At 42.4% G+C, this 57,671-nt stretch carries 53 protein-coding genes (1 of these 53 only partly in view); 9 read left to right on the forward strand and 44 right to left on the reverse strand.

Translation table 11 applies throughout. The annotated features are described in order from the left end of the window. Together WKT03_RS05640 and WKT03_RS05645 are read right to left on the reverse strand one after the other, a co-directional pair. Window positions 1-74, reverse strand: the start of a protein-coding gene (locus WKT03_RS05640; protein ID WP_008401503.1) for a P-II family nitrogen regulator. Its footprint begins 274 nt before the window's first position; 74 of the gene's 348 nt are visible here — the first part of the coding sequence; its start codon is at window positions 72-74; the stop codon falls past the left edge of the window. A 25-nt stretch (window positions 75-99) separates the two neighbouring features. Next, window positions 100-1,344: an ammonium transporter gene (locus tag WKT03_RS05645; RefSeq protein ID WP_021944735.1), complete on the reverse strand. Its 1,245-nt coding sequence runs from the start codon at window positions 1,342-1,344 to the stop codon at window positions 100-102. Window positions 1,345-1,737: 393 nt separating this feature from the next. Here WKT03_RS05645 and WKT03_RS05650 point away from each other — a divergent pair, with 393 nt between their 5' ends. Both WKT03_RS05650 and WKT03_RS05655 read left to right on the forward strand, forming a co-directional pair. Next, window positions 1,738-3,267: a sodium/proline symporter gene (locus WKT03_RS05650; protein WP_334307884.1), complete on the forward strand. Its 1,530-nt coding sequence runs from the start codon at window positions 1,738-1,740 to the stop codon at window positions 3,265-3,267. A 328-nt stretch (window positions 3,268-3,595) separates the two neighbouring features. Then, entirely contained in the window at window positions 3,596-4,132 is a 537-nt protein-coding gene (locus WKT03_RS05655; RefSeq protein WP_340391117.1) for a hypothetical protein, read from the forward strand. Window positions 4,133-4,135: 3 nt separating this feature from the next. Here WKT03_RS05655 and WKT03_RS05660 read toward each other — a convergent pair whose 3' ends face one another. Genes WKT03_RS05660 through WKT03_RS05675 form a run of 4 tightly spaced genes read right to left on the reverse strand, consistent with a single transcriptional unit; the run spans window position 4,136 to window position 9,107 of the window. Next, complete coding sequence (locus WKT03_RS05660) at window positions 4,136-5,530, reverse strand: uracil-xanthine permease family protein (RefSeq protein ID WP_117785066.1); 1,395 nt, start codon at window positions 5,528-5,530, stop codon at window positions 4,136-4,138. A 19-nt stretch (window positions 5,531-5,549) separates the two neighbouring features. Further along, window positions 5,550-7,850: a xanthine dehydrogenase family protein molybdopterin-binding subunit gene (locus tag WKT03_RS05665; protein WP_340391119.1), complete on the reverse strand. Its 2,301-nt coding sequence runs from the start codon at window positions 7,848-7,850 to the stop codon at window positions 5,550-5,552. Further along, window positions 7,831-8,316, reverse strand: a complete 486-nt coding sequence (locus WKT03_RS05670) for a (2Fe-2S)-binding protein (protein WP_340391121.1) — start codon at window positions 8,314-8,316, stop codon at window positions 7,831-7,833. The genes WKT03_RS05665 and WKT03_RS05670 overlap by 20 nt, the downstream gene beginning before the upstream one ends. After that, window positions 8,307-9,107: an FAD binding domain-containing protein gene (locus WKT03_RS05675; RefSeq protein WP_340391122.1), complete on the reverse strand. Its 801-nt coding sequence runs from the start codon at window positions 9,105-9,107 to the stop codon at window positions 8,307-8,309. The genes WKT03_RS05670 and WKT03_RS05675 overlap by 10 nt, the downstream gene beginning before the upstream one ends. Window positions 9,108-9,237: 130 nt before the next feature. On the opposite strand from WKT03_RS05675, the gene WKT03_RS05680 reads away from it, so the two are divergent. The 6 genes from WKT03_RS05680 (at window position 9,238) to WKT03_RS05705 (ending at window position 14,868) form a co-directional block, all read left to right on the forward strand. Further along, entirely contained in the window at window positions 9,238-10,335 is a 1,098-nt protein-coding gene (locus tag WKT03_RS05680) for an ABC transporter substrate-binding protein (RefSeq protein WP_340391123.1), read from the forward strand. After that, the gene (locus WKT03_RS05685) at window positions 10,319-11,296 is read left to right on the forward strand and encodes a FecCD family ABC transporter permease (RefSeq protein ID WP_340391124.1); all 978 of its coding nucleotides are present in this window, start codon (window positions 10,319-10,321) and stop codon (window positions 11,294-11,296) included. The genes WKT03_RS05680 and WKT03_RS05685 overlap by 17 nt, the downstream gene beginning before the upstream one ends. Further along, window positions 11,293-12,090, forward strand: coding sequence for an ABC transporter ATP-binding protein (locus WKT03_RS05690; protein WP_340391125.1), 798 nt, complete (start codon window positions 11,293-11,295; stop codon window positions 12,088-12,090). The genes WKT03_RS05685 and WKT03_RS05690 overlap by 4 nt, the downstream gene beginning before the upstream one ends. Beyond that, on the forward strand, window positions 12,087-12,422 hold the full coding sequence (locus WKT03_RS05695) for a winged helix-turn-helix domain-containing protein (protein ID WP_008401492.1): 336 nt from the start codon (window positions 12,087-12,089) through the stop codon (window positions 12,420-12,422). Before WKT03_RS05690 ends, WKT03_RS05695 begins: the two co-directional genes overlap by 4 nt. Continuing rightward, the gene (locus WKT03_RS05700; protein ID WP_340391309.1) at window positions 12,370-13,452 is read left to right on the forward strand and encodes an NTP transferase domain-containing protein; all 1,083 of its coding nucleotides are present in this window, start codon (window positions 12,370-12,372) and stop codon (window positions 13,450-13,452) included. The genes WKT03_RS05695 and WKT03_RS05700 overlap by 53 nt, the downstream gene beginning before the upstream one ends. A gap of 72 nt (window positions 13,453-13,524) precedes the next feature. Further along, window positions 13,525-14,868, forward strand: a complete 1,344-nt coding sequence (locus tag WKT03_RS05705; RefSeq protein ID WP_340391126.1) for an MATE family efflux transporter — start codon at window positions 13,525-13,527, stop codon at window positions 14,866-14,868. Window positions 14,869-15,034: 166 nt separating this feature from the next. Here the strand turns inward: WKT03_RS05705 and WKT03_RS05710 are convergent, their stop codons facing one another. From WKT03_RS05710 to WKT03_RS05800, 19 genes are all read right to left on the reverse strand, one after another. After that, window positions 15,035-16,411: a sodium-dependent transporter gene (locus WKT03_RS05710; RefSeq protein WP_340391128.1), complete on the reverse strand. Its 1,377-nt coding sequence runs from the start codon at window positions 16,409-16,411 to the stop codon at window positions 15,035-15,037. A gap of 105 nt (window positions 16,412-16,516) precedes the next feature. After that, on the reverse strand, window positions 16,517-17,605 hold the full coding sequence (locus WKT03_RS05715; protein WP_173783949.1) for a SpoIVB peptidase S55 domain-containing protein: 1,089 nt from the start codon (window positions 17,603-17,605) through the stop codon (window positions 16,517-16,519). A gap of 102 nt (window positions 17,606-17,707) precedes the next feature. Further along, entirely contained in the window at window positions 17,708-19,393 is a 1,686-nt protein-coding gene (recN, locus tag WKT03_RS05720; RefSeq protein ID WP_340391130.1) for a DNA repair protein RecN, read from the reverse strand. Between the two features lie 38 nt (window positions 19,394-19,431). Continuing rightward, window positions 19,432-19,875 (reverse strand): arginine repressor, encoded by a 444-nt coding sequence (gene argR, locus WKT03_RS05725; protein WP_008401485.1) that lies wholly within the window; start codon window positions 19,873-19,875, stop codon window positions 19,432-19,434. Window position 19,876: 1 nt separating this feature from the next. After that, window positions 19,877-20,725, reverse strand: a complete 849-nt coding sequence (locus tag WKT03_RS05730) for an NAD(+)/NADH kinase (RefSeq protein ID WP_340391132.1) — start codon at window positions 20,723-20,725, stop codon at window positions 19,877-19,879. A 16-nt stretch (window positions 20,726-20,741) separates the two neighbouring features. Then, window positions 20,742-21,536 carry a TlyA family RNA methyltransferase gene (locus WKT03_RS05735; RefSeq protein WP_008401483.1) on the reverse strand — a complete coding sequence of 265 codons (795 nt, stop codon included), beginning with the start codon at window positions 21,534-21,536 and terminating at the stop codon, window positions 20,742-20,744. A 2-nt stretch (window positions 21,537-21,538) separates the two neighbouring features. Continuing rightward, window positions 21,539-23,401: a 1-deoxy-D-xylulose-5-phosphate synthase gene (gene dxs, locus WKT03_RS05740; protein WP_340391134.1), complete on the reverse strand. Its 1,863-nt coding sequence runs from the start codon at window positions 23,399-23,401 to the stop codon at window positions 21,539-21,541. 14 nt (window positions 23,402-23,415) lie between these two features. Further along, window positions 23,416-24,300 (reverse strand): polyprenyl synthetase family protein, encoded by an 885-nt coding sequence (locus tag WKT03_RS05745; protein WP_340391135.1) that lies wholly within the window; start codon window positions 24,298-24,300, stop codon window positions 23,416-23,418. Further along, window positions 24,287-24,505: an exodeoxyribonuclease VII small subunit gene (gene xseB, locus WKT03_RS05750; RefSeq protein WP_021944757.1), complete on the reverse strand. Its 219-nt coding sequence runs from the start codon at window positions 24,503-24,505 to the stop codon at window positions 24,287-24,289. Before xseB ends, WKT03_RS05745 begins: the two co-directional genes overlap by 14 nt. A 2-nt stretch (window positions 24,506-24,507) precedes the next feature. Then, window positions 24,508-25,713, reverse strand: coding sequence for an exodeoxyribonuclease VII large subunit (gene xseA / locus WKT03_RS05755; RefSeq protein ID WP_340391137.1), 1,206 nt, complete (start codon window positions 25,711-25,713; stop codon window positions 24,508-24,510). Between the two features lie 8 nt (window positions 25,714-25,721). Next, on the reverse strand, window positions 25,722-26,156 hold the full coding sequence (nusB, locus tag WKT03_RS05760) for a transcription antitermination factor NusB (protein WP_021944759.1): 435 nt from the start codon (window positions 26,154-26,156) through the stop codon (window positions 25,722-25,724). A 10-nt stretch (window positions 26,157-26,166) separates the two neighbouring features. Then, complete coding sequence (locus WKT03_RS05765; protein ID WP_008401476.1) at window positions 26,167-26,553, reverse strand: Asp23/Gls24 family envelope stress response protein; 387 nt, start codon at window positions 26,551-26,553, stop codon at window positions 26,167-26,169. Between the two features lie 521 nt (window positions 26,554-27,074). Beyond that, window positions 27,075-29,126, reverse strand: coding sequence for an Ig-like domain-containing protein (locus WKT03_RS05770; protein ID WP_340391139.1), 2,052 nt, complete (start codon window positions 29,124-29,126; stop codon window positions 27,075-27,077). Window positions 29,127-29,138: 12 nt separating this feature from the next. After that, window positions 29,139-29,978, reverse strand: coding sequence for a cadherin repeat domain-containing protein (locus WKT03_RS05775; protein ID WP_340391140.1), 840 nt, complete (start codon window positions 29,976-29,978; stop codon window positions 29,139-29,141). Further along, complete coding sequence (locus tag WKT03_RS05780; protein WP_340391142.1) at window positions 29,975-30,847, reverse strand: Ig-like domain-containing protein; 873 nt, start codon at window positions 30,845-30,847, stop codon at window positions 29,975-29,977. Before WKT03_RS05780 ends, WKT03_RS05775 begins: the two co-directional genes overlap by 4 nt. Window positions 30,848-30,866: 19 nt before the next feature. Beyond that, window positions 30,867-32,945, reverse strand: coding sequence for an Ig-like domain-containing protein (locus WKT03_RS05785; RefSeq protein WP_340391143.1), 2,079 nt, complete (start codon window positions 32,943-32,945; stop codon window positions 30,867-30,869). A gap of 53 nt (window positions 32,946-32,998) precedes the next feature. Beyond that, window positions 32,999-35,080, reverse strand: a complete 2,082-nt coding sequence (locus WKT03_RS05790) for an Ig-like domain-containing protein (protein ID WP_340391144.1) — start codon at window positions 35,078-35,080, stop codon at window positions 32,999-33,001. A 20-nt stretch (window positions 35,081-35,100) separates the two neighbouring features. After that, window positions 35,101-37,173 carry an Ig-like domain-containing protein gene (locus WKT03_RS05795; protein ID WP_340391146.1) on the reverse strand — a complete coding sequence of 691 codons (2,073 nt, stop codon included), beginning with the start codon at window positions 37,171-37,173 and terminating at the stop codon, window positions 35,101-35,103. A gap of 46 nt (window positions 37,174-37,219) precedes the next feature. Beyond that, window positions 37,220-39,277 carry an Ig-like domain-containing protein gene (locus WKT03_RS05800; RefSeq protein WP_340391149.1) on the reverse strand — a complete coding sequence of 686 codons (2,058 nt, stop codon included), beginning with the start codon at window positions 39,275-39,277 and terminating at the stop codon, window positions 37,220-37,222. A 314-nt stretch (window positions 39,278-39,591) separates the two neighbouring features. Between WKT03_RS05800 and WKT03_RS05805 the strand changes: the two genes are divergently transcribed. Then, window positions 39,592-39,741 (forward strand): hypothetical protein, encoded by a 150-nt coding sequence (locus WKT03_RS05805; RefSeq protein ID WP_340391151.1) that lies wholly within the window; start codon window positions 39,592-39,594, stop codon window positions 39,739-39,741. Between the two features lie 67 nt (window positions 39,742-39,808). Here the strand turns inward: WKT03_RS05805 and WKT03_RS05810 are convergent, their stop codons facing one another. The 19 genes from WKT03_RS05810 to WKT03_RS05900 all read right to left on the reverse strand — a co-directional run bounded on the left by WKT03_RS05810 (window position 39,809) and on the right by WKT03_RS05900 (window position 57,449). Next, on the reverse strand, window positions 39,809-40,546 hold the full coding sequence (locus WKT03_RS05810) for a SpoIIIAH-like family protein (protein WP_340391152.1): 738 nt from the start codon (window positions 40,544-40,546) through the stop codon (window positions 39,809-39,811). Between the two features lie 16 nt (window positions 40,547-40,562). Then, window positions 40,563-41,216 carry a hypothetical protein gene (locus tag WKT03_RS05815; protein WP_340391154.1) on the reverse strand — a complete coding sequence of 218 codons (654 nt, stop codon included), beginning with the start codon at window positions 41,214-41,216 and terminating at the stop codon, window positions 40,563-40,565. Between the two features lie 45 nt (window positions 41,217-41,261). Beyond that, the gene (locus WKT03_RS05820; RefSeq protein ID WP_340391155.1) at window positions 41,262-41,852 is read right to left on the reverse strand and encodes a stage III sporulation protein AF; all 591 of its coding nucleotides are present in this window, start codon (window positions 41,850-41,852) and stop codon (window positions 41,262-41,264) included. A 103-nt stretch (window positions 41,853-41,955) separates the two neighbouring features. Continuing rightward, on the reverse strand, window positions 41,956-43,224 hold the full coding sequence (locus WKT03_RS05825) for a stage III sporulation protein AE (RefSeq protein ID WP_340391156.1): 1,269 nt from the start codon (window positions 43,222-43,224) through the stop codon (window positions 41,956-41,958). A 4-nt stretch (window positions 43,225-43,228) separates the two neighbouring features. Beyond that, window positions 43,229-43,615, reverse strand: coding sequence for a SpoIIIAC/SpoIIIAD family protein (locus WKT03_RS05830; RefSeq protein ID WP_340391158.1), 387 nt, complete (start codon window positions 43,613-43,615; stop codon window positions 43,229-43,231). 12 nt (window positions 43,616-43,627) lie between these two features. Beyond that, entirely contained in the window at window positions 43,628-43,828 is a 201-nt protein-coding gene (gene spoIIIAC, locus WKT03_RS05835; RefSeq protein WP_008401466.1) for a stage III sporulation protein AC, read from the reverse strand. A gap of 15 nt (window positions 43,829-43,843) precedes the next feature. Further along, window positions 43,844-44,371 (reverse strand): stage III sporulation protein AB, encoded by a 528-nt coding sequence (locus tag WKT03_RS05840; RefSeq protein WP_340391159.1) that lies wholly within the window; start codon window positions 44,369-44,371, stop codon window positions 43,844-43,846. Window positions 44,372-44,389: 18 nt separating this feature from the next. Beyond that, entirely contained in the window at window positions 44,390-45,418 is a 1,029-nt protein-coding gene (gene spoIIIAA / locus WKT03_RS05845; protein ID WP_445293044.1) for a stage III sporulation protein AA, read from the reverse strand. 208 nt (window positions 45,419-45,626) lie between these two features. After that, window positions 45,627-45,758, reverse strand: a complete 132-nt coding sequence (locus WKT03_RS05850) for a hypothetical protein (RefSeq protein WP_340391161.1) — start codon at window positions 45,756-45,758, stop codon at window positions 45,627-45,629. 71 nt (window positions 45,759-45,829) lie between these two features. Next, window positions 45,830-46,186 carry a nitrogenase component 1 gene (locus WKT03_RS05855; RefSeq protein ID WP_340391162.1) on the reverse strand — a complete coding sequence of 119 codons (357 nt, stop codon included), beginning with the start codon at window positions 46,184-46,186 and terminating at the stop codon, window positions 45,830-45,832. Between the two features lies 1 nt (window position 46,187). Continuing rightward, the gene (locus tag WKT03_RS05860; protein WP_340391164.1) at window positions 46,188-46,442 is read right to left on the reverse strand and encodes a hypothetical protein; all 255 of its coding nucleotides are present in this window, start codon (window positions 46,440-46,442) and stop codon (window positions 46,188-46,190) included. A gap of 66 nt (window positions 46,443-46,508) precedes the next feature. Continuing rightward, window positions 46,509-46,946 carry an RrF2 family transcriptional regulator gene (locus WKT03_RS05865; protein WP_021944769.1) on the reverse strand — a complete coding sequence of 146 codons (438 nt, stop codon included), beginning with the start codon at window positions 46,944-46,946 and terminating at the stop codon, window positions 46,509-46,511. A 563-nt stretch (window positions 46,947-47,509) separates the two neighbouring features. Further along, window positions 47,510-48,328: a hypothetical protein gene (locus WKT03_RS05870; protein WP_340391166.1), complete on the reverse strand. Its 819-nt coding sequence runs from the start codon at window positions 48,326-48,328 to the stop codon at window positions 47,510-47,512. A gap of 130 nt (window positions 48,329-48,458) precedes the next feature. Continuing rightward, complete coding sequence (locus WKT03_RS05875) at window positions 48,459-49,886, reverse strand: MATE family efflux transporter (RefSeq protein WP_262529645.1); 1,428 nt, start codon at window positions 49,884-49,886, stop codon at window positions 48,459-48,461. Window positions 49,887-49,987: 101 nt separating this feature from the next. Next, a complete protein-coding gene (locus tag WKT03_RS05880) occupies window positions 49,988-52,069 on the reverse strand; it encodes a hypothetical protein (RefSeq protein ID WP_340391167.1) in 2,082 nt (693 codons plus the stop codon). Between the two features lie 224 nt (window positions 52,070-52,293). Then, on the reverse strand, window positions 52,294-53,274 hold the full coding sequence (rfbB, locus tag WKT03_RS05885) for a dTDP-glucose 4,6-dehydratase (RefSeq protein ID WP_340391168.1): 981 nt from the start codon (window positions 53,272-53,274) through the stop codon (window positions 52,294-52,296). A 65-nt stretch (window positions 53,275-53,339) separates the two neighbouring features. Then, a complete protein-coding gene (locus WKT03_RS05890; protein WP_340391169.1) occupies window positions 53,340-55,643 on the reverse strand; it encodes an NUDIX hydrolase in 2,304 nt (767 codons plus the stop codon). 87 nt (window positions 55,644-55,730) lie between these two features. Further along, window positions 55,731-57,149 (reverse strand): ATP-binding protein, encoded by a 1,419-nt coding sequence (locus WKT03_RS05895; protein ID WP_340391171.1) that lies wholly within the window; start codon window positions 57,147-57,149, stop codon window positions 55,731-55,733. Between the two features lie 147 nt (window positions 57,150-57,296). Next, complete coding sequence (locus WKT03_RS05900) at window positions 57,297-57,449, reverse strand: hypothetical protein (protein ID WP_340391172.1); 153 nt, start codon at window positions 57,447-57,449, stop codon at window positions 57,297-57,299. Between the last annotated feature and the right edge of the window lie 222 nt (window positions 57,450-57,671).

The raw sequence follows: 57,671 nt of genomic DNA on the forward strand, positions 1-57,671 counted from the left end.
TCAATCGCATTCAGTGCTTCTTTTACATCTTCAAATACTTCTTCTCGCACGATTGCTTCTATCTTGATCATCATATTCTCCTACTCCTTTCCGCAACTTCTATGAATCCAATCCGTTAAATGTCGGATATGCACTTTCTCCCTGTTCTGCAAGATCCAGACCGATCTTTTCTTCCTTATCCGATACACGAAGCGGCGTGATCAGTCTTACAAGTCCAAGACAGATAAACGTTCCGACCACTGCAACTGCTATTGTCACAACGATACCGATCAACTGTGCAACAAAAAGGTGATAGTCTCCGAAGAACAGTCCATCCCATCTGGCAACGCTGTTGATCGAACTCTTACCAAATAATCCGGTCGCGATACCACCCCAGACACCACCGATACCATGACATCCAAAAGCATCGAGTGCATCATCTATTTTCAATTTCTTCTTTAATAAAGTAATCATACCACAACAAATCGGACTTACAAGTGCACCGATAATAAATGCAGACCAGATTGGAACAAAGCCTGCTCCCGGTGTGATCGCAACCAGTCCGACAACAAGACCGGTCGAAGCACCAACCAAGGTTGGCTTTCCGTCTTTTATCACATCGATCAGCATCCATGACATCATGGCACTCGCACTTGCGATCGCTGAGGTTAAGAATGCATGAGCTGCAAGACCATTTGCTCCGAGGGCACTTCCTGCATTGAAGCCGAACCATCCGAACCAAAGGATAAATGCACCAAGAGCAACGAATGGAATGTTATGAACACGATAAGCAGTATTCTCATAACCTTTTCGTCTGCCAAGGATGATCGCAAATACCAATGCGCTTACACCGGAGCTGATATGTACGACATTTCCGCCTGCAAAATCAACCGAACCGATCTCTGCAAGGAAACCGCCCTGTCCCCATACCATGTGTGCCATCGGATAGTAAACCAGAATCGACCAGAACATGATAAAGAAGAATAAAGCCTTAAACTTTACACGTCCGACTAATGATCCTGTGATCAGTGCCGGCGTGATCATTGCAAACATCATCTGGAATGCAATATATACAAAATGCGGAATATTGTCTGCATACGGTCCGGCCTCATTCATGGATATGCCATTTAACGCAAACCATCTGAGATCACCAATGATTCCTCCGTGATTTCCCCCAAAGGAAAGGGAGTAACCAAATAATATCCACATCACAACCGAAAGTCCCATAATAAAAGTACATGCCATCATCGTATTAACGACATTTTTCCTTCGCACCATTCCACCATAAAAGAAAGCAAGTCCCGGTGTCATAAAAAATACCAATGCTGTACAGATCAGCATAAAACCAGTATCACCAGTATTCATAACTATTTCCTCCATTTTTTTCTGAAATTCTTTTTGAAATCTCCGGCAGGTGCGCATCCCCCGACAGGTTTCGCTTCACTTTTTTACAAAATTCCATGGTACTTTTTTTGTAAAACAGAAAAGACGCCAATCGAACGTATCTCGTTCAACTGACGTCTTTGTCTGAAGACATACTAGCAGACCTGATTTATTTTTTCAAGTATTTTTTACAAATTCTTTACCATTCTTTAGCCAGGACATAATTTTACCTGTTTTTCTAAAGCAGATCGTATTTGTTTGACTTTTTTCTCATATTACGCTATGATTTTTTAGTTATGTATTCTATTACGAAATTTAACGATTTTGTCCATGTTATGCATACGCAATAAAAAATTGGAGGATATTTAAATGTTTATGACAACTAACTTTTTCATCATGCTTGCAATCGTTGTCTACCTGGCGATCATGCTTGTGATCGGCTTTGTTTACAGCAAGCGTAACAACAGTACAGAAGATTTCTATCTTGGCGGCCGTAAGATGGGACCTCTCGTAACAGCCATGAGTGCTGAAGCAAGTGATATGTCAAGCTGGCTCCTGATGGGACTTCCGGGCGTTGCATATCTGTCCGGTATCTGCGATGCCGCATGGACTGCCATCGGTCTTGCCGTTGGTACATGGTTGAACTGGTTCTTCGTGTCCAGAAAACTCAGACGTTATTCAAATAATATCGGCGCGATCACTGTGCCTGATTTCTTTGCAAAACGATTCCATGATAAGAATAATGTTATCACAGCACTTTCCGCTCTTGTTATCATTATCTTCTTCATCCCTTACACAGCATCCGGTTTTGCTGCCTGTGGTAAGCTGTTCAACAGCTTATTCGGTATCAATTATCAGGTTGCCATGATGTTGTCCGCCCTGTTGATTGTTGGTTACACAATCACCGGTGGGTTCAATGCCGTATGTGTTACAGACCTTGTTCAGAGTATCGTTATGACCGGTGCACTTGCAATCGTTCTGATCTATGGAATCTCAAGAGCAGGTGGTTGGACAGCCGTTATGGACAATGCAGCCGCCCTTCCGGGTTATCTGTCTCTGACATCTACCTTTGATGTTGCCTCCGGTTCTGAAGTCAAATATAACTTTTTGACAATTTTCTCAACCGCAGCATGGGGACTCGGTTACTTTGGTATGCCTCATATCCTTGTCCGTTTCATGGCAATCGAGGATGAGAAAAAACTGGTACTTTCCCGCCGTATTGCCTCTGTATGGGTCGTGATCGCTATGACCGCAGGTGTTCTGATCGGTATTGTCGGTCTTGGTATGACCAAAGCAGGCGCACTTGAAACTCTGACCGGTTCAAACAGTGAAACTATTATCGTTCGTATCGCAGGTATCATCAGCCAGCATAATGCATTAACTGCTCTTATCGCAGGTATCATCCTTGCCGGTATCCTTGCCGCTACGATGTCTACCGCAGACAGTCAGATGCTTGCTGCTGCATCCGGTGTTTCACAGAATATAGTACATGATTTCTTAAAGATCAAGATTTCCGAGAAGACAAATCTTCTGATCGCACGTTTAACAATCGTTGGTATTGCGATCGTAAGTATCTTCCTTGCAAGAAATCCTGACTCCAGTGTATTCAAGATCGTTTCCTTCGCATGGGCAGGCTTCGGCGGTGCATTTGGTGCTGTTGTGCTTTGTTCTTTATTCTGGAAACGTTGTAATCTTGCAGGTGCGATCGCCGGTATCATATCCGGTGGTGCTACCGTATTTATCTGGAAGTATCTGATTCGTCCACTTGGAGGAATTCTTGATATCTACGAACTGCTTCCTGCATTTATCGTATCCCTGATCTTCATCATTGTGGTCAGCCTGCTTACAAAAGCTCCTGATGAAGAAATCGTCCGGGAGTTTGAAGCAGCCGGCAAGAAGGCGTAGGAATCCCTACGAAAAAGGAAACCGATATACATAGTATATCGGTTTCCTTTTTCTTATGTATATTTTGAAATAACTTACATTTCCAAAATTACGGCTCTGTTATAGTTCACATATTATTACGCAAGTCGTTTGCACTCTATTTCAACGCAACGGTGCTAAGCTCCTCGCCTATAAGGCGACTCACTAAGTACCGGCGTTGAAAAAGGCTTGCTTTATAATAGTGAATCTATAACAGAGCCGTAATTGAATAAAGAAAATAAAGTTGATTTTATCTGCTTTTGTTATATAATCAGTGAGAAATAACTATTTTCGACAGGATGATTTTTATATGGCTGATTATATTACAACTTATACCGGGGATCATTTTGATCCGACTCTGCCGGAGGCAGAACATCTTCATATCGAGGACATCGCACACGCATTATCACTAATTTGTCGTGGAAATGGTCATGTAAAGACCTTCTTTTCCGTCGGCAGTCATTGTATCAACTGTGCAAAGGAAGCGGCTGCCCGTGGGTATTCCGACCGACTGGCGCTTGCCTGTCTGCTTCACGATGCAAGTGAAGCCTACCTGTCAGATGTTCCAAGACCTTTTAAGAAGCATCTTCCTGCATATAAAGATCTGGAACAGAATCTGTTAAATGTGATCTATACAAAATATCTGGGTTCTCCTCTGACAGAGGAAGAAGAACGCAGGATCAAATGCATCGACGACGACATGCTCTATTTCGATCTTCTCACATTGTTAAATGAGCCATCGGACAGACCGGAGCCTGAGCTTCACATCAACCTTTCTTATGAGGTTCGTTCGTTTGAGGATGTCGAACAGGAATATCTGCAGTTGTTTCATATGCTGTATAAATAGTATTTATTTTTCCTCTTTCGGCAAAATAATATTTAAAAGGATTGCTACCATTGCTGCCGGTACAATTCCCGATCCGCCAAATACCAACTGTACCACCTCCGGTGTATGTACCAGAATTCCGGGATTAGCTCCCATTCCATATCCAACGCCCAGTGCTACTGATACAATGGAAAGATTTCTGGCATTCAACGGATTCTTCGTGATCAACTGAATACCACTGATTACAATCGAGGAAAACATCATGACTGCTGCGCCACCAAGTACAGACTGTGGCATGATTGATACCAACGCTGCAAGCTTTGGACATAAGCCGCAAAGGACAAGGAAAATGGCTCCGGTTGCAAGAGCGAACCGGTTTACAACCTTTGTCATGGCTACCAATCCAACGTTCTGACTGAATGATGTATTTGGCAGGACACCAAATATCGCTGCAAATGAAGAACCCAGTCCGTCACACATAACACCGCCTGCAAGTTCTTTATCTGTTGCTTCTCTGTCCAATCCGCCTTCCATAACACCTGAAATATCTCCAACCGTCTCAACTGCAGTTACAATGAACATAATAAGAACCGGAAGAATCGCCCGCAGATCGAAAACAGGTTTTACAGGCAAAAGCTTCGGAACCGCAAACCAGGAGGCTTCCGCAACTTTATCCCAGTTCAACACCCATGCCTTTGTATATTCTACACCATCTGCCGTCACTCCGGTTTTCGGCAAAACAAAGCCCATGATCATTGCTGCAATGTATCCGAAAATAATGCCAAATAAAATAGATGACGAACTCAAAAAGCCTTTTGTCGCATGTTTGAAAAACAAGATTACAATAAGCACAAACAACGCAAGTAACAGATTCTCAATGGAGCCAAAATCTTCTGCTTTATTTCCTCCACCAAAAGAATTGATACCTACCGAAATCAGGCTTAATCCGATCGACATTACCACGGTACCGGTTACGACCGATGGAAAGAACTTACGAAGGGGCTTTAAGAAAAAGCCAAGCACTGTTTCAAAAAGACCACCTATAATAGATGCTCCCATGATCGCACCATATGCCAGTATACCACCACCCATGGTTGCTGCTACACTGTTAAAGACACCTATAAATCCGGAAGACGTTCCCATTATGATCGGTACCCGGCCTCCTACCGGGCCAATTCCAAACAACTGTACCAGGGTCACAATTCCTGCGATCAGCATCGCATTCTGAAGCAAAGAAAGCTGTAGATCTGCGAACTCACCGCCTGCCAGGCCACATGCTCCTGTGATGATCAGAAGTGGGGTCAGGTTTCCTACAAACATTGCCAAAACATGCTGTAATCCTAACGGAATCGCCTGCGAAAGCGGCATCTTTCCATCCATCTGAAATGCTGTCTCAGACAGCTTAAATATTTTTTTCATTTGTGAATTCTCCTCATCTTTATTCTTTTTCATCCAACATAGACATCAGTATCTTTTCCGGAGTGATCGGAAGTTCTCTGTGCCATACGCCTGTTGCACGATAGATTGCATGTGCAATTGCAGGTGCAGGTGTATTGATCACTATCTCTCCTATAGACTTGGCTCCAAATGGGCCTGTCGGTTCATAACTGTGTTCAAATTCTACCTGAAGATGTCCCATATCAAGGCGGGTTGGAATCTTATACTGCATGAAACTGGATTCAATCGGACATCCTCTTTCATTGTAGGTGACATTCTCAAACAGTGTATGCCCGATTCCCTGTACGATGCCGCCTTCTGCCTGAATACGTGCCAATGCCGGGTTGATAGGAATTCCACAATCAACAACAGCTACATAATCCAGAATTTTTACCTCTCCTGTATATCGATCTAACTCAATCTCAACCATGCCGACCATATAAGGCGGAGGCGATACAGGTGAAGAATGGGAAACCGTTGCTACTGCTGCGATATCATTTGCAATCTGGTCTTTTACACTAATCTCGGCAAGTGACACACTTTGATCTGTATTGACCCGACATGCCCTTCCATTTTCAAAGATCATTTCCTCCGGACTGCAGGAAAGCATACCGGCTGCTATCGCACAAAGCTTTTTTTTCAGTTTCTCACAGGCAAGTTCTACGGCCTTACCCGTAACATATGTTGTAGATGATGCGTACGAACCGGAATCATATGGTGATGCATCCGTATCTGCCCCAAATACAGCTACATCATCCACGGAACAATCCATACATTCTGCCACCATCTGAGCCAGGATCGTGTCACATCCGGTTCCCATATCTGCCGCACCGATGATCAGATTAAATGTTCCGTCATCGGCCAGCTTTACCGTTGCCGATCCGACATCCAGATTGGAGATACAGGAGCCTTGCATCGCCATAGCTACTCCGGCTGTTCTTACCTTCCCATCTCCTATCTCACGAACAGGATATTTCTCGTCCCAATGAAATAATTCTTTGCATTTTGCCATACATTTATCAAGTGCGCAAGCATTTGCTGTCTCTCCATAATATGCCGGCATCTTCATTCCTTCACGGATCATGTTGTTTTCACGGATTACAGTCGGATCAATTCCAAGTCTTTCTGCAAGTTCATTTACAGCACTTTCCAGTGCAAATATACCCTGTGTCGCACCATATCCCCGGTAAGCACCGGCTGCCATCGTATTGGTATATACTACATCATAATTAAACCGATATGCTTCAAGTCCACCTGTATAAAGGGGAATCGATTTATGTCCGCTCAGACCAACTGTTGTAGGTCCGTGTTCTCCATATGCTCCTGTATTTGAAAGTGTATACAGATCCAGTCCGCGGATATGTCCGTCCCGGTCTGCTCCCAGGCGTACACGGACTTCCATCTCATGCCGCGGAGAACCGGCAATCTGACTCTCTTCTCTTGTAAATATAAGTTTGGCGGGTTGTCCGGTCTTCAGTGTGACAAACGCCGGATATACTTCACTGACTGCTGTCTGTTTTGCTCCAAAACCCCCACCGATTCTTGGTTTCTCAACACGTATCCTGCTCTTTGGAATGCCCAGTGCTCTGGAAAGGATACGACGCACATGAAATACAATCTGTGTAGATGAGATCACATGAAGCCTTCCATATCGGTCAAAACAGGTATATGTGCGGAAAGTTTCCATCATTGCCTGGTTAAACGCCCGCATATGATATGTGTGTTCGAACACCTCATCACAATCCGCTATTACAGCATCCACATCACCATCTCCGTTTTTTTCACTTGCAACCAGATTCCGTCTGGGATCTCCTCCAACTTCCATAGGTGGAAACCAGTCCTCCTCCGGGTGTACAAGGACAGCACTATCCTTTGCCTGATGAAAATCAAGAACCGGTTCGAGGATATCATATTTCACTTTTATCAGCTTCATTGCTTTTAAAGCAGCTTTCTCATCCGTAGCCGCAATAATAGCAACAACATCCCCTACAAAACGTACATGCCGGTCTATGATCAGCCGATCATAGGGAGATGGTTCCGGATATGTCTGTCCTGCAATCGCAAACCTCTGCTTTGGAACATCCTTCCATGTATAAACATCTACAACTCCCGGAACTTTTTTTGCTATTGCTACGTTGATATCTTCTACAATAGCATTGGCATATGGGCTTCTTAAAAGCTTTACCGTCAAAGCATCTGATGATGTAATATCATCAACATAAACCGGTTTTCCCAAAAGGAGCTGCATTGCATCTTTTTTACGAACCGAATGATTGACTGAATTATACTTCTTTTCTTCCATGAATGCCCTCCTCTGATCTCTTATGTTCCAGATAATTTCGAATTCCCCGCAACTGGCCTTCATATCCGGAACATCTGCAAAGATTTCCTGCCAGATAAGCACGGATCTCATCATCTGTAGGATCCGGATTCTCTCGCAATAATGCAATCGTGTTCATGACAAATCCGGGATTGCAAAATCCGCACTGATCAGCTCCCTGATCTGCAATAAAACCGACAAATTCAGAAGCTTCCTCCTGAAGTCCCTCTAATGTCTGTACCTCATGACCAGCTGCCCTTGCTGCCGGCACTGAGCAGGAAAGCACAGGAATGCCGTCCAAAAAGACTGTACACAATCCGCAATTTGCAGTTTCACAGCCTCGCTTTACACTATAGCATCCATGCTTTCTCAGAAAATCGATCAGAAGCAGATCCGGTTCAATAGAATCCACCAGTTTTTTTCCATTTACAATTATTGTTATCTCCATTTCTGCTCCTCTCTCAATTTATTTAACAATCTCTGACATAATACACGAACCAATCTGGAACGATACTTTGCTCCGGCTCGATGATTACTTCCTGTCGGAATATGTTTCTCTGCCCACATAGCAAAGTTCTTTATAGAGTCTTCTGTCAGTCCCTCTGACAGAAGTCCTTCTTCATCCAGAAGAAGCATCGCTCGTCCCGGTCTTGCTCCCACTGATAAACGATATTCCCCACCTACAACAGAAGCCGCACATGCGATCACCGGAAAATCAGTACTTTGATTTCTTACAGATGCATAAGAGAAGCACCCGGACGTTTTCTTTATGACAAGACGAACCAGAATATCCTGATCCGGTTTCTGCCCCACAAATTCTCTAAGTGGTATTCTCCCACCCTGATATAATTCCACATATGTATCCATGGCAAGAAATACCGTCAGCACATCAGAGAAACCAAAACGTCCCCAGATACTTCCACCTACCGTTGCCAAGTTACGAAACTGTACACCGACAATATCTTTTACAGCGTCTCTGACAGAATTTTGTGTATAATTATTTAAGCCTCTATGCAATTCAAGCTGTCGTAGAGATACCATCGAACCGATAATGATCTCATTCTCTGTCTCCTCGATCTGATCCAGTTTCAGATCACACAGATCAATTGCTGTCAATATCGTCCGGTTCTGCATCTTTGTCCATAACATTCCCCCGATTATACAGCTACCTTTTTTTTGATTTAACTGATAAGCCTCTTCCAGACTTTTAACACGTATATAATTCTGAATTGTTACCATAAAAAGCTCCTTTAAATGTTGCCTTAGCCGCACTATATCAAGATATATTATAGTAAAAATACTTGTTTTTGAAAAGATGCTTTGCTACAATACCGTTGTATTATTTAAAGTATAACGAAAAGGAGTTATTATGAAAAACACCCTAAAAAAATGCTTGTCCTTATTATTAATCTGTTCCCTGCTTTTATCTCTGGCAGGCTGCAATACTTCATCAAAGCCTGCAGGCACAGGAACAACCGCTTCATCAGAAGCGACCTCAGAATTATCATCAGAAACTTCTTCAGATGATGTGTCTACAGAAGCTGCCGAAAAAGAAACCTCTTATCCGGTCACAGTTACGGATCAGGCAGACCGCACCGTTACCATTGAAAAAGAGCCAGCTAAGATTGTAAGCGGATATTACATTCCTTCCAGCCTTCTGATCGCACTTGGATTATCGGACAAGATGGTAGGTATTGAAGCAAAGGCAGACAAAAGACCAATCTACAAACTGGCTGCTCCGGAGCTTCTGGAACTTCCAAATGTCGGAACAGCAAAGGAATTCGATCTGGAAACCTGTGCTTCTCTTTCACCGGATCTTGTAATTTTACCGTTAAAGCTAAAAGATGCCGCAAAGAGTCTGACAGAGCTTGGTATTCCTGTGCTGCTGGTAAATCCAGAAAGTCCGGATCAGTTATCCGATATGATCAGTCTTATTGCCACAGCTACAAATACCCAGGATAAAGCAGACAAGCTGCTTGACTTCATTCATCAGGAAAAAGAAATGCTTACTACTTCTCTTGCAACCGCAGACGACACTCCGAATATTTACCTTGCAGGTAATTCTTCTCTCCTGTCAACTGCCGGTCCAGCTATGTACCAATCAGGTATTATCGAACTTGCAGGCGGTAAAAATGTAGCATCTGATATCTCTGATACCTATTGGACCGAGATTAGCTATGAACAGCTTCTCTCCTGGAATCCTGATTATATTATTCTTGCTTCCGATGCAGAATATACAGTAGATGATGTATTAAGCGATCCGAACCTGAAAGACTGCACAGCAGTAAAAAATAACCACGTTTATGCCATTCCGGGGGATATCGAAGCACTGGACAGTCCTGTACCTGCAAGTATCCTGGCTTCCATCTGGCTTGCCGGAATCCTGCATCCTGATCAGGTTTCAACTGATACTTATACGAAAGAGATGAATTCTTTCTATGAAACATTCTATGGAATCAAAAAATAAAGCGAATTTATATCTTATTGCCGGAAGCATAGGTCTGATTCTTCTGACAGCAGCTTCCCTGTTTATCGGAAAATACAGGATCACCCTGACCGGTCTGATAGCCGGAGACTCCATGCAATGGCGAGTATTTCTTACGCTCCGCGCCAGCCGCGCTGTTATCGGTGCTATCGGAGGATTTGTCCTTGGCATGGCAGGTTTTGTCTATCAGACCGTTTTTCGGAATCCTCTGGCCTCCCCTGATATCATTGGCGTATCTTCGGGAGCCAGTGCCGGTGCAGCATTTGGAATTCTGTTCTTATCCGGTTCTATGGCGATCACAGTCTCTGCTTTTGCAGGGGCTGTTTGTTCTGTTATCCTTGCACTGGTATTATCTTCCTTAACCGCAGACCGGGATGGCCGCAGCATTGTACTTGCCGGAATCGCTGTTCACAGTCTCGCACAGACGGCACTGGTTTGTCTGAAATTAATCGCAGATCCGGAAAAACAACTGGCGTCAATTGAATATTGGATCATGGGAAGCCTAAATGGAATCAGCATCTACTCCATAAAAGGAAATATTATTCTATGCCTTTTCTCTTCAGGTCTTCTGTTCTTATTATATCGACAGATCATTCTTCTCTCTTTAGATGATAATGAGGGAAAAATGCTCGGTGTAAATGTACAGCAGATTCGTCTGATTGTTTTGTTGATTGCGACACTGGCTGTTTCCGGTGTGATCAGTATGACCGGACTGATCAGCTTCGTATCTCTTCTGGCACCACACGGAGCACGTTTATTACTAAAAAACAACCGACTATCCACTATGCTGCTAAGCGGACTGATCGGCGGATGTCTGCTAACCATGGGAGATATATTTGCTCGTAGTATAGCATCCACAGAACTGCCTGTAAGTATCTTTACAAGTCTTTTAGGAGTTCCATTCTTAATCTATCTATGTATAAGGAGAAGTGATCGGATATGAAATTACTGACTGTAAACAATCTGTCTGCCGGATATAATGGAACAGACATTATCAAAAATATCAGTTTTTCCGTCGACTCCGGTCAGATTATTGGTATACTGGGGGCAAACGGTTGCGGAAAAACCACCTTGATCAAGTCCCTGGCAAATCTGCTTCCCCATACGGGAAACTGTCAGATTGATACAATTACCGTAGAATCAATTTCCCCAAAGGAACTGGCAAGGCTTTGTGGATATATACCACAAAATAACAGTATCTCTTTAGATCTCACGCTTTTTGATGTAGTTATGATGGGGTTCAACCCTGAACTGAAACTGTTGCAGACTCCAACCCGGCAAATGAAAGAAACAGCTATACAGGCACTTATCGATGTTGGTCTTGGTAACCGGATGTATGATAATTTTCAAAGTCTGAGTGCCGGTCAGAAACAGTTATGTATATTAGCACGTACATTTGCAGGCAAACGAAAACTTCTTCTTTTGGATGAACCGGAAAGTGCCTTAGATTTTCGGCTACGTTATCAGGCAATGGAGCTTTTACAGGATTATATCCAACAAAATCATGCTTCTGCCCTGATCACACTACATGATTCAGCTCTGGCGCTAAATTATTGTGATTCACTTCTGATCCTGTCAGACGGCAGATTGATCGGCAAGATCATTCCATCCGAAACATCAATTTCCGAGATGGAACACCTTCTTACCAAAATATATGGTACAATCAGTCTGTCAAAGCTTAACGACCGTCTTGGAAATAGCAGGCTTGTTATGATAAAGGAGGCTGAAACATCTTGAAAGCAATAACAAAAATTTATTTTGTAAATGATAATAACGAAAAATTTTTTGGGGCCGGGCCATGCCAACTGCTTCATATGATCGAAGAAACCGGCTCTCTCCGTTCTGCATCAATCTCTATGGGACTTGCCTATACAAAGGCACTCCGTATGATCAATAAGGCAGAAAAAGAACTGGGATTTTCTCTGACAAAACGTAGCACCGGCGGCAGATCCGGTGGTGGAAGTACTCTGACTCCAGAGGGAAAGGAATGGCTGAAAAAATATGAAACCTACCGGAATGCCTGTAACGAGGCCAACAGCAAACTCTATATGGAGATCTTTTCAGACTAGTGGAAAAAAACATCTGGTTCTGACAGGAGCATCCGGAAGTGGAAAAACAACACTTCTGGCATCTCTCTTTTCCTCCCCGATGCCCGGTGTTACCTCCTGGGTAGTACCGGAAAAAGGAGTCTACCTGAAAAACAACTTGTCAAAAGAAATAATCCAGATTGGACGTTATCATCCGGATCCAACCCATAAGAGAAATCAGATGCTTGCTATTCCCGAATGCTTTGATGAAAAAGGAACCGCATTCTTACATTCCTGTCTGCATGCAACTTCCAAATGGATCACGATTGATGAAATCGGTTTTCTGGAAAGTAATTCCTGCAAATACCGGCAAGCTATACGAACCTTAATGAAGCACAAACAGCTTCTCATGGTCGTGCGAAAACAAAAGCTTCCGTTCCTGGAGGAACTGCGTAACCATAAGGATGTTTTCCTTGTGGATCTCGATCAACCATATGGAAATGCAGGCTGTATCATCATGGCATCCGGTCAGGGTACCCGCTTTGGTGGAAATAAGCTGCTTGCTGATTTCAATGGACAACCATTGATCGATTTCTCTCTTAACATTATTAAGAATCTGTTTACAACATCTGTCGTGGTAACCATTCACAAGGAAATTCAGAGCCTATGTATAAAACAAAATATTCCGGTACTGCTTCATACCTTTCCGCATCGAAACGACATGATTCGCCTCGGTCTGGAAACCATTGGTGATCATATCGATCGCTGCGTCTTTCTCCCCGCCGACCAGCCTTTGCTTCAAAAAGAATCCATGATCTCGCTGCTTCTTTGTGCGGAAAATGACAGAAACTCAATCTGGCGAACCTGTTATGGAGATATAGTCGGTTCTCCTGTTATCTTCCCGTCTGAATTTTTTGAGGAACTTCAGAATCTTCCTTTAAGAAAAGGCGGCAGTCTGGTAATAAATAATCATCCTGATCGTATCCGTACCTTTTCTGTTTCAGATATAAACGAACTAAGGGATATTGATACACCTGATGATTTATCCCAATTACTCCACGGGAACCTTTAATCATTCTTGACATTTTATTTTATCGTTCTATAATTCATCATGTCATAAAAAAAGAAATAAGGACGAATAAAAATGAACAAGGATCTGACCGTAGGGAAACCGGAATCTGTGCTGTGGCGTTTCTGTCTGCCACTCTTTGGAAGTGTGATCTTCCAGCAGCTCTATAACATTGCCGACAGTCTGGTTGCCGGAAAATTTATCAATGAAAGTGCTCTTGCTGCCGTTGGAAACAGCTATGAGATCACGTTGATCTTTATCGCATTTGCATTTGGATGCAATATGGGATGCTCGGTTATCGTATCCAGATTATTTGGAGCAAAAGAATATCGGAATATGAAGACGGCTGTATCGACCACCTTTATCTTTACGGCTGTTTTACTGGCTGTTATGGTGATCGCCGGTCTGCTCACCAGCCGGGAACTGCTTGCTCTGATCCACACTCCGGACGATATCATGGATGCTTCCCTGCTGTATCTGAACATCTATATCTATGGTCTTCCATTTATGTTCTTTTACAACATTGCAACCGGAATTTTCTCCGCTCTCGGTGATTCCAGAACTCCATTCATCTTCCTTGCAATATCATCCGTTTCCAATATATTTATCGATATCTTATTTGTAAAATCCTTTCAGATGGGAATCGCAGGTGTTGCCTGGGCGACCTTCCTCTGTCAGGGTGTCAGTGCTATTCTGGCTGTCGCTGTTGTGATACGCCGTCTTACCGGTATCAAGACAGACGGCCGTTTCCGGTTCTTTGATGGCAGCATCTTAAAACAAATCTTGGTTGTTGCTATCCCAAGCACCTTACAGCAGAGCTTTATATCCATCGGAAATATTATCATCCAGAGCGTTATCAACGACTTCGGAACCAGCGTTATCGCCGGATATTCTGCGGCTGTCAAGCTGAACAATCTGGTCATTACCTCTCTCACCACACTGGGAAATGGTATCTCGAACTATACCGCCCAGAATATCGGTGCAGGCAAGATCGACCGTATCCGTTCCGGCTTCAAGGCTTCCTTAAAGCTGGTCTGGCTGTTATGTATTCCATTTGCATTGTTGTATTTCACCTGCGGAAGATGGCTGTTGCTACTCTTTCTTGATAACCCGACTGCAACTGCGATCAAGACAGGTATCGTTTTCCTGTGTATCCTTGCACCATTTTATTTCATCGTTTCCATCAAATTAATGGCAGACGGAATCCTGCGTGGCGCAGGTATCATGAACAAATTCATGATCTCCACCTTTACCGATCTGATCCTTCGAGTAGTCTTATCCATCATCTTTTCAAAGATGTTCGGTTCTGTCGGTATCTGGTGCTCCTGGCCGGTCGGCTGGTGCTGCGGAACTGCAGTCTCCGTCCTCTTTTACCGCGGTGAACAGAAACAGAATTTTAAAAATGCATTTGAAGCATAATAATGTTATGACTTCTTCCAAGGGCTTCAATCCGGTCAAGGTCAGCCCTTCTTCGACTGATATCGGCAAACCAGTTTCCACCATAAACATACAAAGCAAAAATCTCCTTCTGCAGGAAATAAATGCCATAAATAGCACATCCATTTCTAACATAAGGAGATTGAAGCTACATCGAGATCCAACCAAGTGCATTTGCAACCGAGCTTGCAAGAATGATCAAAGCAAAGATCGGACATATGTATTTGATCATCACAACAAAGATCTTCTTTCTGCGGAATGCACCCTCGCCATGACGAATCTCTTCTTCTATCTTATCGATTCCCACAACTCTTGAAACCAATAAGCAGGTCATAAGTGCTGCGATCGGCATCATAACCGAATTCGTCAGAAAATCAAACAGATCTAAGAACTGCATACCGATGATCTTTACACAGGCGAGCGGTCCATATCCAAGTGATGACAGACTTCCAAGGATCAGCATGATCACACCTACAAAAACAGTTGCTTTCTTTCTGCTCCAACCGATCTCATCCTCAAATGTGGATACTGCACTCTCAGTCAGTGCGATTGAGCTGGTTACTGCTGCAAATAAAACCAACAGGAAGAACAGAATACCAACTATTGTTCCAAGTCCCATATTCTGAAATACCTTAGGGATCGTTATAAACATCAATGAAGGACCTGCCTGTAAGGTATCAGGATTACCGCCTGAAAATGCGAATACCGCAGGAATGATCATAAGTCCTGCCATGATTGCAATCGCCGTATCAAACACCTCAACATTCCTTGTAGCATCCTCGATCGCCGTATCCTTTTTCATATAAGAACCAAATGTGATCAGAATACCCATTGCGATCGACAGGGAATAAAACATCTGCCCCATCGCCGCTACCACAGTCATCCATGAGAAATTATCAAAATTCGGAACAAGAAAATACCTCACGCCCTTTAATGCCCCCGGTCTTGTCACTGAATATACAGCAATAAGGATCGATAACACGATCAGTACCGGCATCATGATCTTTGATACACGCTCAATACCATTCTGAACACCTGCAAAGATGATCCCCAGCGTAAACAGACAAAATACGATGAAACAAAGCTCTGTCGAAACGCCATTCGAGATAAAGTCTGTAAAATATCCATCCTTTGCCAGATTCTTTCCATTTCCTTTGACATATTCCACCAGATATTTGATAACCCAACCACCGATCACCGAATAATACGGTACAATCAGCACCGGTATGATCGCATTGATCCAGCCGCCAAAGGACAACCATTTCTTCTTACCAAATGACCGAAACGCTCCGACCGGACTCTTTCTTGTCATACGACCGATCGCAGACTCAGCAACAATCATCGTATATCCAAATGTGAGTGCCAGCAGAATATAGATCAGAAGAAAGATTCCTCCTCCGTACTTTGCTGCCAGATACGGAAACCGCCATATATTTCCAAGACCGACCGACGCTCCTGCCGCCGACAGCACATATCCTATCTTCCCCGAAAATGAACTTCTGTTGTTATTGTTTTGTATATCCATCGTACTCTAACTTCTGCTCCATGTACCCTGAAGCAAAATATCCCTTCTCTTTTTTCTTTTAACAGTGTACAGCTTCGATTCTAACATGAATGATCGATTAAGTCACTACTTTATCATATTTTCAATAAATACAGCATACCCTTCCGTAGGATCATCCACAAGCACATGTGTAACCGCACCGATCAGCTTGCCATTCTGTACGATTGGGCTTCCACTCATGCCCTGACAGACACCGCCGGTAAGTGCGATCAGATCCTCGTCCTCTACCTTAAATTCCATATTTTTATTGGCTGTATCGGTATGAACCGCCAGAATGTTGATCTTGTATTTTTTCAGATTCCCATCCAATCTGGAATAAATATATGCCTCTCCGGTCTGAACTTCATCAGGATCTGCGATATACATGGCTTCTGCAGCTTTGTAATGCTTCGCCACATATTCTTCATCGAGATATCCGCCGATTCCGTTATCATAATTACCTTCTACAATTCCGATCAGATCCTTCTTGTAAAGGATCGTTCCCTGAAGCTGCCCCGGCATCGACACAAAGGATCGGTTGATCTTCGTTATATGTGTAGTATAGATACCCCCACCGGTGCTGCTGATCTTAAGCCCGGTATCATTATCCGATACGCTGTGTCCAAGTGCCATAAACTGATTGCCACATAGGAAGGTCACTGTTCCGATACCCGATATGTCATCCTTCACCCACAGTCCTAACATATAAGCATTCTTATTTGTTTTCACAGGTGTAACCTCTGCTACCTGTGACTTTCCGTCCCGCAGAAATGTAAGTCTCACAGTTCCGGTATTATTCCCGGATAAAGCCTGCATCAGTTCCTTTTTTGTTGATATGGCTGTTTCATTTACAGCTGTGATGTAATCTCCTGTCTGAAGCAGGCCGTTACAGGGAGAGCAAATCTCTCCCTGTGCAGTTTCCACCTCGTCACAATCTACGACCATAACGCCATCTGTTTTCAGATAGATCCCGACCGGTTCGCCGGACGGGATCACTTTCTGTCCGGACAGATCATCGAATACAAGCTCCGCATCTTCATACTTGATCTCCTGATCTCCGATATCTCCGTTCCAGAAATAAGCGACTGCCAGCAGTGTAAATGCGATCAGATCCAAGATCAAAAATCCGATCAGCAGCGAACGGTAACGGTTCGACGTCTTTGTTCCTTCTTCCATCCCAATACTCCTTTCTGTAAATGCTGCACAGACCATAAGAAAAAAAGAGCAGCAATTGTTTTATTGCTACTCTTAGTATTGGTTTTTTTGTTCTGTTTTTAATTAGTGTATTTTTGCTTTGTCTGCCAGTTCTTTCATATCCCTGGCATTTTCAACCGCGGCATTTGTGATCTCTGCACCGCCAAGCAGTCTGGCAATCTCAAGCACAGATTCTTCCCGGTCTAACTTGGAGATCTGCGTGATCGTCTTGCCATCCTTTACCACTTTTTCAATTCTGTAATGGCTGTCCGCCATTGCTGCAATCTGTGGCAGATGCGTAATACTGATCACCTGATGCGCTTTTGATATAACCGCAAGCTTTGCTGCCACACTTGATGCTGCTCTGCCGCTGATACCAACATCAATCTCATCAAATATCAGAGTATCAATGTTGTCTTCCGATGCCATGCAGGATTTGATCGCAAGCATGATCCTCGAAAGCTCACCGCCGGATGCAACCTCATAAAGCGGACGTTCCTTTTCTCCGACATTTGTCGATACAACAAAGTAACAGTCGTCGATACCGGAAGTTCCCGGATGTGTCAGACGATCAAAATGCATATCGAACCGGATCTGATTAAAACTCAGATCCTCCAGTGCCTCTGATACCCGCTTACATAATTCTTTTGCCTGAATCTTTCGTTCTGCACTTAAAGCTTCCGCTGCCTGATCCAGTTCTTTTTTTGCTGTTTTCACTTTCTGCTGCAATTCTTCCGCATATTCCTCATACTGCACAAGCTTTGCTTCATCCTGCTTCAGCTGCTCCAGATAAGCAAGTACATCATCTAGGGTTCTTCCATATTTCCCTTTTAAATTATTAATGGTATTCAGCCGGTCTTCAACCTCATGGAATTCAGACTCATCGAATTCCATACTCTGCATATAATCACTGACCGATACATTAAAATCATTTAACAACGAATCAATATTGGTAAGCTCACTGAAGATGCTCTCCATCTCCTCGTCCAGACCTTTTACCGCTTTTAAGCTTGCAAGCGCACGTCCGATCTCATTTCCGGCAGATGCGTTCCGATTATACCCTGTGATCGAATAAACCTCAGAAACTGCTTCCACGATATCCTTGGCATTCACCATCTTACGATACTGTTTTTCCAGTTCTTCATCTTCTCCCGGAACCAGCCTGGCACCTTCAATCTCTCCTGCTTCAAACTGGATATATTCCAGCTTCCGTTTCCGCTCGCCCTCATCCATCTGTCCTTCTTCCAGTTCTTTTCGAAGATCTTCAAATGTTTTATAGCAGTCTTCATATTTCTGTTTTAATGATGCAAGCGGTCTTTTTGCAAATTTATCCAGAATATTCAAATGCTCTGCCTTCTTCAACAGGATCTGCTGCTCATGCTGTGCATGCATATCCACAAGAAGTGCCGAAACATCTTTTAACTTTGCTGCTGTTACTGTCCGGTCATTAATAGTATTCATGGTTCTGCCATTTACTATTCGTCTGGTTATGATGATCTCTCCATCCTCTGATGGTGTAACGTCAAGCTCCTGCAGCTGCTCAAACAATGATTCATCATCAATAAAAAATAATAACTGACAGAAGCCTTCTTTTTCCGGATCTCTCAGCATATCTTTTGGGAGCTTGCCTCCCATACCAATCTTTAAAGCTCCCATAATAATAGACTTACCTGCACCGGTCTCACCGGTTAAGATATTCAGTCCATCTGTAAAATTGATATTTGCATCTTCAATCAATGCAATATTTTTTATGTGTACATTTAAAAGCATATGTCCTCCTGTGTATTCCATGCACAAAATAACAGAATTTACATCTTTTCAATCTGCGCCTTGATCGACATCGTCAGGCTCTTATCCTTCACAGCAAGGAAGATCGTATCATCTCCCGCGATACAGCCCATCAGCCCATCAATATCCATATGATCCAGCGCTGCCGCTACAGCCATGGCAACACCGGAGATTGTCTTGATCACGATCAGGTTCTCTGCTGCATCTACAGAAATAATTCCTGTGCTCAGAACCTTCTTATAGGAATCCAGCGTCTCATAACGATTGTTCTTCTCAACGGCGTACTTCTGTCTGGCTCCCGGTACGGATACCTTGGTCAGATTCATTTCCCGAATATCTCTGGAAACAGTTGCCTGTGTTGCCTGAAATCCCTCTTCCTTCAGTTTCTCCAGAAGATCATCCTGTGTTTCAATATCATATTTTTCAACAAGCTCCAGTATCTTTGCCTGTCTTTGATATTTCATCTCAGTTTCCTCCTAATTTATTTCTAAGTATCTCATAAAAATTCACATTACTTGCTTTGATCAGTCTGGTGATCTTCTCCGCCTTGCGGATATCTACCCGGTCACCAACAGATAATTCCACATCATTACCACCATCAAAGGAACAGATCGCCTCTGTATCCTGTGTCTTACGCTTCTTGGTGATCTCTATCGTAATCTCCTCTTTACCAGATAATACGATACTCTTTGCAGTCAATGAATGTGGTGATACCGGCGTGATCACTAATAGCTCTGCATCCGGGCTGACGATTGGCCCTCCCGCTGACAGATTATAGCCGGTTGAGCCTGTCGGTGTCGATATCACAACACCATCTGCCTCATATGTATCAAGCACCTGTCCATCAACAGACACATTAAGTCCGATCAGTCTGGAAAATCCTGCCCGGCTGATCACGATATCATTTAAAGCACTCTTGCGATACGTTGTGCCATCCGCTTTCGTAACCGTACCTGTGACCATCATTCGTTCTTCGATCGTAAAATCATCCGTCAGCAGCCGATCCAGTATCTCTTCGATATTTGCAACTTCCCCTTCTGTCAGAAAGCCTACCGTACCCAGATTGATCCCAAATAACGGTATATCAATATCTTCTGTCTCACCTGCCATGCGCAAAAGCGTTCCATCACCACCAAGAACCAGTACACAGTCAAACTGCTCTTTCTTTAAAGCTTCCCAGTCCGAAAACTCCAGATGGAATACATCCCGCACCATACAGACTGCTCCATGTGCTTCCAAGTAACTCTGTATTCTGTTTGTAACTGTCGAATCGGTGTCCTTATCGGGATTCACCACGATCATAAAACGATTCATCGGATCTTTACTCCTCTTACAGGCTTCTGTGTGACTCTTCCACCATAGCCTTTATATCAAATTCTTTATTTTCCTTTGTCTGATCCTTTGTTATGTACAAAAGATACTCGATATTTCCTTCCGGTCCCTTGATCGGTGAATAGCTTAAGTCAAGTGTTTTAAATCCGATCTGTCGTGCAAAATCAACGATCATTTCAACCACTTCCACATGCACCTTCTGATCTCTGACAACGCCTTTTTTACCGACCTTTTCTCTGCCGGCTTCAAACTGCGGCTTGATCAGACACACGATCTCTCCGTCATCTGTCAACAGCTCTTTTACCGGAGGAAGTACCTTTGTCAAGGAGATAAAGGATACGTCGATCGATGCAAATTCAATCCTGTCTTCGATATCATCCGGTGTCACATAACGAATATTTGTTTTCTCCATACAGACAACCCGCTCATCGTTTCGAAGCTTCCATGCAAGCTGTCCGTGTCCGACATCCACCGAATATACCTTGACCGCACCATTTTGCAGCATACAATCTGTAAATCCACCGGTTGAAGACCCGACATCCATTGCCACTTTTCCCGCAAGACTTACTCCGAAGCAGTCCATTGCCTTTTCAAGCTTTAAACCGCCGCGGCTCACATATTTTAATGTATTTCCTCTTACTTCTATCTGTGCTTTCTCATCAAATGTCGATCCGGCCTTGTCTTCCTTTATGTTATCCACATAGACAATGCCCGACATGATGATCGCCTTTGCTTTTTCTCTGGACTCTGCAAGCCCACGATTTACCATCATTACATCCAGTCGTTCTTTCATCTCTACTCCATCATATCCTGAATCCGGTCATATATGGATTCAGCATCTATCTTTAGCATCTTTCTCAGTTCTTCTATGCTTCCGTGACGGACAAAGGTATCTTCGATTGCGATCGGAAGCACCTTCACATCACTTGCCTTTGATTCCAGATATTCCTCAACCAGAGCACCATAACCGCCATGCAGGATACCTTCCTCGATCGTCACGATCAGCTTATGTGACTCTGCCAAATGATCGATCATTGCTTTGTCTAACGGCTTGATAAACCTTGCATTGACAAAGGTCACCTGTCTGCCTTCCTGTAAGAACCGATTATACAATTTCTCGGTTTCTTCCACCATATTTCCAACCGCTACTAACGCGATCTCACTTCCCTCACGAAGGATCTCACTCTTTCCGTATTCAACCGGCTCATTATAATCTTTTAAGCCATAATATGCCTGTCCTCTGGCGTATTTGATCGCTACCGGTCCGTCATAGGCTACTGCCCATTCCATCGCTCTAGTGAGCTCATAGCGGTTCTTCGGAGCCATAATGACCAGATTCGGAATATGCGATAAAAATGCCGTATCAAAGATTCCCTGATGTGTCTCACCATCTGCCCCGACCAGCCCTGACCGGTCGATTGCAAATATCACATGCAGGTCCTGCATACAGACATCGTGCAGAATCTGATCGTAAGCCCGCTGTAAGAAGGAAGAATACACTGCTACCACAGGGATCATACCTTCCGCAGCAAGTCCTGCCGCAAATGTGACCGCATGTTCTTCTGCGATTCCCACATCAAAGGTTCGATCCGGGAATCTCTCTGCAAATTTATTGACTCCGGTTCCCTTGCTCATTGCTGCCGTGATCGCAACGATTCGATTATTTTCTGTTCCAAGTTCTATCAGTTTTCTCGCAAATACAGCAGTATAAGATAAACCTTTTTCTACATTTTTCACTTTTCCGGTTGCAACATCAAAAGAACTGATCCCATGGAAATAGCATGGATGCTTCTCCGCATATTTATACCCTTTTCCTTTGATCGTTTTCACATGAACCAGAATCGGTTTATTTAACTTAAATGCACGCCGGAAGGTTTCTTCCATCATGCGTATATTATGACCATCGATCGGTCCGATATAAGTAACACCCATTTCTTCAAAGAACATTCCGGGAACGAATATCTGCTTTAAAGAGTCCTTTGACCGCTTCAATCCTTTCGCAAGCTTCTCACCTGCTACCGGTATATGCATCAGTGCTTTCTCGATTCCATTTTTCAGATCATTATATGGCTGACCGACACGAAGCTTACTCAGGTAGCTTGACATTCCACCTACATTGTGGTCGATCGACATCTCATTGTCATTCAGCACGACCAGACATCCGGTCTTGACCTCTGCCATGTTATTTAGCGCTTCATAAACCATACCACCGGTGAAAGAACCGTCACCAACAACGGCTGCGATCTTCTCCTGTGTTCCTTTGATCCCTCTTGCGCATGCCATACCAAGTGCTGCTGACATCGCAGTCGAACTGTGTCCTGTATTAAAAGCATCACAATCACTCTCACTGGTCTTGGGAAATCCGCTTAAACCGCCAAACTTCCGTAACGTTGTCATCTGATCTTTTCGTCCGGTCAGGATCTTATGCACATAGGACTGATGTCCTACATCCCATACCAGCTTATCAGCCGGGAAATCCATCGCACGGTGAAGTGCGATCGTAAGTTCCACGCACCCAAGGTTTGACGCCAGATGCCCACCCGTCTCGCTGACATTTGCAATCAGAAACTCTCGGATATCCTGTGCCAGCTCCGGCAGATCTTTCTCATCTATTTTCTTTATGTCATTTGGTTCTTGTATTCGATCCAGTATACTCATATCTTTCATCTCTGTTATTTATTTCTGTTGATCAGTTCCAGAATCAATTCATCCAGAAATTCATTCTTATACGGAAGCTGATCCAGTCTTGTAACCGCACGCCTGGATATCTCCGCGACATCCTTCTTGGACTCCTCAAGTCCGTGGACCGTGACATAAGTTACTTTACCATTTTCTTCATCTGAGCAGACAGGTTTTCCAAGCACTGCGCTGTCACCCAGAATATCCAGAAGATCATCCTGGATTTGGAATGCCAGTCCGATATCCGATGCGATCATCTCAACCTGCTTCAATTCGTCTTCCGTTGCTCCGGCAAGAACTGCACCGATCATCATGGATGCTTCGATCAACGCACCGGTCTTATTCTCATACACAAAATGAAGCTGATCACCACTCATCTGTTTCCCTGTCATCTCTACATCTACAACCTGGCCACCGATCATTCCGTTTACACCTGCTTTTTTTGCAAGGATCATGAATGCCCTGGCAACAGTCTGATTCCCCGGTTCCAGTTCAAATGCCTTACAGGCTGTTTCAAATGCATAATTTAAAAGGGCATCTCCTGCAAGGATCGCCATTGCCTCACCAAATACCACATGAGAAGTCTTTCTGCCTCTGCGGTACTCATCATTATCCAATGCCGGCAGATCATCATGGATCAGGGAATAGGTATGTATCATCTCGATTGCTGCCATGAAAGGCTCTACAACTTTTCCTGTTCCGCCAAATAAACGGTAGGTTTCCTGCATTAATAACGGACGGAGTCTCTTTCCTCCTGCCTGAAAGGAATAGTTCATTGCCGTAAAGATAGTTTTCTGAAACCCTTCTTCTGTCGGTGCATATGTGTATATAATATCCTGTACTTCTTTTGTACGAAGTTCTAATTTATTCTTTTCCACTGTTCTCTCCACTTAATACGATCATTTCTTTTTCTACATCACACAGATCATCCTTACATGCCTGAACAAGCTGTACGCCCTCAGCATAGGCTGCCAGACTGTCCTTTAACGATGTCGCAGGATTCTCTAAGACAGCCGTGATCGCTTCTATTTTCTTCAGGGATTCCTCGATCGAGAAATCCTCCTTTTCCATCTTCTCTGCCATTTCTAATCTTCCTCTTTCACATCCGTTACTCTTGTCTCGATCAGACCATCATGAACACGGATGGTAATGTGGTCATCTTTTTCTATCTCTTTTATCGTCGTTACCGGCGTTCCGGTCTTTTCGATATATCCAAATCCATTTATAAGCTTCGCCGATGGTGACAGACCATGCAGACGTTCTGCAAGAAGCATCACCCGATGTTCGTATCTGTCGTATTTGTTCTTCATAGCACGGTTTAAACGATCTGACAGATCATCCAGATAAATCTGCTGCTGTGCAAGCCTCTGCTTCGGATTCAGGATACGAAGATGCCTTTCTGCAGCCTGCAGCTTCTCCTGATATGCTGCAAGTCTCCGTTTCATCAGATAATCCATCTGTCTGCCCTGATTTGTGACCTGATGGACTGTAGACATCACATCCGGGATTGCCTGCTCACAGGCGGCTGATGGTGTCGGTGCTCGAAGATCGGCCGCATAATCTGCGATCGTATTATCAATCTCATGACCTGTACCGGAAATGATCGGCGTCGTTGCATGGTAGATTGCCCATGCAACGACCTCCTCATTAAACGCCCAGAGGTCTTCGATCGAGCCGCCGCCACGACCGATAATGATCGTATCTACGCCCATGTTATCCAACACTTCGATTCCATGCGCAATATCTTCTGCTGCCCCATCTCCCTGTACCTTTGCCGGATACAGGATAAGCTGGACATATGGATTTCTTCTCTTTGCGATGTTTCTGATATCCTGGATCGCCGCACCTGTCTGTGCTGTCACGATGCCTACCCGCTTCGGATATGCCGGTATCGGCTTCTTGATATCAAATTCAAACAGTCCCTGTTCATACAGCTTCTGTTTCAACTGTTCATACCGCTCATAGAGATTTCCAATCCCATCCAGCTTGATCTCTTTTACATATAACTGATATCTGCCATCCCGTTCGTAGATATTCACACTTCCGTGGCAGACTACCTGCTGCCCGTTTTCCAGTTTGAAATCAAGACCGGAATATGCATAACTTTTAAACATAACAGCCATGATCGAACCGGTCTCATCCTTCAATGAAAAATAGATATGCCCGGAACTGTGATATTTGCAGTTAGAGACTTCTCCCTTCACATAAATATCACCAAGCAGATAATCACTGCTGATCAGATTCTTGATATATCCATTTACCTGTCCGACGGTATAGCTTTTCTTTGCCATATTCTCACCTAATCTGCAAGCTTTGCAAGAAGTGCATTAATGAAGCTCTTTGCTTCTACATCGCAGTATGTCTTTGCAAGCTCTACTGCTTCATTGATCGCTACCTTTACAGGAATATCTTCATCAAATTTGATCTCGTATACAGCCAGTCTGAGAATCGCAAGCTCCGCTTTTCCGATTCTGCCAAGCTTCCATCCCTGTGAAATACCACTGATCGTTTCATCGATCTCTGTAATATGGGCTACGACTGCCTCTACTCGATCTATAACATAGGCTTTTTCTTCCTCTGTCATGGCTACTGCATCCATCTTGTTATCGTCTTCATCATAAAGGCTGGCATGCTCCAGTTCGAGTTCTGCTTCTTCTCTGATCTCTGAAATGTCATTGAATTCCAGACTGAATAAAATTTTAAATACGGTTTCTCTTATCTCTCGTCTTGTCATATGTTCCTCTCTAGTTTGCGTCTGCCATGCGAACGCCGGCTACACGTATATTTACCTTGGTTACATTAAGACCTGTCATAGTCTCGATCGCCTGCTTTACTTTATCCTGAACCTGTGTTGTCACAGTTGGAATGCTGTATTCATATAATACATCGATCGCAAGATCTACTTTTACTTCGCCCGGCAGTAACTCTACTTTCACGCCCTTTGCCGGATTCTTCTTGCCTAGACGGCTTGCGAGTTCATTTGATAGCGAGCCGGCAAGTCTTGATACGCCGTCTACCTCGGTTGCTGCCAGACCTGCAATGATCGCGATTACCTCGCCTGCGATCTGTACATGGCCGATGGAATTTTCTTCTTCTATATTTTCATACGTGCTTGTATTCTCTTCACTCATTCTGTATACCTCCAGACTTCCTGTATTTGTACATATTGATTCAATATTATACCGCAATTATAAAAAACATTCAACACCCGGAATTGGCGGGGATAATTCAGAATTAGCCACTGGTTTTGTGAGGTATATGCACCCGTATGTGCTGACAATGTGCACTTCATAACGGAAGCTTCGCTAATGTTGTTATAGGATACAAGCACCAGCCAGACAGATCATACCTGCATATTCATTCACCTTTGTAGAATAGCTAATTCTGAATTTGTTCATATTCTTTGAATATCTTATGACTTTATACTAATTTATAGTTTCCAGCATAGTATTTGCATTGTTAATGTTGTTTATTTATATTTTCATATAATATAAATAAAATATATACACATTACTGTGTTTACAGTTTTGACAAAAATACAATTTTTCACATAAAAAAACGAATACCTATCATAATGTGATATGTGGATCAAATCATTATAACAGGTATCCGTCTCATAATTATAATCTTTTACGATTAGTATTCTTTTATTTTACTTCGCCACTACATGTGCCTTTACGGTTGTGGATCGTGTTTTATCTGTTACTGTTACGTTTAATGTAGCAGTATATTCTACGCCATCTATAGTGGCGGTGCTTGTCCAGATATGGGTTCCGGCTGTAAGATATATTACGTTTCCATATATTGTTTTTCTCTCATTGGATCTCCATTTTGTAAAATTACGAATGTCGATTGCCGGATTGTCCGATCCGATCGTGATCTGATATACCGGAAGTACGATTTTCTGATATGGGGTAGATGCGGTTACCTTGCTGTCGCATACCCAGGTTCCTATATCTTGTGCCTCGCTTGCTACAAAGACATCATAGGTTCCGTCCGGAACAAAAATCTGAAATGATCCATCTGATTCCGGATCATTAAATTCTGACGCATCACACAACGTATCTTTTTCTTTTGCATATAAAGATATATAGTATGGTGCAGCCACATCCGCGACCGTTGATGTAATCTTGTGTCCGTCCAGATCATACACACAGCCCTTAAATGCTACACTATCCTTCACAATTATTGTAACTGATAAAATCGTTGTTATGGAAGCATCCTGAGTATCTGTTACTTTGGCTTTCAGTGTATAGGTGCCTGTTTTTTCTGTATCCAGAATGCAGTTAAGTCCAAATGCACTTTTGCTGTAACTTATTTCATTTGAACACTTAAGTATCTCATATTCCACACTTCCGTTTCCGCCATAAACTGAGGCATCCAGATCAACATGGCATGATTTCTTTGTTTCTCCTTTTTCCTGCCGCAGATAATCATATTGCACAATATCTGCTGCCATTAACCGGTTCTCATCGGCTATCTTCCATGTGATCGTATGATGGACCTTATTACCGATCTCGTCTTCTACCTCAATTTTCGTGGTATAAATTCCGCCTTTTGTAAAACTTCCTGAAAACTCCAGACAATCGGTTATACCATTAAACATATCATCGTCTTTTATTATCTTATATGTAATTCCCGGAGGAAGCTCTCCTGTTATCTTAAACGAACACAGCCCGACCAGTCCCGGTTCATAATATTTTTCATCGGAATAGTGATTGATACTATATCCAACACTTTTTATGATCTCGGACTTTGTCGTCTGCTCTCTTATGATTCCCTTATATGCAGCCTCTCCCTTATAATTCATTTTGGCAATCACAACCTGTACCATATCTCCTGTTACAAGCGCATCTAAAGTATCCAGTGTTATCTTGTATGTTATCTTATCGGAGGTCTTAACCGAATCAATATTACATTCTTTCTTATAACTGCCAAAGGAGTACTTTCTTTTATAGATTTTAAAATCCGAACTGCTTAATTCCTTGGCACCTGTTAATTCTACCTGAACCTGCATCATTCCAATCGCCTTCACACTTTTTACAGTTACAGGTGCCGGAGCCGGCTTTACCTTGTTCTTTACTGTAATCTTACAGGTGGCTTTCTTACCGGAACCATCCTTTGCGGTTGCTGTGATCGTAACGGTTCCGGCTTTCTTTGCCTTTACAACGCCTTTGCCTGATACTGTTGCAACCTTTGTGTTGGATGACTTCCATACAACTGCCTTATTGCTGGCTTTCTTCGGTGTAACCGTTGCCTTTAAGGTCTGCTTCTTACCAACTGTCATGGTTGATTTTGTCTTATTCAGCTTTACCTTGGTAACCGGTGTCCCGACGGTCACTGTGATCGTGCATTTTTTCTTTTTATTTGCCTTTGAGATCACATAAATCTTTGCTGTTCCCTTTTTCTTTGCTGTGATCTTACCCTTTGCATTTACTGTCACGATCTTTTTATTGCTTGTCTTATAAGTAACCTTCTTGGACGCCTTACCGGATACCGTTACCTTTGTTTTTAAAGTAAATGTTTTTCCTTTTTTCAGTGTCAACTGCTTTGCCGGAAGATTTGTTACAGCAACTGACTTCACCGTTCCTGCAGCAGCATAGCTCTCTCCCTGTGGAATAGTAAGGATAGATAGTACGACTGTTACAGCAAGCACCCATGCAAGGATCCGTTTGGCATAGCTCATATTATGTATTCGATTCATATCCTGTCCTCCTTACTGACGATCATATGCCTTTACTGTCAGACTCTTGCCGTTCACAGTAAATCTGGCATAACTTTTACCATCTTCCGTCTTAATATAATAAGTACCATTTGGAAGATAGAGCGTATCTCCTGATTCATATCCATACGCATTTGCACCATTCACATCTACCCAATATCCAAATGATGTGGCTGTACTCTTTTCCGGATCCGGAACGATCGTTACCGGATAGACCGGAAGTGTCACATCAAAAGTCATCGGCTCATCACCGGAATTCACCGGACATTTCTGATTGTAAAACGTATACTTTGCTGTATGACTTGCATTATAAAAGGTAATATTATAATTTCCCGGAATAATGGTATAAGACATTGTACCATCTTGTATTGAACCACTGGTAGAACTCAATTCCTGTGATGGATCATCCGAATATCCATGAAAGGAATAAGTTCCTCTTCGGATCGGATCACCATTTGCATCCCGGACAATCGCACTGATATGTGCTCCATCAATAATGGTATATGTAATTGTCGCAACCGTATATAGGGCCGGGTTATTCTTATCTGTTGCCTTAACCTGAATCTGATATTCGCCTGCATCTACATTTTCAAATGATACACTCATATAGCCTGATGTCCAGATTGTCGCCTGGAAAAGTTCATAATCACCCCCGACTAATTCATATGTATACTGCCCACTTCCACCGTATACATCATATGGCTTATGATAGACGCCATTCTCCCGTGAAAAATACTGACATGTCGTACTACGTGAATACAACTGGTTTTCATCATAGATTATCCAGATAATGGTCGTCTGATATTTATTTCCCAGTTCGTCCTCACAGGTCAACAGGCTCTGAATCTCACCTGCTTCTGTCGGTGATCCTTGGTTTCTGCCTGAACTACCTGATACGGTTTCTTATAGGTACCATATGAATACTGCTTCGCAAAGATCTCAAAGTCTGCCTTTGTGAGTACGACTGCCTTGGAAAGAGTGATTTCTATGCTCTCCACTCCAACTACCTTCATACTTTTGATCGCATAGTCCGGTGCAGCCGGAGTTGGAGCAACCGGCTTTGCTGCAGATGCTTTCTTTACTGTTACCTTGCAGGCGGCCTTCTTTCCGGAGCCATCCTTTGCTGTTGCCGTAATCGTGACGGTTCCTGCTTTCTTTGCCTTTACAACACCCTTGCTGGTTACAGTTGCAACCTTCTTATTGGATGACTTCCATACGACTGCCTTGCTGCTGGCTTTCTTCGGTGTAACCGTTGCCTTTAAGGTCTGCTTTTTGCCGACTGCCATTGTAGACTTGGTCTTATTCAGCTTTACCTTAGTAACCGGTGTACCGACGGTTACTGTGATCGTGCATTTTTTCTTTTTATTTGCCTTTGAGATCACATAGATCTTAGCGGTTCCTTTTTTTTTCGCTGTGATCTTACCCTTTGCATTTACCGTTGCAATCTTTTTATTGCTTGTCTTATAGGTAACCTTCTTTGAAGCTTTTCCTGTTACGGTTACCTTTGATTTCAAGGTAAATGTTTTTCCTTTTTTGAGTGTCAGTTGTTTTGCCGGCAGGTTGGTAACCGCTACAGATTTTACTTTACCGGTTGCCGCACTTACTTCCGTATCCGGAACCGTAAGTATGGACACTGCTACTGCTGCTGCGATCACAACTGCCAGAATGCGTTTTAACACTGACATTCTTGCGTGTTTTTTCATAAAATGTCCTCCCTTTAATTTACTGTGCCACTACATGTGCGGTCACTGTTGCAGACCGTGTAGTATTCGTAACTGATATCTTGAGTGTTGCCTGATAGGTTACCCCATTTTTCTCTGCTGTACTGGTCAGTGTATAACTTCCAACCGGAAGATACAGATACTCACCTTTTCCTCTCAAAGTACCATCTGCTTCTTCCCATTCTCCAAAAGATGAAGCACTTAATGCTGTATTATCTGATGCAACCGTGATCTGATATAACGGAAGCACGATCTGGTAATTATTGCTTGTTGATGCACTTACTGTATAATTTTCAAGATATTTTTCTACCCCTCCGGCCTTATTTACCACTCTTATGTCGTAATTGCCTTCCGGGACATCAAAATATACCGTTCCGGTACTACTATTGTACTTTCCAATCTCTTTTTTCAGATCAATGGAGTATGCCCGATCCGTCCACCTGGACTTGATATAACACAAAAAGGTATCTGAAACTGTATTCTTGATCTTATGACCATCCAGATCCACAAATGTTCCTTTCACACGAATTCCCTTTGTAATGACAAATGTCACTGTACAGTATGTAAAAATAGAGGAATCTTTCTTGTCTGTGATCTTTACTTTCATAGAATAAGTTCCCGCCTGCCTGGTATCTATCGTACCATAAGCATAAAATCCATCCGGTGTCAGTTCCATGCAGTCTGCCTTCGAAACAACTTCATATGTGTAAGTACTGCTTCCGCCTCGTGGCAGAATCTGCGCATCTTCTTTGGATGTATACGCACCATCCGGTTTACCGGCGGCTGCATCCGGATTCTTTAAATTCCCATATTGTATAATATCTTCTGCAACGATTGTCTGATCATCCCATACCTTCCAGGTGATCGTATGATGTATCTTATTTCCAAGTTCATCTACTACATCGATCTTTGTTGTATAGATCCCGCTCGCAGTAAGTACGCCTGTAAATTCAAGATAATTTGAATTACTGCCTGTCTGTACCTCTTTATAAGAAACGCCCGGCGGCAGTTCTCCAACTGTAAAAACAGCAAGTCCTGATATATCCGGTTTATAATAGGTTACATCCTTCTTTGTGTTGAATCCGTCACCCTTTGCAAATATCTTTACTTCGCTGGTCGTTATTGTACTGGCAGCTTTTCGATATACCGCTTCTTTACTGGTCTTCAATTTTGGAACAGATACCTGAACCATATTACTGTTAAAGAGCACATCCTGTCTGTTCAAATGAATCCGATATGTGATCTGATCTGTTGTTGTCACACTGTCAAGTACGCATTTTCTTACATATTTACCATATCCATTCACTTTACTGGAAACTGTAAAATCCGATGCTTTTAATGCCTGTTTGGCACTAAGTACCACCTGAATATCTGCATTTCCAAGGATCGTCAGACTCTTGATCACAGTCGGTGCTGTTGGTTCCGGATCTGCAGGTTTTACTGTCGTTTTCTTCTTTACTGTGATCTTGCAGGCTGCTTTCTTACCGGAGCCATCCTTTGCCGTCGCAGTGATCGTAACCGTTCCGGCTTTCTTTGCTTTTACAACACCTTTGCTTGTAACCGTTGCAACCTTCTTATTGGATGACTTCCATACGACTGCCCTGCTGCTTGCTTTCTTCGGTGTGACCGTTGCCTTTAAGGTCTGCTTTTTTCCGACTGTCATTGTTGATTTCGTCTTGTTCAGCTTCACCTTGGTAACCGGTGTTCCGACCGTTACCGTGATCGTGCATTTTTTCTTCTTATCTGCCTTTGAGATCACATAGATCTTTGCTGTTCCTTTTTTCTTTGCTGTGATCTTACCTTTTGCATTCACTGCCACAACCTTTTTGTTGCTTGTCTTATAAGTAACCTTCTTTGAAATTTTTCCGGTTACTGTTACCTTGGGCTTTAAAGTAAATGTTTTTCCTTTTTTCAGTGTCAGCTGCTTTGCCGGAAGATTGGATACCGCTACCTTTGTTACCTTACCCCCTGCCGCATAACTTTCTGTCTGTGGAATGGTAAGAATGGATACTGCCACCGCTGCTGCGATCACCCATACAAGTATTCTTCTTACCCGTGAATTTCTTCGTCTTTCCTTCATTTATACTCTCCTTCCATATTTCTTCAGACTCATGTAACATCCATCCCCATATCTTATTCTTTTACATAAGCATATGCTGTTTTATTGCTGCCATTCACGGTTATATCCACATAAAAGACATATTTTGTGCCATTCACCGTACCGGTACAGCTTAGATGATAAGTTCCGTTTGGAAGGTATTGTGTTGTTCCTTCATTGTAATATTTCGATCCGGCTACATCGTGCCAGGTAGCGAATTTCGTAAATCCCTGTACTTCTTCCGGCGCATTTGGGTCCATCTCAATCTTGATCTTATAAACCGGAAGTGTAACATCAAACATCATCTTCAGATCCGTATCCGTCGATGTCTGCCCTTCCTTTCTTGGTAATGCTGTCAGATTATAAATACTCTTGCTTACAGACCCGCTTCGATCGGATATCGTGATATCATATATGCCGCTTTCCAGACCTTCATTGTAAAACGTACCATCATATTTTTTGGTACTGAGATTATAGGTGCTATACCTTACTCCGCTTATCGTATTTGAATATTCCGCATATTTATTCTTATTAATTATTGAATAACGGTACTGCTCTATCGGATCTCCGTTCGCATCTCTTACAATTCCCTTGATATAATAGGAATCTACAATTGTAAAAGTAAGTGTTCCCGTTCCTGTCTTTGTACCATCCTTCTGATCTATGACACGGATACGGATCTTATATACCCCTGATGCAATCCCTTTTGCATTGATATTGATCTTATCTCCATCATCTGTAATCTTACAGTTATCCAGGATCGCACTGTCACTTTCTGCTCTTATGATCTCATATGTATAAGAACCGCTTCCTCCATATGCATACACCGGTGTAAATAAACTACTCCAATCAGTATTTATTGCCCCTTCTTCTTTATCACATACGATCAGATTGTTCTCGTCATATATGATCCAACGGATTGTCAAACGATATTTACTGCCAATCTCATCTTCGTAAACCAGAACGCTGTCATACACCCCGGCCTTTCTCGGTGATCCTGAAAATTCCATCACCCGTTTCGTTGCCTCTGTTGTGACCTCATATTGAATACCGGCAGGAAGCCCGCTGATCGAATAATTCGCATAACCTGTTCCCAGTCTCTGTCTTATATCTTTTACTGTAGCTCCTACTTTATATGATAATGTTACAGAATTTTCGACATTGTATGTATCTTCCATATACACACACTCTTTTGACAACTTTAACTTTGGTACCTCTACCTTGATATAAAGCCCTTTGCCAAATACCATATCTCCCGTGATATAGACCTTGTAAGTAATGGAATCCTTTGTCGTTACCTGACTCACTGTATATTTCTTCAGATAGTCTGCACTTTCATATCGTTTTGCCCACACATTAAAATCTGCTGCCGTAAGTACTGTTGCCTTTGTAAAGGTAACCTCCATCATATCACCCTGTACGATCTTCACACTCTTGATACCAAGCGGCGTTACTGGAACTGGATTGTCCGGTTTCGCTGCAGACGCTTTCTTCACTGTTACCTTGCAGGATGCCTTCTTACCGGAGCCATCCTTTGCTGTTGCTGTGATCGTAACGGTTCCTGCTTTCTTTGCCTTTACAACACCCTTGCTGGTTACAGTTGCAACCTTCTTATTGGATGACTTCCATACGACTGCCTTGCTGCTGGCTTTCTTCGGTGTAACCGTTGCCTTTAAGGTCTGCTTTTTGCCAATTGTCATCGTGGACTTGGTCTTGTTCAGCTTTACCTTGGTAACCGGTGTATCGACTGTCACTGTGACCGTGCATTTTTTCTTCTTATCTGCCTTTGAGATCACATAGATCTTAGCGGTTCCTTTTTTCTTCGCTGTGATCTTGCCCTTTGCATTTACCGTCGCAATCTTTTTATTGCTTGTCTTATATGTAACCTTCTTTGAAGCCTTTCCGGTTACTGTTACCTTTGATTTTAAGGTAAATGTCTTTCCTTTTTTAAGTGTCAGTTGTTTTGCCGGCAGATTTGTGACTGCCACAGATCTTACTTTACCGGTCGCCGCACTTACTTCCACATCCTGAACCGTAAGTATGGAAACCGCTACTGCTGCTGCGATCACAATTGCCAGAATACGTTTTAATACTGACATTTTCGTATGTTTTTTCATAAAATAGTCTCCCCTTTTATTTATTGAGCCACTACATGGGCGGTTACCATATTGGCCCGTGTAGTATTTGTAACTGATATCTTAAGAGTTGCCTGATAGGTTACCCCATCTTTCTCCGCGGTACCGGTCAGTGTATAATTGCCAACCGCCAGATAGAGGTATCCGCCTTTTCCCTGTACAACTCCATTCTCATCCTTCCACTCTCCCATTTCGCTAAGATCTGCAAAATCCGTATTATCCGACACGACAGTCTGCTGATATACAGGAAGAGCAAACGTAACTTCATTCGTAGCTGCACTTACAAAATAATCACTTGCATAGGCTCCTGTTCCGCCTCTTTCATCCTCAATCGAGATATCATAGACTCCTTCCGGTACATAGCTGTATATTGCCATTCCATCGCTAATCTCCCCGACCTCTCGTGCATAGCTGATCTCACTGTATGAATTATCCTTCCACTGGGATTTAAGTCTGCACAAATAAGTATCTATACCGGTATATTTGATCTTATTCCCATCCAGATCGGTAGCTGTAATCTGGAGCAGGACTCCCGGCTTTATAACAAAGGTTACTGTACAGTATGTGAAAACACTGGCATCCCTGCTGTCAGAGATCTTTATCTTCATGGTATATTCACCAGCCTGATCTGTATCAATCGAACAATACTGTACTCCGGTTGTTGACATCACCAAATCCAGACAATCTGCTTTTGACACAACTTCATATTTGTAACTGCCATTTCCACCAATAGGACTTATCTGTGCTCCATGCTTTACTGTATAAGTTCCATTTGGTTTGTTTGGAGCTGGAAAACTCAGACATCCATATTTTGTAATATCCTGTGCTATGACTGTCCTTTCATCATATACTTTCCATACCTTGATATAATGAATCTTATTTCCAAATTCATCTACGACATCAACCTTTGTCTCCCAAATTCCTGTCTCTTTCAGGGTACCATAAAACTGCAGATAACCGGATTGATCTGCGTCATCTACCACCTTGTATGAAAGACCGGTTGGAAGATTGCTTACTGTATATACTGCATAGCCCTGTACATCCGGATCATAAACTCCTGAAGTATCTGAGGAACTGGTCCCTACCACTGTTCCTTTCTTACGTCGTACTTCCGATCTTATTGTTATCTCTGTCGGCTTTGTCCGATATGTCAGTTCTTTTGTACTGTTTAATGTCGGAACAGATACCTGAACAATATCTCCATTATAAAAAATATCCTGTTTGTCCAGATAAAGCTTATATGTAATGTTATCTGTTGTTTCCAGATGATCGATCACACATTTTCTTACAAAGCTTCCGTATCCATATACCTTACTGGATACCGCGAAATCCGATGTCTGTAATACTTTTGCTTTATTTAATGTCACCTGAAGCACTGCTTTATTCACAATACTCACGTTCTGGATCACAACCGGTACTTCCGGAACAACCGGAGTCACCGCCGCTTTCTTCACAGTGATCTTACAGGCTGCTTTCTTACCGGAACCATCCTTTGCTGTCGCTGTGATCGTAACGGTTCCCGCTTTCTTTGCCTTTACGACACCTTTGCTTGTAACGGTTGCAACCTTGGTATTTGAACTTTTCCAAATGATTCCTTTATTGCTTGGTTTCTTTGGTGAAAGGGTTGTCTTTAAGGTCAGTGATTTACCAACATTTAAGTTTGCCTTTGTCTTATTTAACTTCACCTTGGTAACCGGGGTACCGACCGTAACCGTGATCGTACATTTTTTCTTCTTATCTGCTTTGGAAATAACATAGATCTTGGCGGTTCCTTTTTTCTTCGCTGTGATCTTCCCCTTGGTATTTACAGTCACGATCTTTTTATTGCTTGTTTTAAATGTGACTTTCTTTGATATCTTACCGGTCGTTGTTACCTTCGTCTTTAATGTAAAAGTTTTGCCCTTTTTCAATGTAAGCTGCTTTGCCGGCAGATTCGTAACCGCTATGGTTTTGATCTTACCACCGGCTGCATAGCTCTCTGTCTGTGGGACAGTAAGAATGGATACTGCAACTGCGATCGCTATCACCCATGCCAGAAATCTTTTCACAGACAAATTATATCGTCTTTCTTTCATCTATACTCTCCTTCTGTAGATTCCCTAATCTATTCTCATACGAACCTTATTCTTTGACATATGCATATGCGGTCGTATTACTTCCGTTCACCGTCACATCCAGATAAAAATTATAAATTTCACCACTTATACTCTTTCGACAGGTTAAATGATGAGTTCCATTTTCCAGATAAACAATTTTGCTAGATCCGTAATAACTTCCGTCTGAAACATCCTGCCAATTGCCAAAACCGGTTATATTTTTCACTGCATCCGGTACATCCGGGTCCAGCTCTATAGTAACCTTATATACGGGAAGTGTGACATCAAATGACCAGACCGGATACACATCATCTGTTCCATATGCCGCTTTCTGAGTCTTCAGATTATAAACAGTAGTACTTACTGTTCCACTATAACTGGATACCGTAACATCATAAGTACCGGCTTCCAGATCCTGCATTAAAATGGCTCCATCCTTACCAACACCATTCCATCTGCCACTTACCTCATCCGTATACTCCGCATATTCATTTTGGTTCTTCATAGTGAATTGAAAACTGGTCAGTGGATCGCCATTTGCATCTTTTACTTTTCCCTGTAAATAACCACCTTCTATAATTTTTAGTGTAAGAGTTCCTGTGCTTGTCATAGAAGTGTCTGTCTTATCTGTCGCACGGATACGAAGCTTGTAGGTTCCGACCGACAGTTTTGGGGATGATACCTGTATCCCGGCTCCACCATTGATAAGTGAAGAAACTGCTAATGCAGCGCTGTCACTGCCTTCTTGTAGAAGCTCATATGTGTAATCACTTGTAGAAGTTCCGTTTCCGCCATATACCGCAAGCTGTGGAAGCGTAGTTCCCCACGCAGTTGTCAGAACCTTTTCCGTATCCTTTACAAGCAGTTCCGTTCCATCATAAACCAGCCAGATGATAGTCATACTGAATTTGTTACCAAGTTCATCTTCATAGACTAATTTACTTGTATATTTTCCTTTCTTTGTCACATTACCGTTAAATTTAAGTGTACATGTGGCAGCAGCTGTCTTGATCTGATATCTAACCCCTGCCGGCAGTCCGCTGACAGAGCAATTGGAATAGCCCTTTCCAAGTGTCTGACTCTCATCAACAGAATCTCCAAGTTTGTATACATATGTTTCTGATTTTTCTATCGTATAAGTTTCATCCCGATAGATACATTCTCTTGACAGATTTAATTTGGGAACTACTACTTTTATATAGGAGTTTTTCTGTAACACCGAATCTCCTGTAAGCTTAATCTTATAAGTAAGCGAATCCGTTGTTGTTATCTGTCCGATCGTATACTGTTTCAGATAGTCTGCACTTTCATATTTCTTTGCCCATACCTGAAAGTCCGAAGCCGTGAGTGCGGCCTGCTTTGTTAATGTAACGGTTAACAGATCCGGCTGTGCTATATTCAGGCTCTTAACGATCAGCGGTTCTTCCGGTGTTGGCATCGGTATGATCGAAGCTGCTTTCTTCACTGTAATCTTACAGGTGGCTTTCTTACCGGAGCCATCCTTTGCTGTTGCTGTGATCGTAGCTGTTCCTGCTTTCTTTGCCTTTACAACACCCTTGCTGGTTACAGTTGCAACCTTCTTATTGGATGACTTCCATACGACTGCCTTGCTACTGGCTTTCTTCGGTGTAACCGTTGCCTTTAAGGTCTGCTTTTTGCCAATTGTCATCGTGGACTTGGTTTTGTTCAGCTTTACCTTGGTAACCGGTGTACCGACTGTCACTGTGACCGTGCATTTTTTCTTCTTATCTGCCTTTGAGATCACATAGATCTTAGCGGTTCCTTTTTTCTTCGCTGTAATCTTGCCTTTTGCATTTACCGTCGCAATCTTTTTATTGCTTGTCTTATATGTAACCTTCTTTGAAGCCTTTCCGGTTACGGTTACCTTTGATTTTAAGGTAAATGTCTTTCCTTTTTTTAGTGTCAGTTGTTTTGCCGGCAGGTTTGTGACTGCCACCGTTTTTACCTTGCCACCGGCTGCATACGATTCCTGTACCGGCACTGTCAGGATCGAGACAGCTACCGCAAATGCCAGAGCCAAGGCAAAAAACCTTTTTATCATTGTTGTTCTTCCGTTTTTCATTCATACCTCCCTGTAAAAATACCTTGTTTTTATGTTATTCTGCGTCTTTTTCTGCTATATAGACATATAGTTTCATTATATCTGACGCCCAACATAAAAACAAGGTAACGCATTCTATTTATACAAAATATCCAGTTGTTTTTGTGCAGTTTTTCCATTGTGCCTGTTGGTGGATAATACAAATCAAATTCCCTCTATAAATGACTTATTGCGGTTTCGATTCGCTGATTCTATATCTTCAGACAGGCACTATAACAAGAACCGGATCTCCCTTGTAACATGACATCCGCGAGCATTTCGACAGGAGAAGTAAATTGCCGGTAAATACGGGTGCCTGTTTGAGCCGAAGGCGAGTTGGCACAGGAGTATTTACGAATAAGGCATTTACTTCGAATCGAAAGCACAGCAAGTCATTTACAATGGGGTATCCGGTTCTTGTTATAGGGCCGTCCGCTGTGCTTTGAGTCGAAAGCGCAGCAAGTCATTTATAGAGGGCATCATATTTATGTCATAGACCCAATAGGTGTATTCCTACTTATCTTCGGCAACTGTTATTACAAGCTGGGATACATCGTAGCCGGTTTTTCTGGTTACGATGTCTTCCACCTGTGCCCGTTCGGTGTCGGACAGGTTTGCAACAGGAAGTGTAACATCGACGGTATCATCATTTACGGTTACGATGCAGTCGGTATAGCCTTTTGCTGTCAGGACGGTTTCTGCATCTGTCTCTTTCTCGATCGTATCGGTAAGTTTAACATAGCTGCTTACTGCTTCGTCTTTTGCTGCACTGTCCATCGTTTCATCGTTGATGATCGCAAGCAATGCTTCTTTGCTTCTTGCGCGGCTCTGCTCCCGGTTCAGTTTTGCAGTTGCGAGATTCGTTCTCATTGCCTGTGCACTGGTAAGAACTGCTTCTCCTATGTCTTCTTCATCACTGTTTAACTCCACATTTTCCTCTAAAGCCGCCTGTTCCAGATATGTAGGATCGATATTCTCCGATGCAGCTTCTCCGCCTGCTTCTGTATTATCCGCAGCTCCCATCACTTCTTTATCTGCCTGATCTGTAAGCTCTTTTTCTGAAGTGTCGGAAGCGTCAGCTTTCTCACTATCATAGCTGATAACTTCGGCATCCGCATTTGTCTCCTTTGCCTTTTGCCGCAACAGGTCGTCTCTTTTTCCTGCATTGAAATTCAGATAGCCTGCAACTCCGATCATAACCGACAGGGCAAGTATCACCAGACGGTTTTTCTTAAAGATCTTTTTCTTCATCCATATCCTCCATGCTTTATTCTTGTTCTAATACAACTATCTTATGCGCCGGAACATCAAATAATGCCTGCACCGCTTCGGTTATTTTTATCGCAATCGTCGGATCGGAAGCACCTGTACAACTGACCAGAACGCCTTCAATCTCCGGCTCCAGTGTTTTGCTCACATAGGGATATTCGCCGCTGTCTGCATTTGTCATAACAGAAGTCTCACTCCTGCTCTTCTGACTGCTGCCATCTGACTCACTATCGGACTTCGTCACATCTTTTTCTATAATTTTTTCACCGCCATCTTTTAATGTGATCATGACACTTACCGTTCCAACGCCCTTCACCTGAGACAATATCCCACGCAGCTTCTCCTCCTGAAATGCTATATAATCTTCATAACTGCTGTTTGCCGATGATTCTTCTCCTGAAATTCCCTGTCCATTGTCTGAGGCATACTCTCCGTTCTGTTGTTTTCCGGTCATTCCACCGGACGTTTTATCCTGCTTCGTTCCGGTTAAAGCATCAAGTCCGGAAAATCCGTTTTCCTTATCAGACGGCCAGAGAATAACCAGCAGACAAATACCTGCAAGCAAAATTCCCATGCACTTTCGAAATGCCGCATTTTTGTCTTTTTTCAGTTCCTGCAGCTTTTGTTTGATGTTATTCCATATTCCTTCCATGTTCTCTCACTCCATTATATGTAACATGTCCGCTTTTAGTACATGTTATTTTGCCTGATATCCATTTACAAATACTTTGATCCTGTCCTCACTGATCTTATACTCTTTTGCGATCTCCTGACGGAGCTTTTCTATCTCCACTGTTGTATTTGCTGCAATGCCAGATACTCTCTCTTTTTCTGTTGTATCTGCTGCGCGATCGAATGATTTCTCTTTCTCTGCTGTTTTTTCACTTACAATATTGTCTTCAATGTCATTCTTTGTATCTAATTCTCCGGTTATAACATCAACCTCAACCGCTGTGATCGTATAGTTCTCATCAAAGGTGATCACTACCTTGCTATCCAGCTGAAACACATCACGCAAATGATCTTCAATCATCGTCTCCATGACATCTGTATAATATGTAACATCGCCATTTCCCGGTGCGCCTGCAACAGATTCATAGTAATAATCAAAGCTTAGAATATCATTTAAGCCACCCGCACTTAATACAGGTGTCAGAACAATGATCGCCAATACAAAACCAACCGCTGTCTGCATGTATTTTCTGTATTTTTCATCCGGAAGCAAGAAAAATACCAGCGAGGAGAATAATATAAAAAGGACGATATTTTTGATCCAGGCTAACAACATATAGCGCTCCTTTCCAATAATTGCCACCAAACGGCTATACATGTGTCTGAATGGACAACTTGACTTACCAATATTCCATCCAGACACATGCATAACCAGCTTTTCACCTCGCAAGCAACGTCATGAGTGTGAGGGAGATGATAAATAAAAAGGAAGCACACCAGATGCCACGCAGCATCAGTCCGATGGTCTGTGCCATAATGTTAATGCCGTCGGAAAACCGTTTATCTCCCAAGGGCTGCACAAATGCGGATACGATACGGAGAGTCAGATAGATCACTGCGATCTTGGTAACCGGCAGAAGCACCGCTAGTAGTACAACGACTGCACCTGCAATCCCGATCGCATTCTTTAATACCATCCCGGAACCGAGCAGGATATCCGAGACATTCTTAACCGTATTTCCACCCGGCAGCATCCCAAAGGCTTTTAAGACGGCATTTCTCTCCAGCTTGTCCACCGATGGAACGATCACTCCCTTTATCACATTCATTCCGGTTACGACTGCAAACATGGTTTTCAGGATCCATCCTGCAATATTCCTCAATAACGTAACTGTCCTTGAAAAATGATCCTCGGCATTTAACTTATTCACAAGCCCGACCACGCCACTGCATTTGGCAAGCGGAAATACGATCTGAACGATCACCTTCTCGCACAGAAAAATGATCAGCACCGTGATCTGATAGGTAAATTCCGCCGTACCTGCACCATTTGTATAGGAGACAGCCAACGTATAAGCAGGTATAAAGGTGATCATCAGATCCGTAAGATCCGAGACTGCCGACACCGCTATATCGGAAACGATCGCAAACATTCCAAGCAGGATGGATACCACCATCAGATAGGTGACGAAGAATCCGTTTCCACCTACCATCTTTCCAAACTTTCCGGACAGATTCGTGAACACCGAACCAAGAACGACAACGGCAAGAAGCTGAAGGAGCAGGCGGTTATTGCTTTTTATCTCTCCTGTAAGTGTCTGCTGTATGGTTTCCAGACTGTAGTCAAGAATCCCCTGAAGATCCCCATTTCGGATATAGGATACGACCTTCTGAAAGGAAAATCCTACCTGTTCTTCTGTCAGCATGTCCATCTCGTCAAAAGTGTTTTCGTCAAGTCCCAGATCTGTCTCATCCACATCCGATATATCTGTATCCACATCTGCCATTTTCATATTCGGTCTTCGATATCCAGCGAACTCTCCCGATTCGGTATTTATAAGTTCCGGGACAAACCCGGGCGATCTTCCATTACCCGATTCCTGCATAGCAAACGTTTTCTGCTTCTTCCCTGCAATTAACACTACTGCGATTATGATCAGTCCTGCCACAACGCCCGCTATAATCATTTTCGTTTTTTGTCCTCTCATAGTTCTACCCCATCAGACGAACAACCATATCGATCAAATGGAACAGGATCGGCAGACTCATCACCACCATTGTCACCCGTCCGGCAAGCTCAATATGTGAAGCGATCGCACCATAGCCTGCATCCTTACAGATATTTGTCGCAAATTCACAGATATAGGAAATGCCAAGCATCTTAAGCAGGATCGATATATACTCCATATTGATATTGATGTAACCTGTGATGCGGTCGATGGAATCCAGTACATTTCCAAGTCTTCCTATGATAAAGCTGACAATAAATAAACACGCTCCAATACTTAAGAGCGTGCTGTATTCTGCATTCATTTTCTTTAGTTTTATCGCGACCAGAACGACCAGAACCGATGCCATACATACCGTAACAAGACTCATGCCTTTTCTCCCCTATCCACCGATATTTACAAGCTTCATAATGTCATTAAAGAATTCTACGATATATGGAATGATCCACGAAAGTACAAGAATCAGTCCTGCCAGATTCAGCAGGAATGCCAGCTCGTCCTTCCCCGAATGCTTTAATATCTGATTCAACAGTGCTACAAGGATTCCTACCGCACCTATCTTCAATAATAACTGTATCGTCATAAGCTCCTGCCACCCTTACCCTATCAGTATTATCAAAAAGATCCCTCCGAGTAATCCAAGTGATCTGGATACTTTATTTATCCTGCGTGCCCTGTCCTTTTGTTCTTCATACTCTGTCTGCATGTTCTGCTCCCACAGCTTCAGATTCCTGATCTGCATATCGACATCCATATAACACAGCCATTTTCCAAGCTCTTTTACCGCACCGATCTGTGCGTCCGTCAGATAGCTGTGTTCCTCAAGACTTCCGATACTGCCTGTCCAGATCTGCTCAAAAGAAGAAGCATACTCCTCCGTCCGAAACTGCAAAGCCAGCCCGGCAAGCCAGTCTCCGATCCTTCCCCCTGCTTTATCCGATCCTTCCCGGATGATCTCTGTGATCTCCGATGCACTGTATGCCAGATGTCCATTTGCCATCCGAACAAATATCAGAAGCTCGTAGATATCTTCCACGCGCCGGTTCTGATAAACTCCTATCGTCTTTCCTATCCCATAGGAGGCTGCGACCACCAGAAGCATTCCAAGAATCTTTATATATAACATATGTACGCCTCCCTGCACTTATGACAGTTCTGCTACAGCCGCTTCATTTTCATATGCCGATGTCAGGCGTTCATCCTTTGCCATAAAGAGAACACTTCCCCGATCGTCAAATATCGTCCGGATCTCTCCTGTCCGTTTGCGATTACTGAGTACGATATACCGTTCAAATACCCTCTCATCGACCAGCTTCCGAAGTCCCGGACGATTTCTGATATCATCAATGGAATTGCCATGCACGGTTGCGATCAGCTTACAGCCGCAGTTGATCACGCTGTAGATCGCATCGATATCATCCCGGCTGCCGATCTCATCCACCGCTATGATCTGCGGTGACATCGAACGAAGCAGCATCAGCATTCCATAAGATTTTGGACAACAGTCAAGAATATCTGTCCGTATGCCGATATCATTTTGTGGTACTCCTTTATAACAGGCTCCGATCTCAGATCGTTCATCTACGACACCGATAGTATTTCCTTTGAATCCCGGAAATCCATCTGACAACATCCGGATCATATCTCTAAGAAGTGTGGTTTTGCCACATCGCGGTGGGGAAATGATCAGTGTATGAAATGTCTCATTTCCATTTATTATGTACGGAAGGACCTTCTTACAGCATCCCTTTACCTGATGTGACAAACGGATATTGATAAATGATATATGTCTGACACTTTTGATCATTCCAGATTCCAGAATGACTTTTCCTGCAAGCCCTACACGATGTCCCCCTTGGATCGTTATAAACCCCTGCCGGATCTCATCCTCATATGCATAGAGTGAATAGTTACTGATATATTCCAGCGTTTCCCTGATATCGGCAGGTGCTACCATATATGCTTTCTTACATTCTGTGGTTCGCTTTCCCTTCTCCGTCACAAAATATTCCCGATTATCATAGATCACGATCAAGGGTTCATTCATCCTAAGCCTTATCTCCTGAAGCTTGTTATAATCATATATCTCACTCGAAAATATTCTCCTTAACGCTACGGATAATATCTTCAATATCTCATTCTCTCTGCTTTTTTCCAAACTGATCCACCTCATGCATATGTCATCTGTAACCATTTTCACCTGTCAGTTCCATCATCTGCCAATACTCGAAAAGCATCTGCTTTTCTGATATGATCTGATACCTAAAGTAGGCTGTTACACACTTCTGATAGTTATAATGTATGCATGACAAATGAAAATTAGAACAAAAAAATACCACATTTCTTTCTGAATTTTTCAGAGTGAAATGTGGTATCTGCTTTTACAGATTATCGTATAAATCTTCGGTAAAAGTCAGGCTTCCCCGATATCCCGCATATGTCCGGTTAAATACCAGCCGTTCATTCATCGGGAAGGAGGTCAGTATAAACTGGCAATCCTTTGTCAATGCCACTTCGCGGTTATTGCTGCTGCCAAGGATTTATAATTATATTAAGGGCTGCTCCCGAACATTTCTTAACCGTCTCAATGCCCTGATTTTTCGTAAAAAATGTATTCACCGATAATACCTGCCGTACATCCGGTCAGAACGAAATAAGCATCTGCATCTATAATATCGATCGCACCCTGGATCGTGGTACAAAGCTTATCTGTTCCACCAAAGACAACTTCCTTTTCCAGCATATTACTGGATGGGATCGAAACACTGCTGACAAACCAGGAGGACTTATGACCGGACTGTCCCTGATCTGCTGCTGTTGTCTGCATACAGCAGCCCGGACCTGAATGGTAGACCGGACATACTTTATGAATTGCTCCAAGGACAGAATTGATACCGGCAAGCACACAACCGCCTCTTGGATTCTCTAAAACCTGTGACATCTTACACGCCCCCTTTGATATACTTGACCAAATAAAGCAGTCCGTCGTATCCCATCGTCGGACGTTTACCGTCTAAGACATGAGTTATCGGGATACCAAGCTTGGCAGCCCAATCCGGCACTCCGATAAATGCATCCGGCTTCAGCTTATTTACCAGATTTTCTTCTTGTGGTGAATGGGATAAAATACGGAATCCTCTAATGACATCAGTGCTGCCATACTGTTGATCTGTTGACCCTGCCGAGCCTGCTCTCACGCACACTGGAATATTGAACGTTTGCCATGTTTGCTACCTCTCTTTAGGTTCGTTATTTTATAATTATTAAATGACGTACTGATCTACCATCAGGTTGTTTTGCCAATCGACGAGATCGGCTAATGTGATGCCCTCTAATACATCCTGTATTGCCTGGTCAAGTTTCTCCCAGATCAGTACACTGACACACATACTTCTGTTTTCGCAATAGGCTGCGTTAGCACCTACACAGTCAGCAGGTGCCAGACTTCCTTCTACCGTTTCTAATATCTGCCTCACCGTATAATTCTCCGGTGAAGCATATAACATGTATCCTCCACGCGCTCCACGGATACTTTTTACCAGTGATGCCTTATTTAATATTGCAACGATCTGCTCCAGATATTTGTCTGAAATATGCTGTCTTCTTGCAATATCCTTTATCTTAACCGGCTCACCATTATAATAGGTGGCCAGATCCAACATCAGTTTTATCGCATATCTTCCTTTTGTTGATATCTTCATCTTGACCTCCCTGTCGTTGTTATCTGATTCAAATGATTCCATACATCTGTACATCATCTGAATCTCATCTACTTTTTCTGCAAACATGATAAATTATCATTTTGCATTATAGTATACTATTTATATAGGTTTTATCAAGTACAAATTTATTTTTTATGGCAATCCATCCGGTGTTCCACATCCACAGCCACCATGACCACCATGTCCACCACAACAGCCTGCTTCTGTATGATCACCTTTGATGTTACGCCCGGTCGCTCCTCCACATCATTGATCGTCCGCTCACAAAAACGGCATCCGATGTTTCATCCCGGACTCACCGGCATATGAATCCGCCCGGCATTATTTTTCTGTCCTCCAAAACACGGATGTGAGTTCTGAAGATCCTTATATGTATTGCTTCCCATTTACTTCACCTCGTTTATCCTGAACCATAAAAAAGACTTTGTCCAAAACAGCTGCTCTCTTTAGATCCCCAAAGAGCCTGCTGTTTCAGGCAAAGCCTTTTTCATTGTATTATATTTTCTCTTTCATCTTCTTAATGATCTCTTCATTTGCAGTACTTACTTTGCGTACTCAAAAAATCCGGAATCCGCGGATTTATTATAGATTGCATAACAGTCAAGTGTTGCTGATCCATCAGCACTTTCCTGCCACCAGGAAAGGAATGCTTCCGGCAATTCTGAGACAGGTGCATCCGGAGTGTAGAAATAGATCTCCGTTCCACTGTCCATTCCGGATGGTGCACCCGCTTTATAACGGATACCATCTTCGATTTTTTCCTCATCTTCTGCTACTTTCACGCTATCCAGAGTCATCGAATATGTATAATCGTTTACCTTCTTGATATCTTTGAATTGTCCGCTGAAATTACAAACATATACGGTCCCATTTGGGTATTCATTCTCATCTCGTTCTCCCATTTCGGAATCAGAAAATGCTCCTGTAAATGATCCATCCTGTGATAATGTTAATGTTGTACTCCATCCACCGGCTCCACTGCTAAAGATCATGTCTATCGGATATGTACCCGGCAGAGCGGATACAGCTTCTTCCTGTAATTCTGCTGTAGAAGTACCTTCCTCTGTAGCACCGGCATCTTCTTCGGAAGAAGCCGCTTCGGTGGTCTGCGTCTCAGTCTTAGCTTCTGTGCTGGCTGCCTCTGTTGTCTGCGCTTCCATCCCGACTTCTGTACTGGCTGCCTCTGTTGCCTGCGCTTCCGTCTTCTCTGTCGTTGCTTCGGTTGATACCTCGGTTGTTCCTTTGTTCTTTTCTGTTGACTCTGAGTCTGTGCCATTGCATCCTGCCAGCAAACTAACTGCAAATGTTGCCGCAAGTGCTACCGTCATAATCTTTCCCGACCTGGTTCTATTCTTTCTCATACCTTACAATCCTCCTGCATTCATCTGTAAATACGTTTCTGGAATTCTTATTGTGAATCTCATCACAATGCTTTTCTTCGGCTGTTTTTGGAATATACAAAGTATATGTCCGTTATCTGATTTTGTCAGCTTAATTATTCTTTATAGATGTTGCATTTCGTTTACGATTGTTACGGTTCTTTAACCAATCTTTGAACTCCGGCAAAGTCTTTCTTCCGGCTTCTGTAACCGGCTTCACCCATTTGCCTGATCTGGTATAGGCAAGCTCGATTGCCAGGCGCACCAGTTCATCCGTATATACAAATGAAAATACCGCGAGGAAAGGCAGATGTAAGACCATACCTGCGATCCACGTTGCCGGAACGCTGACTAAGAATAAACCGCCAATCTCCACATAGGTTCCGACTCTCGTCTCGCCTGCTGCCCGGTATCCCTCATTCATAATATAGTTACAGGTTCGAACTGCACCGAAGAACAAGTAAATGTATAACATATACATGCCATACCGAAGTGCCTGATCACCCAGTCCAAATAAGCCAAACAATGGTTCATGTAATAACGCACAGATCAACACGATTCCGAAAGTAACTGCCGGGCAGAACAATGCCGACCGCTTCATAAACCGATATGCCCCCTTATGGTCACCGGCACCGACAGACTGTCCGATCACAACGCTGGTTGCATTTGATAAGCCGCCAAAAAATGCATAGACAAAGCCCTCGCATACACGGAAAGCTGCCATGGCGGCGATCGCAGATTCATTCTGGTGTCCGATCACGATATTGATCAGCATTTGTCCAACTCCATAAAACAATTCGTTACAGAGGATTGGAAATGCATTTGCCAGATATACCCTGATAAATCCGCCATGGAATAAGAACATCTGACTCAGACGAATCCGCACCTTACATTCCGAACGCAGCAGGTAGATAAGCAGCAATATTAAATTGATGATCGCAGATGCAAGTGTTCCGACTGCCGCACCGGCAGCCCCCATTTTCGGTGCGCCGAATTTACCATATATCAACACGAAGTTCAAGCAGAAGTTCACTACCAGTCCTACGATGGAACAGATTAGTGGTGCTTTCACCCGCTCTGTGGAACGGAGCAGGAAGCTGATAAGTACAGCAAATACCTGAAGCGGATATGCCCATCCGACAATCCGCATATATGGCTTTCCGATCTGGATAAATACTTCTTTATCTGTATATACACCCAGTAAAAATTCCGGTCTGATAATACAAAGGGATGCAAATGCAAATCCTACGATTGCCATACAGATGAAAGTGATACCGAATGTACGATTAATTCCCTTTTCATCATCTGCTCCCCAGTACTGGGAGAAAAACAGGATCGATGCGCTGGCAAATCCCCAGTAGCAGCTGAAGAACAGCGAGCTGATCTGCGAACAGATACCAACTGCTGCCACGCACGACTCTCCCAGCCTTCCAATCATGATCGTATCGACCATACTGGCTGTTGTAGTTAATAAATTCTGTAATGCGATGGGAAATGCAATCGTTAACATCACATACAGAAAGGATTTTTTGTTTTTCATTTGTTTGTTGTCCTTTTCACAAGTCTTTATAAGTCACTTTCTCTTACTGTACTCTATCATTGAAGGAAAGGCAAGTATCAATCATTATGATAAGGACTATATTACCCCTTAAGCTTCAGCACATTTAATATATCCACATAGACATCCCCTGCGCCTGTGATCATCAGCAGCTGGGTCTCACACATATCTAAAAATGCATCCAGTGAATCACACACACGAAGCATCGTCCATACCTGCTGCAGACTGCGAAATGATGAATTGAAAAATACATCTCTGGTTGTATATTGCACTCCATCAAACAGCCTTGCTGTAACCATCTGGATATTTTCCGTCCGTTTATTCAATTTGTCCAGCTTCTTTTCCTGCGACGGATCAATTGCATGATAAGTAACACGCAATATGCTCTCTAAAAATGTCTCAGTCATCATCTGGTCCGTCAGGAAATCGTACTCCGGCATACAGATACTCATTGCAATAACCGGTTTCTTCCCCGGTGTATAATCCTGTATATGATTTCCCTCTTTGTCATATAAGACAAGTACGCCTTTCTCTTTTAAACGGATCTTATGCCATAAAATCTGTTCCTGTGCATACAGCATCCCCTCGCCAAGTGCTCTAAGAACATCTACATCATCTGCCTGCTCATAGCTGCCCGGAAGCGGACATTTCTTGAGTTCCACAAACATCACCCGCTCGTTTCCTTCCAAGATCATATCGCAATCCCGTTCCGGCAGATCTCCATCCCGTCTATACTCCCCTGTAACATAGGGGAAATGCTTCTCACGAAACATCCGATAAACCATTTGCTCCAGAAGTTTGCCCTGATATTTGCTGAACACCGAGCCTCGTTTCGCATATATGATCTGAAACATCACTTCATAAAACGCATACCCTTCCATTCTGCCATCCAGACAGAAATATGTATCAGTATCCAATCGGACAAGCGGCTTCTTCCAACTATTTGTCGCATCCAGATAATAAGAAAAATCAACATTTACAAGTTCCGCATCCATTGCAACATCCTGCAGGATCTGGTCTAATTTGTATGAACTGATGCCAAGCCGGTCTGCCAGCTCCTCCCTTTTAAATATCCTCGGTCCCCTTGCCTCTTCCATCACATACATGGCAAATTCCAGATAATTGCAAAACGAATAGACTCTTACCTTCTCTCTGCCTGTGCCATAGAACGGTTCCAGCATATTCTTTAAAAGAAGTCTGACATACTCCGGATGATATTGTCTTGGTATACATAACTTTTCAAAACAAAGATTTTTTGCCAGCTTATGCGGAAAATCCTCTATCTCTGCATAGACATCCTCCCATATCATATATCCCTGAAGCTGCAGGACTTCCAGATAATCCTGTGCCAGTTGGATCAACTCCTGATATCTATGCTCTCTATGTGCGTCTGTAAATATGGATTCTGATTTAAGATATTTTAAGGACAACTGCAGCAAATACTGATATGGGGTTCTTGTTCTGATCGTTTTTCTTTCGCCAAGCGATCTTTTATTCCGATAAACCAGATATCTTCCGAGCCTTTCATGATACCGGTCAGATATCTCCCGATCAAATAACTGCCGGATCACATACATTCCGCCAAGCTCTTTTACCCGTCTTCCCAGTTCAGCAACCAACCGTTGCTCAGAATCTGCATCAAACTCCGGTTCCCCATTCACAATATGAACTGAAAATCCTGCATTTATCAGATTCTTTGTTGATCCAATCAGGACTTTTGTCTCTTCTGATACCTTTGGCGCATATGGCTTATCGGCTTTTTTCGATGCCCTGTAAAGATGTCCGACAGCCTCCATGACCTGTGGCAGATCATCCATCTTAAAATAGGTTCCATTTGGCAGACACGCAAGCGCATGTCCTAAGATTTCCATCTCAAGCTGCAGATCCATATGGCTTATCGCTTCCTCAAGCTGTAACTGCACAATCACTGGACGAAAATCACTGCTCCGGAACCAGATTCCTTCATACGCCTTTTCTCTGGCTTCTTCCCGCTTGTCTATATTATTTGTTTTCCCGTCGTCGATGAATGTCGCCAGACTTTTTATAGCTGCTTCACATTCGTCTATTGACCGGTTATTATCCTGCCATGTGTGGGTGCGGAACTGGGCAGCTAATTTTAATGTGGTTTGATATAGGTTGTTGAATGTTTTGGTGTTTGGTTGCATGTTTGTCCTTTGTTTTCTACCTTTTATAAATCTTCTGCCTTATATATCGTATAACTTTCATAATAATAACTATGATCTATACGATATCCTTTCCTGTTATTTTTTTAACTTTGTTGTTGCAACATATAACAATTATAGTTCGTTTGCATATACGTCAAAAATATCCTGCTATATCTATTATAGCATAATTCCTATATTCTTCTATTTAACATTTAAATTATAAATCATGAATGCATCCACCACTCCGAATGACTGACATACCATTGAATCGTTTTCCTGATGCCATCTTCAAACTTCATCTCCGGTAACCAGCCAAGCTCCTTATATATCTTTGACGCATCAATTGCATACCGCAGATCATGCCCTTTCCGATCCGCCACATAAGTGATCAAGCTCTCCTGTTTATTCAATTCTTTGCAGATCAAACGAACAATATCAATATTCCGCAGCTCATTATGTCCACCAACATTATAAATTTCTCCCGGAGTTCCGGCATGAATAATCCGGTCAACTGCTTTACAATGATCTTCTACATATATCCAATCCCGGACGTTTATACCTTGTCCATATACCGGAAGCGGCTGATCTGCCAATGCCCGTGTTATCATCAATGGAATCAATTTCTCCGTAAACTGATATGGTCCGTAGTTATTGGAACATCTGCTGATCGTCACTGGAAGTCCATAGGTTCTGTAATAGGACATAGCAAGCAGATCCGCAGCGGCCTTTGAACTGCTATATGGTGAACTGGTACATAATGGCGTTTCTTCCGTAAATAACAGCTCTGGTCTGTCAAGCGGCAAATCTCCGTATACTTCATCCGTGCTGATCTGATGAAACCGTCCCACCTGATATTTAATACACGCATCCATCAAAACCGCTGTTCCTTTTATATTGGTATCAAGAAAAATTTCTGGAGACTCAATAGAACGATCCACATGTGACTCCGCAGCAAAATTCACAACCACATCCGGATGTTCCTCTTCAAACACCTTATAAACAGCATCCCGGTCACATATATCTGCCTTATAAAACCGGAAATTCGCCTCCTCCATAAGCGGTTGTAATGTTACAAGATTCCCCGCATAGGTAAGCTTATCCAGACAAATAAGCCTGTAGTCCGGATATTTTCTCTTCATGTAAAATATAAAATTGCTGCCTATGAATCCGGCTCCACCGGTCACTATTATTGTTCTGATTCTCATATGTCTATCCCATCATGTATATATTTTATGTATGACTTTCAGTTATTCTCAGTAAAACTTTAAAATCAACTATGTTTGTTTTCTGTTTCTGAAGCCTCACATTTATACAATGCATAAGCTCCAAGCGTGAAACCATCATCAATCTTCCCTTCATTTATCCAGGATGTCAACTCACGGTCACTGAGCTGTTCAATGGCTACTATGCCTTCATGATCCTCGACCAATTCCAATGAATCTATATCGACACTGTACACATATGCACATCCGCCAGTCAATCCGCTGTCAGCAACAATCCGTCCAAGAAATACCGGTGATTTCGTGATGACAGCATGGATTTCCTCCTGTAACTCACGAATCGCATTGTCAGCAGGAGTCTTGTCATCCTCCTCTGCAAATCCCCTTGGGAAAGCATATTGCATACGTCGAATCGCATGCCGATACTGCTTTAACAACACAAATGTTCCTTTATATCTCGCAATGATCACAACACCATTTTTACCTGTTGGTAGTACACGCTCATATGGGAAAATGCCATTTTCGCCCTCAATTGGATCTACGATCATAGTATTGTATTTGCTCTGATATACCAATCCATACTTCCGGTGAAATAATTCTTCCTGCCGGATCAATTGTGCGGTCAGATCACTATCTTCCACATTCGCAATAGGATAAATGGAAGATTCAGCAAAACACTTTTTAGGTTCTGGTTCTGATTTGCGTAATGCCCGATATTTCTTCAATTCTGCCGGACAAATATAGGAAATCGTTTTTCCTATATTATATGGTTCTGTCTGTTCCGTCTGCACCTTGTTCGAACAAGAATAGGCTGTAAATTTACGCCGGCAGATCCGCCATCCATCTACAACTGACTCTCTGATCTTTGCCAAAGCATCTGATAATGGTAAGAGCCTTGGAAATTTCAAAGAAATTATCGTTGAAAGCATCTCTGTTACAAACAACCAGACAATTGTCTCAATCACACTGAGCAGTGCTGTATTAAAGGAAATAATCCCTTCCATCATACTTTGTAATTTATTAAATACCAGCTCAATGCCACATGCCACAATAATGCAAAGCGCAGCCATTCCAAACCCATGTGCAATTTTCCCTATTATATTTCTCTTATTCTGCCTGCGTTGTTCCTCATCCTTATATTCATAACGATAAACAACCTGGTCATTCGTTTCATCTGCACGCCCAGCCTGTGAATAATCGATATATTCTACAAGACGGACTACACGGTCTAACTGCTTATATAATTGATCATCCTTGTCAGCAAACGGCTCAAACTTATTTGTCTCATCCGTTAAGAAACGATCTTTCGCTCCTGCTCCATTCCTCCAAGTTTTCGCAAATCTGCCAAAGAAATCCACACGAAAGCTTGACTTGTCCCCTGATTCCCGCCAAAGTTCATCCACATTATAATGCTTGGAAATATTGCAAATACTATTCTCACATGCATAATTATAACAAAGATCAACTATAACCTCTGCATACTGATATGAAAGTTCATCTGCAATTCTTTCAGGCGCAGTCTGCCATGCTTTTTTTATTTCACGAATATATACTGAACGATTATTATTTTTATTTTTCCAGGCTTCCAATTCTCCCAATATTCCAAGTGAACGCCGAAAGGCTTCCGCATCTACATTTATCATTTTATCATCCGGAAGGTCATAAAAAGCTAAAACAGCAGCCATGAAATTTACAAATTTCAACTCTTTATATTCCGATTCATTTCTGGGATCCAAATAAATATCAGGCAGCATACTGATTCGCAATACCGTTGACAGTAAACCTCTCAGATTCTTTAAAATTTCCTGATATTTTCCTAATTGATAATCACGATCCTTCTCGGACAGATAATCAACATGCTGTTCCTCCCCATTTATTACTTCCACAAATAAATCTTCCAGCTTATCTTTTTCCTGGTCATCCAAATTATCTTTTGTATATTCATTCAATTCTGAAAGATCAGAGTATGTCAAACAACGTTTCATCAAGGCAAGCAAACGTTTCTGGCTGTATTTAATCGGAATTGCGGAATATATAAATTCCTTATCTGCATCAACCGAATTCAACAAATACTGGGAAACGGTACGAACATCTCCAAACCGTGAAATACGGATCGCACCCATTTCAAATAACCGGATCAGTTTCTCTTCATATTTCTCATTACAAAGCAGACTGAAAAAGCCGCGTGAATCAACCAACTGGTTGTATGTCATAACGACTACATTTCCGTTTAAAACAATCTCGTCTAATAACGCATTCTGTGCAACCTCAATCTCCTCATCTGTTTTTCGAACAGAATCCAATTCAAATAAATATACATTTTTTCTTATCTGTGGTTTTCTTTTATCTTTCATAATAATGTATCCTACTCTCTCGTTCATTCTACAATAAGTGACTCAAAAAGATGTTGCATTTGCCCTATAATTCACCATATAAAAACTCTATTCATAAATTGAATCCAAAGTGAGTAATACAACATCTTCATCTGATAATGATTCAACCCAATCTGTATATCCTGCTAATGAAAATAATATATATTTCGAAACCTTATACTTAGCAGGTAAAAGTTTTCCTCTACTAACCAAGGTTTCATATATAGATTTATCAATCTTTTCATTTTTGAACTTACATTCTCCAACAAGAGCTTTTTTGTCTACCTCTGACAAAGCAACAACATCTATGTCTACAGATTGTGTTCTCATATTGCCATACTTATCCTTAATATTCTCTACTCCCCACCATGTTCCTACAGAAGTGATAAAGCAACCATATTCTCCTATAATTCCCTTCTTCAAGGTATAATATCTGCACATATCTTCAAACACTGCCCCCATAAAAGAATGTAAAATTGGTTTTACTGCTTTTTGATAATAAATCTCTCCTTGTCCTATTTCAATGACACTGGTTGCTTTTGGAATAAACTCATACCAGAACTTAAACATGTAATCTTTCAAAACATACTGCGTTTTTTTCTTATTCTTCTCCTCTGTAATACATTTTTTCTTTTCAACTAATCCAACACTGATCAACTTATCTAATGAATACAATACTGTTGGTTCTTTCTCACCAATTTTTCCTGCAATCGTATTAAGTGTATTATTACCAGAAGCAATTTGTTCAACAATATTATTCACTATTGTTATATCTGAAAATTCCTGCATCAACATATTTCTTGTTTCATCATACAGATATCCATCCTTCTTAAAAAATAATCTTACGATATTTTCATCAATACTCTTTCTTGGATCAATCATTGACAAATACTTTGCAACACCACCGGTAATACCATAACAAATTGCTTTATCCTCATTTGAATAATTTGGAACAAATTTAGCTGCATCTAAATAGTCAAATACCTCTAATTTAATTTGCGAATCTCTTCTTCCAAACAAAGGACTCTTTTCGCTAAGTACCTTCTTTTCCATAAAACTGAGTGCTGAACCACATAAAATAATTTTTAAATTTTTATTTTTCCAAACAGTATCTATATATTTCTGCAATACAGATAAAAGTGCATCGTCTTTTTCTGCCCAATACGGCAATTCATCTATTACAAGAATCAACTTATCATTGCCCATATTTTTATCAATAAAATCAAATACCGCCTCTATCGTATTAAAACTAACGTCTTCCACACCAGGCATAAATAAATCCAAAACCTGTTTTGAAAATAATTCCAGGTTCCTATTTTTGCCAACCTTGGTCGCAGTATAAAATATAGTTTTCTTATCTTTGATGAATTCTGCAATAAGTGTAGACTTTCCAATACGTCTACGACCATATATAACTGTCATGCCAATTCCATCTTTGTCATAAAATTCTTTCAAAGATGCCAATTCTCTTTCTCTTCCAATAAACATATAACGATCTCCCTCTGATATGCATTTAATTCAAAGCATTTTTAATAAAATCAATTTGAATAAAATATAGCATATGATATATTATATAGCAACGGTTTTTATATATTCAAAAAAGGCAAAAACGACCCCGTTCTAATCTTGTCAGGACTAACGGCGGTCGTTTTTGTTTGTGTCATTATGTTCTTCATCTTCTTTCCTGCGTAAAAATCTTTCGATCTTCTCAACAGTTTTTCCAACTGCAATTCCGGCTATAAAAATAGTAAAAAAAAATCCTACTAAGCTTATGTACTCCATCATCATAACTGCACCACCCTCCTTTCCCATACGGAGGGCTTTTGTAACAGTCCCTCCTTTTCGCAAGAGGGCCAGCCGCCTACCATCTCAATAGGTTACAACAGACTTTCATCCACCTTAGCCTAAGGATAGCACCCATAAATATTGCAGAACAAATGTTCTTTCTGTGCAAGTATATTCTAAAATAGATCTTTGAATCGTAGAGACAAACTCTAACCAGAAATACCC

Source organism: Coprococcus sp. HCN-4056, from assembly GCF_037892645.1.
Lineage (GTDB): Bacteria > Bacillota > Clostridia > Lachnospirales > Lachnospiraceae > Coprococcus > Coprococcus ammoniilyticus.

Coding starts and splice junctions, on each gene's coding strand:
- WKT03_RS05800 (WP_340391149.1), bottom strand. CDS start 39,277: ATGAAAAACGGAAGAACAACAATGATAAAAAGGTTTTTTGCCTTGGCT.
- WKT03_RS05825 (WP_340391156.1), bottom strand. CDS start 43,224: ATGAGAGGACAAAAAACGAAAATGATTATAGCGGGCGTTGTGGCAGGA.
- recN (WP_340391130.1), bottom strand. CDS start 19,393: ATGCTTTTAAATGTACACATAAAAAATATTGCATTGATTGAAGATGCA.
- xseB (WP_021944757.1), bottom strand. CDS start 24,505: ATGGCAGAGAAGATGGAAAAGGAGGATTTCTCGATCGAGGAATCCCTG.
- WKT03_RS05705 (WP_340391126.1), top strand. CDS start 13,525: ATGAACAAGGATCTGACCGTAGGGAAACCGGAATCTGTGCTGTGGCGT.
- WKT03_RS05795 (WP_340391146.1), bottom strand. CDS start 37,173: ATGAAAGAAAGACGATATAATTTGTCTGTGAAAAGATTTCTGGCATGG.
- WKT03_RS05665 (WP_340391119.1), bottom strand. CDS start 7,850: ATGGAAGAAAAGAAGTATAATTCAGTCAATCATTCGGTTCGTAAAAAA.
- dxs (WP_340391134.1), bottom strand. CDS start 23,401: ATGAGTATACTGGATCGAATACAAGAACCAAATGACATAAAGAAAATA.
- WKT03_RS05840 (WP_340391159.1), bottom strand. CDS start 44,371: ATGTTATATATAAAGATTCTTGGAATGCTTCTGGTGGTCGCAGCCTCC.
- WKT03_RS05710 (WP_340391128.1), bottom strand. CDS start 16,411: ATGGATATACAAAACAATAACAACAGAAGTTCATTTTCGGGGAAGATA.
- WKT03_RS05785 (WP_340391143.1), bottom strand. CDS start 32,945: ATGAAGGAAAGACGAAGAAATTCACGGGTAAGAAGAATACTTGTATGG.
- WKT03_RS05865 (WP_021944769.1), bottom strand. CDS start 46,946: ATGAAGATATCAACAAAAGGAAGATATGCGATAAAACTGATGTTGGAT.
- WKT03_RS05715 (WP_173783949.1), bottom strand. CDS start 17,605: ATGGAAGAAGGAACAAAGACGTCGAACCGTTACCGTTCGCTGCTGATC.
- argR (WP_008401485.1), bottom strand. CDS start 19,875: ATGAAATATCAAAGACAGGCAAAGATACTGGAGCTTGTTGAAAAATAT.
- WKT03_RS05690 (WP_340391125.1), top strand. CDS start 11,293: ATGAAATTACTGACTGTAAACAATCTGTCTGCCGGATATAATGGAACA.
- WKT03_RS05765 (WP_008401476.1), bottom strand. CDS start 26,553: ATGAGTGAAGAGAATACAAGCACGTATGAAAATATAGAAGAAGAAAAT.
- WKT03_RS05810 (WP_340391152.1), bottom strand. CDS start 40,546: ATGAAGAAAAAGATCTTTAAGAAAAACCGTCTGGTGATACTTGCCCTG.
- WKT03_RS05675 (WP_340391122.1), bottom strand. CDS start 9,107: ATGGTAACAATTCAGAATTATATACGTGTTAAAAGTCTGGAAGAGGCT.
- WKT03_RS05730 (WP_340391132.1), bottom strand. CDS start 20,725: ATGAATCGTTTTATGATCGTGGTGAATCCCGATAAGGACACCGATTCG.
- WKT03_RS05820 (WP_340391155.1), bottom strand. CDS start 41,852: ATGTTGTTAGCCTGGATCAAAAATATCGTCCTTTTTATATTATTCTCC.
- WKT03_RS05700 (WP_340391309.1), top strand. CDS start 12,370: ATGCCTGTAACGAGGCCAACAGCAAACTCTATATGGAGATCTTTTCAG.
- WKT03_RS05780 (WP_340391142.1), bottom strand. CDS start 30,847: ATGAAAAAACACGCAAGAATGTCAGTGTTAAAACGCATTCTGGCAGTT.
- WKT03_RS05870 (WP_340391166.1), bottom strand. CDS start 48,328: ATGAGAAAGAATAGAACCAGGTCGGGAAAGATTATGACGGTAGCACTT.
- WKT03_RS05890 (WP_340391169.1), bottom strand. CDS start 55,643: ATGAAAGATAAAAGAAAACCACAGATAAGAAAAAATGTATATTTATTT.
- rfbB (WP_340391168.1), bottom strand. CDS start 53,274: ATGAGAATCAGAACAATAATAGTGACCGGTGGAGCCGGATTCATAGGC.
- spoIIIAA (WP_445293044.1), bottom strand. CDS start 45,418: ATGAGGTGGATCAGTTTGGAAAAAAGCAGAGAGAATGAGATATTGAAG.
- WKT03_RS05900 (WP_340391172.1), bottom strand. CDS start 57,449: ATGATGATGGAGTACATAAGCTTAGTAGGATTTTTTTTTACTATTTTT.
- nusB (WP_021944759.1), bottom strand. CDS start 26,156: ATGACAAGACGAGAGATAAGAGAAACCGTATTTAAAATTTTATTCAGT.
- WKT03_RS05670 (WP_340391121.1), bottom strand. CDS start 8,316: ATGGAGATAACAATAATTGTAAATGGAAAAAAACTGGTGGATTCTATT.
- WKT03_RS05735 (WP_008401483.1), bottom strand. CDS start 21,536: ATGAAAGAACGACTGGATGTAATGATGGTAAATCGTGGGCTTGCAGAG.
- WKT03_RS05855 (WP_340391162.1), bottom strand. CDS start 46,186: ATGTCACAGGTTTTAGAGAATCCAAGAGGCGGTTGTGTGCTTGCCGGT.
- WKT03_RS05655 (WP_340391117.1), top strand. CDS start 3,596: ATGGCTGATTATATTACAACTTATACCGGGGATCATTTTGATCCGACT.
- spoIIIAC (WP_008401466.1), bottom strand. CDS start 43,828: ATGACGATACAGTTATTATTGAAGATAGGTGCGGTAGGAATCCTTGTA.
- WKT03_RS05880 (WP_340391167.1), bottom strand. CDS start 52,069: ATGCAACCAAACACCAAAACATTCAACAACCTATATCAAACCACATTA.
- WKT03_RS05770 (WP_340391139.1), bottom strand. CDS start 29,126: ATGAATCGAATACATAATATGAGCTATGCCAAACGGATCCTTGCATGG.
- WKT03_RS05680 (WP_340391123.1), top strand. CDS start 9,238: ATGAAAAACACCCTAAAAAAATGCTTGTCCTTATTATTAATCTGTTCC.
- WKT03_RS05895 (WP_340391171.1), bottom strand. CDS start 57,149: ATGTTTATTGGAAGAGAAAGAGAATTGGCATCTTTGAAAGAATTTTAT.
- WKT03_RS05830 (WP_340391158.1), bottom strand. CDS start 43,615: ATGAGTCTTGTTACGGTATGTATGGCATCGGTTCTGGTCGTTCTGGTC.
- WKT03_RS05645 (WP_021944735.1), bottom strand. CDS start 1,344: ATGAATACTGGTGATACTGGTTTTATGCTGATCTGTACAGCATTGGTA.
- WKT03_RS05660 (WP_117785066.1), bottom strand. CDS start 5,530: ATGAAAAAAATATTTAAGCTGTCTGAGACAGCATTTCAGATGGATGGA.
- WKT03_RS05650 (WP_334307884.1), top strand. CDS start 1,738: ATGACAACTAACTTTTTCATCATGCTTGCAATCGTTGTCTACCTGGCG.
- WKT03_RS05790 (WP_340391144.1), bottom strand. CDS start 35,080: ATGAAAAAACATACGAAAATGTCAGTATTAAAACGTATTCTGGCAATT.
- WKT03_RS05815 (WP_340391154.1), bottom strand. CDS start 41,216: ATGGAAGGAATATGGAATAACATCAAACAAAAGCTGCAGGAACTGAAA.
- WKT03_RS05875 (WP_262529645.1), bottom strand. CDS start 49,886: ATGAAAAACAAAAAATCCTTTCTGTATGTGATGTTAACGATTGCATTT.
- xseA (WP_340391137.1), bottom strand. CDS start 25,713: ATGGCAAAGAAAAGCTATACCGTCGGACAGGTAAATGGATATATCAAG.
- WKT03_RS05685 (WP_340391124.1), top strand. CDS start 10,319: ATGGAATCAAAAAATAAAGCGAATTTATATCTTATTGCCGGAAGCATA.